This is a genomic window from Streptomyces sp. NPDC046866, from assembly GCF_040704625.1.
Classification (GTDB): Bacteria; Actinomycetota; Actinomycetes; order Streptomycetales; family Streptomycetaceae; genus Streptomyces.
Genome location: NZ_JBEYXN010000015.1, coordinates 1 through 57,252, shown reverse-complemented (window position 1 = coordinate 57,252; position 57,252 = coordinate 1). Strand labels below are relative to the sequence as shown.

The window sequence follows — 57,252 nt, the reverse complement described above, 5'->3', positions numbered from 1 at the left end:
AACTCTTTCACAAAGTCCGGACACCTCGTCAGGGCCCGCTTCGGCCCCCTTGGCCGGAACTCCTCAGCTCATGCGCAGTGCCAGGAAGAAGTCGAGCTTGTCCTCCAGGCGGGACAGGTCCCGCGCCGTCAACTGCTCGATTCGCCCGACCCGGTAACGCAGCGTGTTGACGTGCAGGTGGAGCCGGGTCGCGCACCGCGTCCAGGAGCCGTCGCAGTCGAGGAACGCCTCCAGCGTCGGGATCAGCTCGGCGCGGTGGCGCCGGTCGTAGTCCCGCAGCGGGTCCAGCAGCCGGGCCGTGAAGGCCCGGCGGACGTCGTCCGGCACGAACGGCAGGAGCAGCACGTGCGAGGCCAGCTCGTGGTGGCCGGCCGCGCACACCCGGCCCGGGCGGGCCGCGGCGACCCGGCGGGCGTGCCGGGCCTCCTCCAGCGCACCGCGCAGCCCCTCGGCGGAGGACACGGCGGCGCTCACGCCCAGGGTGAGCCGGCCGTCGTCGGCCAGGCCCGCCTGCAGCGGCTCGCGCACGGAGGAGAGCAGCACGTCGGCGTGCAGGGCGGCCTCCGGGCCCCGGTCCTCGCCGGCCTCGCCGGGCGCCGCCGGCAGCGGGACGAGCGCGATGGCCTCGTCCCCGGCGTGGGCGACCGCGATCCGGTCCGAGGGCTCCGGCCCCGAGACGGACGGGTCGACCAGGATCTCCTCCAGCAGCGACTGGGCCACCGGGCCGCCGGGAATGTCCCCGCCCTCCCAGTCCACCCGGGCCACGACGACCTGCCAGTGCGGGGCGGTGCCCAGCCCGGGCAGCAGCACCGGCGCCGCGACCCGCAGGCGGGCGGCGATCTCGGCGGGCGGGGCACCCGTCTGGACCAGCTCCAGCACCTCCTGCGCCAGACGGCGGCGCACCGTGCGGGCGGCGTCGCGCCGGTCCCGCTCGACGGCGATCAGCTGGGTCACGCCCTGCAGCAGGTCCAGGCGCTCCGCGGGCCAGTCGCCCGCGTCGGCCTCGACGGCCAGCAGCCAGTCCGACAGGACGCTTTCGCGCACGTCACGGCCGCCCGGACCGCCCGGGCCGCGCCCCGCTCCCCTGATCGGGAAGAGGGAGTAGGTAATACCCTGGATGGAGATCCGGTGCGGGCCCCTGCGCCCGGTGCGGACCGCTGCGAGGTGCTCGCCGGCCAGTGCCGCACAGATGCCCGGCGCCAGGGGTTCGCCCGCTCCGGCGATCTGCCGGCCTGTGGGGGACAGCACCCAGGCACGCAGATCGAGGTCGGTGGTGAGCAGATCGAGCACCACGTCCGGCCCGCCGCCGGCGGGGCCCGAGGTCATCAGGCGGCGGTGGCGGTCGACCACGGCCGCGAGATCGCCCGCGCGCTCTCCGGAGACCTGCCTCACCACGTACTCGGTGATCGTGGCGAATGCAACGTCTTCGTTCACGGCGAACAGCGGGAGCCGGTTGCGCCGGCAGGCCGAAACGAGATCGTCCGGGATGTCTCCCAGCTCCGCCTCGCCCGCCGCGAGGCCGGCCACACCCGCGCTCGCAAGGATTCGTACGAACGGCTCGGAGTCGGCTGAATTTCTTCGCCACGCCAGGCCAGTGAGGACGAGTTCGCCCCCGGTGAGGTATCGGCTGGGATCCCTCAGGTCGGTCGTCATGACGCCGCGGACCGTCCGGTCGAGTTCTTCCTCGCCGCCCAGCAGCCGCAGCCCCAGCGCCTCGGTTTCCAGCAGTGCGCGAAGCCGCATGGTGTCGCCGCCGATCTGTCTCGAATGTTGCCGTTGGAAATCGGGCAGGTCGTTGCATCCTGCCTTTCATACGAATCTACAAGACGAGGGAGGCAGCCAGCCAACTCCTTCATGGTTTCGGTGACTGCACCCGAGGGAGGCGGGGCTTGTGTACTGGCTCCACACCGCGTTAACAGCACGTGAACGTCCAGTCGAGGGCCCTTCGGCCTCCTGGCTTGAAGTGAACGACCCGATTACAAGAAGAGAGCCGCACATGGACTTCCTTCGCCCCGCCAGCTGGGAGGAGGCACTCGCCGCCAAGGCCGAGTACCCCACAGCTGTGCCGATTGCGGGTGGCACCGACATCATGGTCGAGATCAATTTCGACCACCGCCGTCCGGAGTACCTCCTCGACCTCAACCGCATCGAACTGCTGCGGGAGTGGGAGGTAGGCGAGGAGGTCACCAAGCTCGGCGCCTCCGTCCCGTACACCCAGATCATGGAGAACCTGCGCGGCACGCTGCCGGGTCTCGCGCTCGCCTCGCACACGGTCGCGTCCCCGCAGATCCGCAACCGCGGCGGCGTCGGCGGCAACCTCGGTTGCGCCTCGCCCGCCGGTGACTCCCACCCCGCCCTCCTCGCCGCCGGCGCCGAGGTCGAGGTCGAGTCCGTCCGCGGCTCGCGCCTGATCCCGATCGACGAGTTCTACACCGGCGTCAAGCGCAACGCGCTCGCCGCCGACGAGCTCATCAAGACGGTGCACATCAAGAACGCGACGGGCCCCCAGCAGTACTCGAAGGTCGGCACCCGCAACGCGATGGTCATCGCGGTGTGCGGTTTCGGCCTCGCCCTGCACCCCGACACCCGCACCGTGCGCACGGGCATCGGTTCCGCCGCCCCGACCCCGGTCCGGGCGAAGGCCGCCGAGGAGTTCCTGAACGCCGCCCTCGAAGAGGGCGGCTTCTGGGACAGCGGCAAGGTCATCACCCCGTCGATCGCCAAGCAGTTCGGTGAGCTCGCCTCCGGCGCGTGCAACCCGATCGACGACGTCCGTGGCACGGCGAAGTACCGCCGTCACGCGGTCGGCATCCTGGCTCGCCGCCAGCTCGTCTGGACGTGGGAGCAGTACCGCGGCACGAACGGCCGCTCGCTTGAAGGGGCTGCGTAACCATGCGCGTCAATTTCACTGTCAACGGCCGCCCGCAGGAAGCCGACGACGTCTGGGAGGGCGAGTCCCTCCTCTACGTCCTGCGCGAGCGCCTGGGCCTGCCCGGCTCGAAGAACGCCTGCGAGCAGGGCGAGTGCGGTTCCTGCACCGTACGCCTCGACGGCGTGCCGGTCTGCTCCTGTCTGGTCGCCGCCGGCCAGGTCGAGGGCCGCGACGTCGTGACCGTCGAGGGTCTGGCCGACTTCGCCAGGCAGCGCGAGGAGCACGGCCACTCCTGCGGCACCGGGGCGTGCGGCGGCGCCAAGGGCGTCTCCACCGACGAGGCCAAGCAGTGGTCCGCCAAGGGCACCGACTCCCAGACCGGTGAGGGCGTGGAGCTCTCCAACATCCAGCAGGCGTTCATCGACGCCGGCGCGGTCCAGTGCGGTTTCTGCACCCCGGGTCTGCTGGTCCAGGCCGACGCGCTGCTCGAGAGCAACCCGTCCCCGTCCGACCAGGACATCCGTGAGGCCCTGTCCGGCAACCTCTGCCGCTGCACGGGCTACGAGAAGATCCTCGACGCGGTCCGCCTGGCGGCCGCCCGCCAGGGAGAGGCGGTCTGACCATGGCCAACACCCGCACCGCGCCCTCCGGTACGCCGACCAACGTCACCCAGAAGCACGCCAAGGGCGGCATCGGCGAGTCCACGCTCCGCCCGGACGGCACCCTGAAGGTCACCGGCGAGTTCGCGTACTCCTCGGACATGTGGCACGAGGACATGCTGTGGGGCCAGACCCTGCGCAGCCCGATCGCCCACGCCGAGATCGAGAGCATCGACATCTCCGAGGCGCTCGCCATGCCCGGCGTGTACTCCGTGCTCACGTACGCGGACCTGCCGGCGGAGATGAAGAACTACGGCCTCGAGATCCAGGACACCCCCGTCCTGGCCAACGGCCGGGTACGCCACCACGGCGAGCCGATCGCCCTCGTGGCGGCCGACCACCCGGAGACCGCCCGGCGCGCCGCCGCCAAGATCAAGATCGACTTCAAGGAGCTCCCGCTCGTCACGGACGAGGCCTCCGCCCTCGCCGAGGACGCGATCCTGATCCACCCCGGCCGCGACGACCACCACTCCGGCCACGTTCCGCACCAGAACATCGTGCACCGCCAGCCGATCATCCGCGGCGACGCGGACGCGGCGGCCAAGAAGGCCGACGTCATCGTCACCGGCGAGTACACCTTCGGCATGCAGGACCAGGCCTTCCTCGGCCCCGAGTCCGGCCTGGCCGTGCCCGGCGAGGACGGCGGCGTCGACCTCTACGTCGCCACCCAGTGGCTGCACTCGGACCTCAAGCAGATCGCCCCGGTCCTCGGCCTGCCCGAGGAGAAGGTCCGCATGACGCTGTCCGGCGTCGGCGGCGCCTTCGGCGGCCGCGAGGACATCTCGATGCAGATCCACGCCTGCCTGCTGGCCCTCGCGACCAACAAGCCGGTCAAGATGGTCTACAACCGCTTCGAGTCCTTCTTCGGCCACGTGCACCGCCACCCGGCGAAGCTCTGGTACGAGCACGGCGCCACCAAGGACGGCAAGATCACGCACATGAAGTGCCGGATCGTGCTCGACGGCGGTGCCTACGCCTCCGCCTCCCCGGCCGTCGTCGGCAACGCGTCCTCCCTCTCGGTGGGCCCGTACGTCATCGACAACGTGGACATCGAGGCCATCGCCCTCTACACGAACAACCCGCCGTGCGGCGCCATGCGCGGCTTCGGCGCCGTCCAGGCCTGCTTCGCGTACGAGGCCCAGATGGACAAGCTCGCGGCGAAGCTGGGCATGGACCCGGTCGAGTTCCGCCAGCTCAACGCCATGGAGCAGGGCACGATCATGCCCACCGGCCAGGTCGTGGACTCCCCGGCGCCCGTCGCCGAGCTGCTGCGCCGCGTCAAGGAGCGCCCGCTCCCGCCGGAGCGCCAGTGGGAGACCGCCGGCGAGGCCGCGGACCTGCGCGCCCTGCCGGGCGGCCTGTCCAACACCACGCACGGCGAGGGCGTCGTCCGCGGCGTCGGCTACGCGGTCGGCATCAAGAACGTCGGCTTCTCCGAGGGCTTCGACGACTACTCCACCGCCCGCGTGCGCCTGGAGGTCATCAACGGCGAGCCCGTCGCGATGGTCCACACCGCCATGGCGGAGGTCGGCCAGGGCGGTGTCACCGTGCACGCCCAGATCGCCCGTACGGAGCTCGGCGTCACCCAGGTCACCATCCACCCGGCCGACACCCAGGTCGGCTCCGCCGGCTCCACGTCCGCCTCGCGGCAGACGTACATGACCGGCGGCGCGGTGAAGAACACCTGTGAGGCCGTGCGCGAGGCGCTGCTGGAGATGGGCCGCCGCAAGAACGGCTCCTACCACCCGGCGTGGGCCCACGCGGAGCTCCTCCTGGAGGGCGGCAAGGTTGTCACCGACGCCGGCGAGGTCCTCGCGGACATCGCCGACATCCTCGAGGACGAGGCGATCGACCTCGAACTCGAGTTCCGCCACCGCCCGACCGTCGCGTTCGACCTGGTCACCGGCCAGGGCGACGGCCACGTCCAGTACACCTTCGCCGCGCACCGCGCGGTCGTGGAGGTGGACACCGAGCTCGGCCTCGTCAAGGTCGTCGAGCTGGCGACCGCCCAGGACGTGGGCAAGGCGCTCAACATGCTCTCCGTGGTCGGCCAGATCCAGGGTGGTACCACCCAGGGCCTCGGCGTGGCCGTCATGGAGGAGATCATCGTGGACCCGAAGACCGCGAAGGTGCGCAACCCCTCCTTCACGGACTACCTGATCCCGACCATCCTCGACACCCCGACCATCCCGGTCGACGTCCTGGAGCTCGCCGACCCGAACGCGCCCTACGGCCTGCGCGGTCTCGGCGAGGCCCCGACCCTGTCGTCCACCCCGGCCGTCCTCGCGGCGATCCGGCAGGCGACCGGCCTGGAGCTCAACAAGACGCCGATCCGTCCGGAAGCCCTCACCGGCACCCTCTAGGACGGCGTCCTCCGGGGGCCGCACGGCGGCCCCCGGACACCGGACTCTCCGGGCGGTGTGACACCGGAACGTCACACTTTCAGCCACACCGCCCGGAGCTCGAAGTCCGGGGCGCGACCACCGCCCCGCTCGCGGTTCCCGCCCCCGGCAGTACCCCCACCAGCAGCACCGGCAGTACCGGTACCCCGGCGCCGTCACCAGTACCGCAGTACCCCCGCAGTACCCGCAGTACACGCAGTAAGCAATTCGCGTCGCCTCGGGCCGTCACCCCGGGTCGTGCAGCCGAACGGCATTTCCCAAATCCCGCGATCCCCAATCTCCATGCGGGTGCCCCTTTGAACCTTGGGAGTTAGGCACCATGACCCAGTCGTCTGTGGAGCCCAAGACCACCGCGGAAGAAGCCGGCGACGGCTCTCTCAACCCCGCCGGGCGTTCTTGGCTCGACCGGTACTTTCACATCACCCATAGAGGGTCGAACATCGGCAATGAGATTCGTGGCGGCGTCACGACCTTCATGGCGATGGCGTACATCCTCCTGCTCAACCCGCTGATCCTCTCCGGCAAGGACGTCGCCGGAGACACCATGAGCCAGAAGGCTCTGATCACGGCCACCGCCTTCGCCGCCGCCCTGACCACGCTGCTCATGGGCTTCATCGGCAAGGTCCCGCTCGTGCTCGCCGCCGGACTCTCCGTCTCCGGCGTGATCTCCTCGCAGGTCGCCCCGCAGATGACCTGGCCGCAGGCCATGGGCATGTGCGTCATGTACGGCGTCGTGATCTGTCTCCTGGTCGTCACCGGTCTCCGCGAGATGATCATGAACGCGATCCCGCTCGCGCTCAAGCACGCGATCACCATGGGCATCGGCATGTTCGTCGCCCTGATCGGTCTCGTGAAGGCCGGCTTCGTCGGCAAGGGCTCCGAGTTCGGTCCCCCGGTCCAGCTCGGCTCCATCGGCGAGCTCGCCGGCTGGCCCGTCCTGATCTTCTGCGTCACCCTGCTGACCATCTTCATGCTGCAGGCCCGCAAGATCCCCGGCGCCATCCTGATCGGCATCGTCGGCGGCACCGTCCTCGCCGCCGTCCTGAACGCCGTCGCGGACATCGACCCCAAGGCCTGGCGCAACGGCGCCCCGGTCCTGGAGGGCTCGGCCGTCTCGATGCCCGACTTCTCGCTCTTCGGCAAGGTCGAGTTCGGCGGCTGGGGCGACGTCGGCGTCATGACCGTCGGCATGATCGTCTTCACCCTGGTGCTGGCCGGCTTCTTCGACGCGATGGCCACCATCATCGGCGTCGGCACCGAGGCCAAGCTCGCCGACGACAAGGGCCGCATGCCGGGCCTGTCCAAGGCCCTGTTCATCGACGGTGCCGGCGGTGCCATCGGCGGTCTGACCGGCGGCTCCGGCCAGACGGTCTTCGTCGAGTCCGCCACCGGCGTCGGCGAGGGCGCCCGCACGGGCCTCGCCTCCGTCGTCAGCGGCCTGCTCTTCGCCGCCTGCCTCTTCTTCACCCCGATCACGCAGATCGTCCCGGGTGAGGTCGCCTCCGCGGCGCTGGTGGTCATCGGCGCGATGATGATGCAGAACGCCCGCCACGTGGACTGGGCCGACAGCGCCACCGCCATCCCGGTCTTCCTGACCGTGGTGATCATGCCCTTCACGTACTCGATCACGCCGGGCGTCGCCGCCGGTGTCCTCTCGTACGTGGCCATCAAGGTCGCCCAGGGCAAGGCCCGCGAGATCGGCGCCTTCATGTGGGTGCTGACCGTCGTCTTCCTGATCTTCTTCGCCCTCCACCCGATCGAGGCGTGGCTCGGGGTGAAGTAAGCCGGTCAGGCGTGATCGATACCTGACCCTCCACGCATCCGATACTGGAATCCGAACCTCTCCGAGGAGGCCGCAATGCTGGACATCGCCGAAGAACTGAACCGGTGGGTCGAGCAGGGACGTGATTTCGCAGTCGCCACCGTCGTGGCGGTCGGCGGGAGCGCGCCCCGGCAGCCCGGAGCCGCGCTCGCCGTCGACAGCGAGGGCACGGCCATCGGCTCGGTTTCCGGCGGATGCGTGGAGGGCGCGGTGTACGAGCTGTGCCGGCAGGCGCTGGAGGACGGCGAGACCGTCCAGGAGCGCTTCGGCTACAGCGACGACGACGCCTTCGCCGTGGGTCTGACCTGCGGCGGCATCATCGACATCCTGGTCACCCCGGTCCACGCCGCCTCGCCGGCCCGGGAGGTGTTCGAGGCCGCGCTGGCCGCGGCGGCCCGCGGCGAGGCGGCCGCGGTGGCTCGGATCGCGCAGGGCCCGGCCGAGCTCAAGGGCCGCGTCGTGCTCGTCCGCGGCGAAGGCGGCTTCGAGGGCGGCTTCGGCGGCCACCCCGAGCTCGACCGGGCCATCGCCGAGGAGGCCCGCGCCATGCTCGACGCCGGGAAGACCGGCGTCCTGGAGATCGGCGCGGACGGCCGGCTCTGCGGAGAGCCGCTGAAGGTGCTGGTCGAGTCCAGCGTTCCGCCGCCCCGGATGATCGTCTTCGGGGCGATCGACTTCGCCTCCGCCCTGGTGCGGATCGGCAAGTTCCTCGGCTACCACGTGACGCTGTGCGACGCACGGCCCGTGTTCGCCACGAAGAACCGTTTCCCCGAGGCGGACGAGATCGTCGTCGATTGGCCGCACCGCTACCTGGAGGCGCAGGCGTCCCAGGGATCGGTGGACGGCCGGACCGTCCTGTGCGTGCTCACCCACGACGCCAAGTTCGACGTCCCGCTCCTCGAGCTCGCCCTGAAGCTCCCCGTCGCGTACGTCGGCGCCATGGGATCGCGCCGCACCCACGAGGACCGCAACCGGCGGCTGCGCGAGGTCGGCGTGAGCGAGCTCGAAATCGCCCGCCTGCGCTCCCCGATCGGCCTGGACCTCGGCGCCCGCTCCCCGGAGGAGACCGCGCTGTCCATCGCCGCCGAGATCGTCGCCAACCGCCGCGGCGGCTCGGGCGCCGCCCTGACCGGCGCGCACATCCCGATCCACCCCGACACCTCGAACACCGTGATCGACAGGATCGGCTCGGTCGCTTGAAGGGGGCCGGCGGGGCCGGGGCGGGAGCACCTCAGGACTGACCGGGGCGCACCGCAGCAGCCGGGACCGTGAAAGAGGGCGCAGCCGTGAGGCTTGCGCCCTCTTGGCATTGGCCCTATTTTACCGGCCGGTAACAGCGCCTTCCCGTAACGGAGTTGAGCGGATGTCCCGGACCGCGACCGCACGCACCCCCGTCCGTACGCTGCTCGCCGTGTGCGCGCTGGCCGCGGCCACGCTGGCGGCCGGCCCGGCGCCGGGACCGGCGGCCGGCCCGGCGGCTGGGTCCGGGGGCTCGCCCTTGCGGGAGGTGCTGCTCGTCGGGAACAACTGGGAGGGCACCGCCGACGTGCTGGCCTCCACGGGGAACATGGAGCGGCTCGGCCGGATGAACATGATCCCCGACAAGGAGGAGCGGCTGAGGGAGATCTACCTCAACCCCGTCAGGCTCGGCTACTTCCTGGGCATCCGGGCCGCCGCCGGCGAGGGCCACGACCAGTTCGTCGACGACATGTACACCACCCCGGACGGATCCGCCGTCGTCGCCTCCCGGCCCAGCTTCGCGGACGTCGTCTCCATCGACGTGACGACCGGGCGGATCAACTGGCGCTTCCCGGTGGCCGGCTACCGCTCCGACCACATGGCGGTCTCGCCGGACGGCACCCGCGTCGCCGTCTCGGCGTCCACCGCCAACACCGTGCACGTCCTGGACATCGCCACCGGCCGCCAGGTCGGCTCCTTCCCCACCGGGGACAAGCCGCACGAGAACACCTTCAGCCGGGACGGGCGCTACCTGTGGAACAGCTCCATCGGGGACGTCACCTCGGCTCTGGACGCGCCCTGGCTGGACTGGACGAAGGGCGACCGCAAGATCACGGTCGTGGACGCGCAGACCTTCCGGCCGGTCCGGGTGATCGACATGCGGGAGCGGCTCGACGCGGCCGGGCGCTCGGACCTGTCCGATGCGGTGCGGCCGATGGCATTCGGCCCGGACGAGGCGAAGCTGTACTTCCAGGTGTCGTTCTTCAACGGCTTCGTGGAGTACGACGTGGCTGCGGACCGGGTCACCCGGATCAAGACGCTGCCGCAGAACCCGGCCACCAGCACGGACCGCACGACCTGGGTCAACGATTCCCGCCACCACGGGATGTCCATGAGCCCGGACGGCTCGCGGCTGTGCGTGGCCGGCACGATGGACGGCTATGCGACGGTCGTGGACCGCTCGACCCTCACCGAGGGTCCCCTGGTCCCGGCGGACAAGCCGTACTGGGCCACGGTCAACGGTGACGGCACGGCGTGCGTGATCTCCGAGAGCGGGGCCGACCGGGTCACGGCGATCGACTTCGCCACGGGCGCGAAGCGGGTGTCCGTCCCGGTGGGCGACCACCCCCAGCGCGTCCGCCTGGCCCACGTCCCCCGGAACTGGACGCCCCCGACCCGGTGACCGGCGGGGCCGGGTCTCTTGGGGCTCCGCCCCAGACCCCGCGCCTCGAACGCCGGCGGGGCTGTACTGCCCACCCCCGCTTCGGGCGGCGAGGGCCGGGGCCCGGTGTCCGGTGGGGCGGGGGTGGTCAGGGCGGTGGGGAGCCCAGGGTGGTCAGGATGTCGTCGAGGCACTGCTCGAAGAGGGGTTCGGGGTCGGTGAGGGCGAAGTCGAGGTGGCCGAAGACCTCGACGGCCACCGTCCCGTACAGGCGGGCCCAGCAGGCGACGAAGACGTAGATGGCCTCCAGCGGCACCGGCTCGCCGGACAGGTGCTCGCGCACCTCCTCCAGCTGGGCCGCCCAGACGGGGTCGAGCCCGGCGGCCGGCCGGACGCCGCCGTCCTGCCACAGCCGGACCATGAGGTCGAGGACGACACCGCCGAAGCGCCAGCCGGAGTCGTGCGCGGCGGTCCCCGGAGCGGTGTCGGCGTCGCTGACCGGTTTGGCGAACAGCAGCCCGAACTCCTTGGGATGGGCGAGCGCCCACCGCCGCAGCTCCCGGCACACCGCGCGCAGCTGCGGCCCTGGCCCGGCGCCCCGGTGGCGATCCCGCGCGGCGGCCAGCGCCGCGGCCAGCTCCTCGTAGAGCGAGGCGGCCAGCGCCTGGACCAGCTCGCGGTGGCCCGCGTGGTAGCGGTACAGGCCGGGCGCGGTCATGCCCATCTCGCGGGCGATGGCCCGCAGCGTCACGGCGCCGGGCCCCTCCTCGACCAGGAGCCGCCGACCGGTGCGCAGGATCTCCGCCAGCGCCTCCTCGCGCACCCGGTGCCGGCGGCCGGAACGGGGTCCCGTCCCGGGCGTCGCCGTCCCCGCCGTGTTGGACGTGCCGGACGTGTCGGACGGGCTGGGCATGGGCCGACTCGCCTGCCTTCCTCGGGCCTTGACAAAGTTAACACCTATCACTTTACCCTGGCGGTGAAAGTTAACGGTGTTAGCAAACCGGCAGGCGCTCCCACTCCACCCCGGGGGATTCCCATGAAGTACGGCATCGTCCTCACCTACACGGCCACCCCGCGCTGGCTCGCCCTCACCCGCGAGCAGCGCAACGCGATGCGCGAGACCCATCTGGAGCCGCTCTTCGCGGCCTACGCCGAGCGCGGCGTGACGGCGCGCTTCTTCGACGCGGAGGCGTTCAACGGCCGCTTCTCGGACTTCGTCGTGCTGGAGACCGAAGACCTGGGCGCCTACTACTTCCTCGTCGAGGCCCTGCGCGACACCCCCGTCTTCAGCGAGGGCCACCTCGTCCTCGGGGAGGTCTTCCTCGGGGTCGAGGACGGGTTCCACCGGTACGAGCAGGCCCTGGCCGCAGGGGCGGGCCGCTGACCGGGACGACCGGCCGCGCCCCGCGGGGGTCCTGATCAGGTGGGCAGGCAGAGGCGGGCCGGGGACATGCCGGGGGTCAGGGACGTCGGCCTCGGGTGGAGGTCCTCGTCGCGGTAGCGGCGGGTGTTGCGGTGCCAGTGCAGGAGGCCCGCCATCCAGTCCTCCAGTTCGCGTACGTACGCGGCCACGCCGGCCCGCGCCCGGGAGTCCAGCCCCCGGTCCTCGTACAGCAGCGGCAGCTGGTGGTCCCTGATGTGCTCGAACTCCCGCGTGCGCCGCTCCAGGAGGTCCGAGACGATCCCGAACGACTGCGCGTAGCCGATGTCGAAGAAGTTCCGGGTCACCAGCAGGTAGTTGTGCACCTCGCCCTCGACCTCGATCTCCTTCTGGTACGAGAAGAGGTCGTTGATGAGGGCCCCGACGTCGGCGGCCGAGCTCTCCAGCGAGCGCATCACCCCGTCCCGGTGGATCTCCGGCGGGACGCCGTCGTCCCCGTGGCCGAGCCGGGCCAGGTACATCGTCATCCGGCTGCCGAAGGTGTGCCGCCGCATGTCGGCGTAGTCCACCGGGTCGGGGATCCGGTTCAGCGCCGTGTTGTCGATCTCCCAGACCCAGCTCTCCAGCATGTGGGCGAGGTGGGTGCGGAACTCCTCCCGGGAAGGCACCGGCATGTCGGCCACCGTCCTGGCCCACAGGTCCTTCAGGGTGCGCTCCATGACGGTGGCCGGCTCGCCCGCCTCCTCCGGGCGGACCGGGACCATGGCGAGCAGCCGGTCCGTCGCGGCACGGGCGGCGGCCGGGGACCTCGTGGCGCCGAACACCCCGGGGTAGTAGTCGTCGGCGTACGTCCCCCACGCGAGCCACTGTGCGCTGAGGGCCAGTTGCTCCGGCGTGGCGTCGGGGTCGATGCCCGCCGAGCACAGCGCGAAGTCGTACCCGATCAGCTCGGCCTCGGTCCAGAGGGCCGAACCGGGGTCGCCGGGCTGCGGCCGGAGCAGCCCCGAGTCCCGGCACCAGCGCAGCAGTTCCCGGCGCACCCGGTCCAGGTGCGGGCTGAGCGCGAGCGGGAACGGCATGTGGAAGTCGGGCAGCAGCGAGGGGCCCACCTTCTCGAACGGCACGTGCGTGAAGGAGCGCCGGCGCAGCTCCACGGAGCGCGGGGTGAACGCCGAGCGCCAGTGGACGGCTGCGGTGCCGAGCCCGCTCGGCAGGAACGGCAGCGTGAGCGGTGCGGCCGCCGCCGCACCGCCCCGCGCGCCCTGGTTCATGTAGCGGCTGGAGACCAGGTGCCACTCGTGGCCGCCGGACTGCCAGTCCTGCAGGCCCTTGGCGTACGCCAGCACCGCGGCCGTCTCCTCGGGGCGCAGGCCCTGCTGCGCGGCCATCGCCGGGACCTCGGCGAGGGCCGTGTGCTCGAACTGCTGGAGCCGCGAGGTCAGCAGGTCGTTCGACAGGTCGGCGGCCTCCTGGGTGGTGCAGCCGAGGAAGGTCTCCAGCACCAGCACGGCGTTGGACAGTTCGCCCTCCTGCTCCACCTCTCGCTGGTACGAGAAGAGGTCGTTGCGGATGTGCACCGCGTCGGAGAAGGAGTCGCGCAGCACCTGCAGCGGGCGGGCGCCGGCCACCCGGGCCGGCACCTCGGCGGCGGCGTACTCCACGAGCCCGGCGGACCAGGGGGCGCCGCCGACCTTGCGGCGCATCTCGATGTACTCCAGCGGGTTGGCCACCCGGCCGATGTTGATGTTGTGCAGTTCCCACATGGACTCGTTGAGGAGGTTCCGGGTCGACTCGGAGAATCGTTCCCGCCAGTCCATCGACATCGCCGGCACGGTCCGCGACCACAGGTCCTTCAGCCCGGCCTCGACCGGGTTGGCCGGCTCGGGAAAGCCGTCGGCCAGGTCCATCGGCATGAACGCGGCCAGTCCGTCGAGGTAGCGGCGCGCGCCCTCGCGGTCCTGGGTGCGCTTGTAGACCTCCAGGAAGTGGTCGTCGAAGAAGAACACCCACACGTACCAGTCGGTGATCAGGTCCAGGGTGGCGCCGTCGCAGTCGGGATGGGTGTAGGAGCACAGCAGCGCGTAGTCGTGGGCGTCCAGGTCCTCCTGCTCCCAGACGCCGGAACCCTCCAGCATCCCGAAGGAGCGGGCCCACCGCCGGGTGTGCGTTCTGGCGGCCTCCAGGTGCGGGTTCAGTCGCGCAGGGTGGGGCACGTAGAAGTCCGGCAGGTGAAACGGCTGGGTCACGGCGGGTGGGGCCTTTCCGTCCGAAGGTGCGGGAGGCTCGTTTCTGCACGCCTCCCGCACGAGATCAGCACTGCCCCGTCCCCGACCGCCCCCGTACGGGCAAGAGTTCACCGCATCAGGTGACGGAACCGCGGTGGCGACGACGCCGACGGCGCCCCGCCCGTCGCGCAGGACGGGCGGGGCGCCGTGCGGGTGGGCGCTGCGGGCGGACGCCGTGCGGGGACGCCGCGCGAGGGGCGGGGTCAGTCCCCGTCGGCCTCCAGGTTGCCCTCGGTGTCCAGGTAGACCTGGCGCAGGGCCTCCAGGACCTGCGGGTCCGGCTTCTCCCACATGCCGCGGGACTCCGCCTCCAGCAGCCGCTCGGCGATGCCGTGCAGGGCCCACGGGTTGGCCTCCTCCAGGAAGGCGCGGTTCTCCGGGTCCAGGACGTAGGCTTCCGTCAGCTTGTCGTACATCCAGTCGGCCACCACGCCCGTCGTGGCGTCGTAGCCGAAGAGGTAGTCCACGGTCGCCGCCAGTTCGAAGGCGCCCTTGTAGCCGTGGCGGCGCATCGCCTCGATCCACTTCGGGTTCACCACGCGGGCGCGGAAGACGCGGCTGGTCTCCTCGACGAGGGTGCGGGTCCTGACCGTCTCCGGGCGGGTGGAGTCGCCGATGTACGCCTCCGGGGCCGTGCCCCGCAGCGCGCGCACCGTCGCCACCATGCCGCCGTGGTACTGGAAGTAGTCGTCCGAGTCGGCGATGTCGTGCTCACGGGTGTCGGTGTTCTTCGCCGCGACCGTGATGCGCTTGTACGCCGACTCCATCTCGGCCCGCGCCGGGCGGCCCTCCAGGCCGCGGCCGTACGCGTACCCGCCCCACACCGTGTAGACCTCCGCGAGGTCGGCGTCGGTGCGCCAGTCGCGCGAGTCGATCAGCTGCAGGATGCCCGCGCCGTAGGTGCCCGGGCGCGAGCCGAAGATGCGGGTCGTCGCGCGCCGCTCGTCGCCGTGCTCGGCCAGGTCCGCCTGGGCGTGGGCCCGGACGAAGTTCTGCTCCGCCGGCTCCTCCAGCCCGGCCACCAGCCGCACCGCGTCGTCCAGCAGGCCGATCACGTGCGGGAAGGCGTCCCGGAAGAAGCCGGAGATGCGCAGGGTGACGTCGATGCGGGGACGGCCCAGCTCGTCCAGCGGGATCGGCTCCAGGCCCGTGACCCGGCGCGAGGCCTCGTCCCACACCGGGCGCACGCCCAGCAGGGCCAGGGCCTCGGCGACGTCGTCGCCCGCCGTGCGCATCGCGCTCGTGCCCCACAGCGACAGGCCCACCGAGGCCGGCCACTCGCCGTTGTCGGTGCGGTAGCGGGTCAGCAGCGAGTCGGCCAGGGCCTGGCCGGTCTCCCACGCCAGGCGCGAGGGAACCGCCTTGGGGTCCACCGAGTAGAAGTTGCGGCCCGTCGGCAGCACGTTGACCAGGCCGCGCAGCGGGGAGCCGGAGGGGCCCGCCGGGACGAACTTCCCGTCCAGCGCGTCCACCACGTGCGCGATCTCGTCGGTCGTGCCCGCCAGGCGGGGCACGACCTCGCGGGCCGCGAAGTCCAGGACGGCCGCCACGTCCGCCGGGTGCCCGGAGGCGACGGACGCCGCCGCGGCCGGCTCCCAGCCGGCGTCCTCCATCGCCTGCACCAGCGCCCGCGCCGTGGCCTCCGCCTCGTCGGCCGAGGTACGGGTGGCCGCGGACTCGTCCAGTCCGAGCGCCTCGCGCAGGCCGGGCAGGGCCGTCGTACCGCCCCAGATCTGGCGGGCGCGCAGGATCGCCAGGACCAGGTTGACGCGGGCCTCGCCGGTCGGGGCGCCGCCCAGCACGTGCAGGCCGTCGCGGATCTGGGCGTCCTTGACCTCGCACAGCCAGCCGTCGACGTGCAGCAGGAAGTCGTCGAAGCCGTCGTCGTCCGGGCGCTCCTCCAGGCCCAGGTCGTGGTCGAGCTTCGCGGCCTGGATCAGGGTCCAGATCTGCGCGCGGATCGCCGGCAGCTTCGCCGGGTCCATCGAGGAGATCTGCGCGTACTCGTCGAGGTGCTGTTCCAGGCGCGCAATGTCCCCGTACGACTCGGCGCGCGCCATCGGGGGCACCAGGTGGTCCACCAGCGTGGCGTGGACGCGCCGCTTGGCCTGGGTGCCCTCGCCCGGGTCGTTCACCAGGAACGGGTAGATCAGGGGCAGGTCGCCGAGCGCGGCGTCGGGCGCGCAGGCCGCGGACAGGCCCGCGTTCTTGCCGGGCAGCCACTCCAGGTTGCCGTGCTTGCCCAGGTGGATCATCGCGTCGGCGCCGAAGCCGCCGTCCTCGGCCGCCGCCTGGATCCACCGGTACGCGGCCAGGTAGTGGTGCGACGGCGGCAGGTCCGGGTCGTGGTAGATCGCGATCGGGTTCTCGCCGAAGCCGCGCGGCGGCTGGATGAGGATGAGCAGGTTCCCGCGGCGCAGGGCCGCCAGCACGATGTCGCCCTCGGGGTTGGCCGAGCGGTCCACGAACATGCTGCCGGGGGCCTCGCCCCAGTGCTCCTCGACCTGCTCGCGCAGCTCCGCCGGGAGTTGGGCGTACCAGCGCTTGTAGTCGGCGGCGGGGATGCGGACCGGATTGCGGGCGAGCTGCTCCTCGGTCAGCCAGTCCTGGTCGTGGCCGCCGGCCTCGATCAGGGCGCGGATCAGCTCGTCGCCGTCGCCCGATACCAGGCCCGGGATCTCCTCGGCGGGCCCGAAGTCGTAGCCGGCGTCGATGAGGGTGCGCAGCAGCTCCACGGCGCTGGCGGGGGTGTCCAGGCCCACCGCGTTGCCGATGCGGGAGTGCTTGGTCGGGTACGCGGAGAGCACCAGGGCGAGCTTCTTGTCGCCGCGGGCGATGTGCCGAAGCCGGGCGTGGCGTACGGCGATCCCGGCGACCCGGGCGGCGCGCTCGGGGTCGGCCACGTACGCGGGCAGGCCGTCCTCGTCGAACTCCTTGAAGGAGAACGGGACGGTGATCAGGCGGCCGTCGAACTCGGGCACGGCGACCTGGGTCGCCGCGTCCAGCGGGGACAGGCCCTCGTCGTTCTCCTCCCAGGCGGTGCGGGAGCCGGTCAGGCACAGGGCCTGCAGCACCGGAACGCCGAGCGCGGCGAGCGCGCCCGCGTCCCAGGACTCGTCGTCGCCGCCGGCGGAGGCGGTCGCGGGGCGGGTGCCGCCGGCCGCGAGGACGGTGGTCACCACCGCGTCCGCCGCCTCCAGTTCGCGCAGCAGCTCCGGCTCCGGGGTGCGCAGCGAGGACACGTACAGCGGCATGGGCACGGCGCCGGCCGCCTCGATCGCGTCGCACAGGGCGTGCACGAAGGCGGTGTTGCCGCTCATCTGGTGGGCCCGGTAGTAGAGCACGGCGATGCGCGGGGCGCCGGCCGCGGCGGCCGCGGGCTCCGGGCGCTCCAGCGCGCCCCAGGTCGGGGCGGCGGCGGGCGGCTCGAAGCCGTGGCCGGTCAGCAGCACCGTGTCGGACAGGAACCGGGCCAGCTGGTCCAGGTTGGCCGGGCCGCCGTGCGCGAGGTAGGCGTGCGCCTCGGCCGCGATGCCGATGGGGACCGTGGAGGCCTCCATCAGCTGGGCGTCGGGGGCCTGTTCGCCGGTGAGCACGACGACCGGGCGGGTCTGATCGGGCGCCAGCAGCAGGTCCAGGCCGTCCTGCCAGGCGCGCAGGCCGCCGAGGAGGCGGACGACGACGAGGTCGACGCCCTCGAGGAGGCCCGGGAGGTCGTCGAGGGGAAGGCGGGAGGGGTTCGCGAACCGGTACGGCACGGGGCCGTTCGCGGCGGCGCGGGCGCTGAGCAGATCGGTGTCGGACGTCGACAGCAGCAGGATCATGCGGCGGCAGGCCTTCCTCGGGGTTTCCGCGCCCCGGGCAGTGAGGACGGCGGGAGTTCCTGGCTCACCCGGCGGATGGCGCTGCCGGGCTCACAGTGGCGGGACCGCGCCGGATTCGCACCGGGCTTCCTCCCATGTCGCCGTCCTCGGCGATGAGCGGGCCGAGTGGCACGCCGGGGGTCATCTTAGGTGGCCTTTGCCCTGGCCGGGAGGCGGGGTGGGCGGCGGCCGCCCATGCGCCGGAGCCGCCGCCCCCCCCACTCCGCCCCCCGCCCGGCTTGCGAAGCCGAGGTCCGGCAAAACCGGCCTCGTCGGCGTTTGGGGCGCGGGGTCTGGGGCGGAGCCCCAGAAGGCCGACCGGCTCTGCCGATGCCTGGGACGGGGGTCCGGCGAATTCAGCCTCGCCGGCGACTGAGGCGCAGGTCCGGGCGGAGCCCGGTGCCCGGCGAGCCGGATCCCCCGAACCCCGCGGGGACCGACCCGGGGTGGCGACGGACACAGGTCGGGGGCGGTCAATCGTGGGTATGCTCGCGGCCATGCCGCCCCAGCCACCTACCGCCGCATCGCGGGACGAACCCGTCATACGCGACCGCGGCGACGCCTGCCCCGGCGCCCTGCGGCTGCACGCCGCCGACGACGGGCACCTGGCGCGCGTCCGGATCCCCGGCGGGCTGCTGACCGCCCGCCAGGCCTCCGTCCTGGCCCTGGCCGCCGACCGGTTCGGCGACGGGCACCTGGAACTCACCTCGCGCGGCAACGTCCAGCTGCGCGGCCTCGCCGACGGCTGCGGGGCCGGCCTCGCGAGCCTCCTCGACGGCGCGGGCCTCCTGCCCGCGCCGAGCCACGAGCGGGTGCGCAACATCGTGGCCAGCCCGATGGCCGCGGACCGCGTCGTGCGCTGGGTCCGGGAGCTGGACCGGCTGCTCTGCGCCAGCACCCGCGCGACGGCCCTGTCGGGGCGGTTCCTGTTCGCCCTCGACGAGGGCCGCGGCGACGTGGCCGCGCTCGAACCCGACGTGACCGTCCTCGCCGGCACGGACGGCCGCGCGCTGCTCCGCCTCGGCGCGGCCGGCGACGCCGTCGAACTCGCCGACGCCGATGCCGACGCGCCGCACGCCGCGCTGCTGGCCGCCGAGTACTTCCTCGACACCGCCGACGCCGCCGGCACCCGGGCCTGGCGGGTCGCCGAGCTGCCGGACGAACACGCCCCGCAGGCGGCCGAGTTGGTCCGCCGCCTGGCCGCCGCCGGGATCGCGGCGGCCCACCGGCCCGAGGTGGCCTGGCCGTACGCGGCGCCGCCCGCGCCCCGGGGGCCCGGCGGCGCCGGAGAGCGGACCGCCCTGTGCGTCCTGCCCCCGCTCGGTCGGCTGAGCAGCGACCAGTGGCGGGTCCTGGTCCAGGTCGCCGACGCCGGCGACGGCGAGCTGCGCGTCACCCCGTGGCGCAGCATCGTCCTGCCGGGCGCGAGCACCCGCGGGCCCGTCGACGGCTACGCCCGCATCGAGGCCGCCGGCCTGGTCGTCGCCCCCGACAGCCCCTGGCAGTCCGTCACGGCCTGTACGGGCCGACCCGGTTGCGCCAAGGCGCTGGCCGACGTACGCGCCGACGCACGGGCCGTCGTGGAGGCGGCGGGGCCCACCGCCGGCGGCCTGCCCGTGCACTGGTCCGGGTGCGCCCGCCGCTGCGGGCATCCGCGCGGCACCGCCTGGGTCGACCTGGTCGCCACCCCGGACGGGTACGAGCTCTGCGCCCCCGGGCTGCCGGCGCCCGCGCCGGTCCCGCACGCCGGCCTGGCGGCCGCCCTCACGGCCGCACGACGTCCACGCACCACCACACCACCCCCGACGCAGTGAAGAAATGAGCGAGTACACCGTGTTCGAGTACGAGAAGGACGGCGCCGCGATCTACCGCCAGTCCTTTGCCACGATCCGCGCCGAGGCGGACCTCTCCGGGCTGCCCGCCTCCGTCGCACAGGTCGCGGTGCGCATGATTCACGCCTGCGGAATGACCGACCTGCCCCAGGACCTCGGCTACACCCCGGACGTCGTCCTGAACGCCCGCGCCGCCCTCCACGCCGGCGCGCCCATCCTCTGCGACGTGCAGATGGTCGCCAGCGGCGTCACCCGCAAGCGGCTGCCCGCCGACAACGAGGTGGTCTGCACCCTCTCCGACCCGGCCGTCCCCGCGCTCGCCGCGAAGCTGGGCACCACCCGCAGCGCCGCCGCCCTGGAGGTCTGGCGCGACCGCGGTCTGCTGGAGGGCTCCGTCATCGCCGTCGGCAATGCGCCGACCGCCCTGTTCCGGCTGCTGGAGATGATCGAGGAGGGCGCTCCGCGCCCGGCAGCCGTCATCGGCGTCCCCGTCGGCTTCATCGGCGCCGCCGAGTCCAAGGACGCGCTCGCCGCCCACCCCTCGGGCCTCGACCACCTGATCGTGCGCGGCCGCCGCGGCGGCAGCGCCATCGCGGCCGCCGCCCTCAACGCGATCGCGAGCGAGGAAGAATGAGCACCAGCAGCACCAGCAGCAGCACCAGCAGCAGCACCAGCAGCAGCACCGGCACCGGCAGCGCCGCCGCACCGGCCAAGGGCCGCCTCTACGGGGTCGGACTCGGCCCGGGCGACCCGTCACTGATGACCCTGCGGGCCGTCGAGGTGATCGCCGAGGCCGAGGTCGTCGCCTACCACAGCGCCCGCCACGGCCGTTCCATCGCCCGCTCGATCGCCGCCAAGCACCTGCGCGCCGACCACATCGAGGAGCCGCTGGTCTACCCGGTCACCACCGAGACCACCGACCACCCGGGCGGCTACCAGGGCGCGATGGAGGAGTTCTACGAAGCCTCGGCCGCCCGCCTGGCCGCCCACCTGGACGCCGGCCGCACCGTCGCCGTGCTCGCGGAGGGCGACCCGCTCTTCTACGGCTCGTACATGCACATGCACAAGCGGCTGGCCGACCGCTACGAGGCCGAAGTGGTCCCCGGCGTCACCTCCGTCAGCGCGGCCGCGGCCCGCCTCGGCACTCCGCTGGTGGAGGGCGAAGAGGTGCTGACCATCCTGCCCGGCACCCTGCCCGAGGAGGAGCTCACCGCCCGCCTGGCCGCCACCGACTCGGCGGTCGTGATGAAGCTCGGCCGCACCTTCCCGGCCGTACGGCGGGCGATGGAGTCCTCCGGGCGGCTGGCGGAGGCCCGTTACGTCGAACGCGCGACCATGGCCGGCGAGCGGACCGGCCGCCTGGCGGACATCGACCCGGAGTCGGTGCCGTACTTCTCGGTGGCGGTCGTCCCGAGCCGGATCGGCAACCCGGGCGCCAAGCCGGCCGGGCCCGGCGAGGTGGCGGTCGTCGGCACCGGCCCGGCCGGCCCGCTGTGGCTGACCCCGGAGACGAAGCGGGCGCTGGCCGACGCGGAGGTCCTCGTCGGCTACACCACCTACCTGGACCGGGTCCCGGTCCGGCCGGGCCAGGTCCGGCACGGCTCGGACAACAAGGTCGAGTCGGAGCGCGCCGAGTTCGCCCTCGACCTCGCCCGGCGCGGCAAGCGCGTCGCGGTCGTCTCCGGCGGGGACCCGGGCGTCTTCGCCATGGCGACGGCCGTACTGGAGGTCGCCGGGCAGGACGCGTACAAGGACGTTCCGGTACGGGTCCTGCCGGGCGTGACGGCGGCGAACGCGGCGGCCGCCGCGGCCGGCGCCCCGCTGGGCCACGACTACGCGACGATCTCGCTGTCGGACCGCCTCAAGCCGTGGGAGGTCATAGCGGAGCGCCTGCGCGCGGCCTCGGCCGCGGACCTGGTCCTCGCCCTGTACAACCCCGGCTCGCGCAGCCGGACCTGGCAGGTGGGGCAGGCCCGCGACCTGCTGCTGGAACTGCGCGGCGCGGACACGCCGGTGGTGGTCGCCCGCGACGTCGGCGGCCCCGAGCAGTCGGTGCGCGTGCTGACGCTGGCCGCGCTGGAGCCGTCCGAGGTCGACATGCGCACGATCCTGCTGGTCGGCTCCTCGCAGACGCAGATCACCGAACGCGGTGACGGCACCCGCATCACCTGGACGCCGCGGCGTTACGGATAGGGGCGGGAAGCGGCGCCGAGGGGGGCGGCAGGCCCGCCCCCCTCGGCGCCGGCGGCCACGGCCTAAGGGGCCAGCCAGTCCAGTGCGGCCGGGACGGACTCCGCCAGCGGGATCCCGGGCGGGACCGGCGGCCGGTTCACCACGAGGACCGGGACGCCGGCCTCGCGGGCCGCGGTCAGCTTCGGGGCGGTGGCCGAGCCGCCGCTGTCCTTGGTGACCAGGAGGTCGATCCGGTGCCGGGCCAGCAGCTCCCGCTCGTCGTCGAGGCCGAACGGGCCGCGGGCGAGCAGGACTTCCAGGCGCGGCGGCACGGGCGCGGCCGGCGGGTCCACGGAGCGGACCAGGAACCACGGCTCGGCCAGGTGCGCGAAGGCGTGCAGCCCCGTGCGCCCGGTGGTCAGGAAGACCCGGCGGCCGAGCCCGGGCAGCAGCGCCGCCGCCGCGTCCAGGTCGGCCGCGAAGGTCCAGTCGTCCCCGGGACCGGGGGTCCAGCCGGGCCGGCGCAGCGCCAGCAGCGGCACCCGCGACAGGGCGGCCGCCCGGGCGGCGTTGAAGCTCATCCGCTCCGCGAAGGGGTGCGTGGCGTCCACCAGGTGGGTGACCGCGTGGGCGGAGATCCAGGCCGCGAGCCCCTCCGGCCCGCCGAAGCCGCCGATCCGGGTCTCGCCCGGGGGCAGCACGGGGGAGGCCACGCGCCCGGCGAGGGAGGTGGTCACCCTGTACGGGGCGCAGCCGGGGCGGGGTTCGCCGCCGTCGGGCCCCGCCGCCAGGGCCTCCGCGAGGCGGCGGGCCTCCGTGGTGCCGCCCAGGATCAGGACGTGCGCCGGCCCCGCTGCGGGGGCCGGCCGCCCGGCGGCAGCCGGTTCAGCAGACATGCCGGTCGCGCTCCGGCGAGTACAGGTGGCTGTCGCGGAACTGCTCCGCGCCGAGCGTGCGGCCCACCACGATGACCGCCGTACGGACGAGCCCCGCCTCCTTCACCTGGCCCGCGATGTCGGCCAGCGTGCCGCGCAGGATCAGCTCGTCGGGGCGGCTGGCCATCGCCACCACCGCCACCGGGCAGTCGGCCCCGTAGTGCGGCAGCAGTTCGTCCACGACCCGGTCCACGTAGCGCGTGGCCAGGTGCAGCACCAGCAGCGCGCCGCTGCGGCCGAGCGTGGCCAGGTCCTCGCCGGGCGGCATCGGCGTGGCCTGCTGGGCGATCCGGGTCAGGATGACGGTCTGGCCGACGGTGGGGACGGTCAGCTCCCGCTTCAGCGAGGCCGCCGCCGCGGCGAACGCCGGAACGCCCGGGACCACCTCGTACGGGATGCCGGCCGCATCCAGGCGCCGCATCTGCTCCGCGACCGCGCTGAAGATCGACGGGTCGCCCGAGTGCAGCCGCGCCACGTCCCGGCCCGCCTCGTGGGCCCGTACGCACTCGGCGATGATCTGGTCGAGGTTCAGCTGCGAGGTGTCGACCAGGCGGGCGTCCGGCGGGCACTCGGCCAGCAGCTCCCGCGGGACGAGGCTGCCCGCGTACAGGCAGACGGGGGCGGCGGCCAGCGTCCGCGCCCCGCGCACCGTGATCAGGTCGGCGGCGCCGGGGCCCGCGCCGATGAAGTACACGGTCATCTCTACAGATCCCTCTCGTTGGCGGTGTTGCCGGTGTTGCCGGTGTCGGCGGTGACGGCTGCGGTAGCGGTAGCGGTAGCGGCTGCGGCGCGGTGGTGGGGGGCCGCGGTGTCCGGCCGCTCCGGCCGGGGCTTGGTGACGGACCACTGGGTCACCGGCATCGCCTGCCGCCAGCCCGTGAAGCCGCCCACCGGCACGGCGTGCGCGACGGCGAGCTTGACCAGTTCGCCGCCGTGGCGCCGGTAGTGCTCGGTGACGACCGCCTCCGACTCCAGCGTCACCGCGTTGACGACGAGCCGGCCGCCGGGGGCCAGGGCCTCCCAGGCCGCGTCCAGGACGCCCGGCACGGTCAGCCCGCCGCCGATGAACACCGCGTCGGGGACCGGGAGTCCGGCCAGCGCCGCGGGGGCCGCGCCGGTCACCACGCGCAGGCCGGGCACGCCGAGCGCAGCCGCGTTGCGGGTGATGCGCTCCGCCCGGTCCGGTACGCGCTCGACGGAGACGGCCCTGCAGGACGGGTGGGTCCGCATCCACTCGATGCCGATGGAGCCTGAGCCGCCGCCGATGTCCCACAGCAGCTCACCGGGGGCCGGGGCGAGGGCGCACAGGGTCGCGGCGCGCACGTGGCGCTTGGTCAGCTGGCCGTTGTGCTCGTACGCGGCGTCCGGCAGCCCGGGGGTGGCGCCCAGGCGCGGCACACCGGCGGCAGGGTCGCGGCGGCAGTCGACGGCCACCACGTTCAGCGGGTCGCCGGGCGGGTGCTCCCAGGTGTCGGCGGTGCCCTCGAAGGCGTCCTCGCGCTCGGAGCCGAGCTGCTCCAGCACCCGCATCCGGCTCGGGCCGAACCCGCGCTCGCGCAGCAGGGCGGCGATCTCGCCGGGGGAGGCCGCGCCGGCACTGAGCACCAGCACCCGGCGCCCGTCGTGCAGGGCCGCGGCGAGCCGGGCCACCGGCCGGCCGACCACCGTGACCACCTCGGTGTCCTCCACCGGCCAGCCCAGCCGGGCGCAGGCGTACGAGACCGACGAGGGGTGCGGGTGCACCAGCAGGGCCTGCGGGCCGAGTTCCTCGGACAGGGCGCGGCCGATCCCGTAGAACATGGGGTCCCCGCTGGCGAGCACGGCGATCCGGCGGCCTGCGTGCTCGGCCGTCAGCCGCGGCACCGCCGGGCGCAGCGGGCTCGGCCAGGGCACGCGCTCGCCGCCGCACTCCGCGGAGGGCAGCAGGTCCAACTGCCGGGGCCCGCCGATCAGGACCTCGGCCGAGGCCAGGGCGGCGCGCGCGGCGCCGGTGAGCCCGGCCCAGCCGTCGGCGCCGAGGCCGACGACCGTCACGGGGAAGGGGGGCGGTGCGGAGCTCACGGCGCGGATACCTCGGTGCTTCGGGGCGGGGGAGGGGCGGACCCGCAGCCTACTGGTCGGCCGGAAGACCCACGGTTCCGCCCCCGCCCACCAGGGGGCTACCCTCGGTAACCCACCGTTGTGAGCTTGCGAGGGAGCTGACATGCCCGGCTGGAGTGCCCAGGACGTCCCCGATCAGAGCGGCCGCACCGCCGTCGTGACCGGCGCCAACAGCGGGATCGGCTACGCGACCGCGCGGGAACTCGCCCGCCGCGGCGCGGAGGTGGTCCTGGCCTGCCGCAGCGCCGCGCGCGGCCACGCCGCCGCGATCCGGCTGCGCGCGGAGGTCCCCGGCGCCGAGGTGGAGTTCGCCCCCCTGGACCTGGCCGACCTGGGCTCGGTAAGGGAGTTCGCGCAGGCCTTCGCCCGCCGCCGCCCCGCGCTGGACCTGCTGGTGAACAACGCGGGCGTGATGGCCCTGCCGTACGGGCGCACCGCGGACGGGTTCGAGACCCAGTTCGGCGTCAACCACCTCGGCCACTTCGCGCTGACGGGCCTGCTCCTGCCGCAGCTGGCGGCCGCCGCGCCCGGGGCCCGGGTGGTGACCGTATCCAGCACCTTCCACGCCCTCGGCGACGTCGACCACGACGACCTCGGCAGCGAGCGGGAGTACCGCCGGTGGACCGCGTACGGGCGCTCCAAGACCGCCAACCTGCTGTTCACCCACGAGCTGGCCCGGCGGCTCGCCGCCGCCGGCTCCCCCGTGGTCGCGGCGAGCGCGCACCCCGGCTACGCCGCCACCAACCTGCACGCCGGGGCCGCACGGCAGGAGGGCCGACGCCGCCCGGCGGCCCGGCTGCTGGAGCTCGGCAACGCGGTCGTCGCCCAGTCCGCGTCCGCGGGCGCGCTGCCGGTGCTGTACGCGGCGACCGCGCCCGGGGTCCGGCCCGACGCGTTCTTCGGGCCGCGGCTGGGGTGGCGCGGGGCGCCCGTGCGGTCCTGGCGGGCGAGGTGGACCCGGGACGACGCCTCGGCCCGGCGCCTGTGGGCCGCCTCCGAAGAACTGACCGGCATCACCTATCCACCTCTGACCCCCTGACCCCTGCCCCCCGACCGAAGCGCCCCCGCCTTCGACGCCGGGGGTGGGCACATCCGGCCTCGTCGGCGTGTGAGGCGCGGGGGCCGGCACCCGCCGGCGGAGCCGCGGGCGCCCTGGTGTGAGCCCGTCCGCCCCCGGGGTGCGCCGGGGCGCCCCGGGTGGGACCTGAACCGGGGCCCGCCGGCACGGGAGACTCGCTGCCATGGACGACGATACGGACAACCACCCAGACGCCGACGACCACGCCGTGGTACTCGGTGCGGGCCTCGCCGGGCTGCTCGCCGCGCGGGTCCTCGCCCAGCGCTTCGCCCGGGTGACCGTGGTGGAGCGGGACGAACTGCCCGACGGCGGACCGGCCTTCCGGCGCGGCGTCCTGCAGTCCCGGCACGTGCACGTGCTGTGGTCGCGGGGCCTGGAGGTGATGGAGTCGCTGCTGCCCGGCATCACCCGCGAACTGCTCGCGGCCGGGGCGGCCCTGATGGAGTCCCCGCGGGACTTCCTGTGGCTCAGCTCCGCCGACTGGTTCGACCAGGTCCCCGGGGCCCGCATCCTGGTGGCGCACCGGGAGCTCATCGACTGGACGCTGCGCAGGGAGGTGCTGCGCGACGACCGGATCCGGATCCGCTCGGGGTCCCCGGCGACCGGGCTCGTCGCCACCGGGGACGGCCGCACCGTGACCGGCGTCGCCCTGCGCGAGGGCGGCCCGCTGCCCGCCCGGTTCGTGGTCGACGCGACCGGCCGCGGCTCCCGGGCGCCGGCCTGGCTGACCGCGCTCGGCCTCCCGGCCCCGGCGAGCACCCGGTACGACTCCCACCTCGGCTACTCCAGCCGCTACTACGACCTCCCGCCGGACCCCGGTCGCCGCTGGTACGGCATGTACGTCCAGGGCCGCCCCGACAGCCCGCGCGGAGGGGTGCTGGTGCCGCTGGGCGACGGCCGCTGGCTGGCGACCCTGATCGGCAACGGCGAGCACGCGCCGCCGACCGGGGAGGAGGAGTTCCTCGACTTCGCGCGCAGCCTGCGCAGCCCGGCGCTGTACGACTCCCTGCGCGACGCCAAGCCGCTGTCCTCGCCGACCGGCTTCCGCGCCACCTCGAACGAGCGGCGCCACTACGAGCGGCTCGACCGCTGGCCGGCCGGGTTCGTGGTCCTGGGCGATGCCGCGTGCCGCTTCAACCCCGTGTACGGGCACGGCATGAGCGTGGCGGCCCTGGCCGCCGAGGCCCTGGCCGAGGCGATCCGCGGGCTCGCCCCGCGGGAGATCGCGGGCGCCGCACGGCGGATCCAGCGCCGTACCGCGGCCGCGGCCGACACGGCCTGGCAGATCGCCACCAGCGAGGACATGCGGTACCCGCAGACCGAGGGGCCGCCGCCGGACCGGGCGACGAAGGCGCTCCAGCGGTACATGGAACGGGTGATCGTGGGGGCCAACACCGACCCGGCGATCTCCCGCCCGTTCTTCGGCGTGTTGTCGCTCTCGGCCTCGCCGAACATCCTGCTGAGCCCGGGCACGGTGATCCGCGTGCTGTCCAAGTGGCGGCTGCCCTCGCACCCGTCGGCCGCCGCCTACCCGCCCCACCACGGCCCGCCCGGGGGCTGACCGCCGCTACGGGGACGACGTCCGGCCGGCGACGGACCGCTGGTACAGCTTCCGGATGTCGTCGTCGAACCAGCTGCTGAACGAGGTGGTCTCGTCGCCGCCCCCGTCCCGGCCGCCGACCACGCCGATCAGGGTGTGGGCGTCGGTCAGCACCGGACCGCCGCTCGTGCCGTCGGGCACGTCCGCGCAATCCAGCCGCAGTTGCGTGGGCCCGTCGGCGCGGGCGGTGTTGAAGCAGTCCACGGGCGACTCCGCCCCGCCCGGATAGCCCACCACCCGCGCGGGGGCCGGCAGCTGCGGCCGGAACCGGATCGTCTCGGCGCCCGTGGTGTCCTCCAGCCGCTCGCCGGGCCGGCCGGGGCGGCGCAGTCGCAGGAACGCCACGTCGTGGTCGGGGTCCTGGTCCTCGCTCCAGCTGGGGTCCACGTCGATCCGGGTGGGCACCCAGACTCCGTACGGGGCCTCGCCGTCGCGGTAGCCGGGGACGAAGGCCAGGTTGGTGCGGAAGCCCAGGGCGCCCCGGTAGACGCAGTGCGCGGCGGTGGCGACGAGGTCGCCGCCGGGGGAGTGCACGACCACGCCCGAGCAGTGGTGGTCGCCGTCCCCGTCCTCACCGGGGGAGAACAGCGCCCCGACGGCGGGCTCCGCGGGGACGGTCCGCGCCGCCAGCGGCTCGGAGGGCCGCCACCCGCCCTTCCTCCAGTCGGCGGCGACCTGGCCGCCCTGCGCATGCTGCACCGGCGGGGCCGGGACCTCGCGGACCACCCCGTCGAGCAGGGCCGCGGCGGCGCGGTCGGCGGCCTGCGGGTCCTGGACGTAGCTGCCGGCCCCGGGGTCCCCGTCGGCGTGGTTCTCCAGGATGCCGCCGAACTCCCAGAGGAGGGCGGCGCCGCCGGCGAGCGCTGCGCAGCACAGGCCGAGGGCCACCCGGACACCGATGGATCGCCCGTGGCCCCTGGGGCCCTTGCTGGACATGTGGCATTCCCGCTTCCGCTGACTTGGTGGACGCCCTGTTCTACGGGGTCCGCCGGCCGGGAGTTCCGCAACGGAACGTGGCCGTCCTCACAGCCTACGGACCGTCATCCGCAGTCCTTCCCCCCGCCACCCAACTGCCCTAGTCTCCAGCCGGTTTGGCACGTGACCGACCAGTAGGCGCAGCGGGACGAAGGAGTCGAAGGCATGGCAGCAGGGATGTGGATGGCGAGGGGCATGCGGGCGCGGGCGCAGGCCCGCGCGGGGGCGGGGATCGGCGTGCGCACACGGCTCCGGACGGCGAGCGCCGCGGCGGCCGGGTTCTCCGCCCTGGCGCTCCTGCTGGGCGCGGCCGCCCCGGCGGGCGCTGCGGCCGCGGCGGCGACGGCGGGGCAGGGGGACATCCCGTACGCGGGATCGACCGGCGTCGGCGTGCACAACGCGTACGACAAGGCCAAGTACACCTACTTCGCGGACGCCCTCGACTCGGGCGCCGCCATGCTGGAACTCGACGTCTGGACCAACTTCTTCGGCAGCTCCTGGCGGGTCTCCCACGACAACCCCTTCGGCAACGACAGCAACTGCGAGAACGCCACCAGCCCCGCCCAGCTGCGCACCAAGTCCCGCAACCAGAACCTCGCCGGCTGCCTCTCCGACATCCGCAGCTGGCACGACGCCCACCCGGGCCACCGCCCGGTCGTCCTGAAGCTCGAACTCAAGGACGGCTTCGCCGCCAACCTCGGGCGCGGTCCCGCCGAACTCGACTCCCTCCTGGCCGCCAAGCTCGGCGACGCCCTCTACCGCCCCGGCCAGCTCGCCTCGGGCCACCCCGACCTGGACGCCGCCGCCCGCGCCGGCGCCTGGCCGAGCCGGGCCGCCATGGCGGGGAAGTTCCTCGTCGAACTGATCCCCGGCACGCTGGAGGAGGGCAACAGCAACGACACCCTGTGGACCGACCGGGAGTACGCCACCCACCTGCGCTCCCTCGCGGCCGCGGGCCGGCTCTCCCAGGCCGCCGCCTTCCCCGCCGTGCACCGCGCGGAGGCCGGCGACCCGCGCGCCCGCTACGCCGACGCGTCGCTGCGCCCCTGGTTCGTGGTCTTCGACGGCGACGCGAGCGCGTACGCCTCCGGCACCATCGACACCTCCTGGTACGACCGCAACCACTACCTGCTGATCGCCACCGACGCCCACAACGTGGCGCCGGCCATCGACGGCGTCCACCCGACCGAGGCCCAGGCCCTGGACCGGGTCCGGCTGATGGCCCGCAACCACGCCTCCATCGCCTCCGCGGACTGGTACCCGCTGCCCTCGGTGCTGGCGACGGTGGTGCCCCGCGGTCAGTAGGGCTCGAGGTCAGGGGCAACCGAGACGCCGGTACCCTTCTTGCGAACAGTTCGCAATAAGGGTTGGGTGTGATGCGGTGTGACGCGGCGTCGGCTTCCGGTGGTCCTCGGAATCGAGTCCTCCTGTGACGAGACCGGAGCCGGCATCGTGCAGGGCGGCCGCCTGCTCGCGCACGTCGTCGCGTCCAGCATGGACGAGCACGCCCGCTTCGGCGGCGTCGTCCCCGAGATCGCGGCCCGCGCCCACCTGCACGCCTTCGACCCCGTCGTCCGCCGGGCCCTGGACCGGGCCGGCCTGCGGCCCGGCGACCTCGACGCGGTCGCCGTCACCACCGGCCCCGGCCTCTCCGGCGCACTCCAGGTCGGACTGGCCGGGGCCAAGGCCCTCGCGTACGCGCTGGGCGTGCCGCTGTACGGGGTGCACCACCTCGCCGGCCACGTCGCGGCCGACACCCTGGAGCACGGGCCGCTGCCCGACCCGTGCGTGGTGCTGATCGTCTCCGGCGGCCACACCTCGCTGCTGCTCGTCCGGGACCTCGTACGCGAGCCGATCCTGCACCTCGGGGACACCCTGGACGACGCGGCGGGGGAGTGCTTCGACAAGGTGGCCCGGGTCTTCGGCCTGCCCTACCCGGGCGGCCCGGCCATCGACCGTGCCGCCCGCGGGGGCGACCCGGCGGCGGTGGCCTTCCCGCGCCCGCTGCGGGCGGCGGGCGGCCGGGACGCGCACGCCTTCTCCTTCTCGGGTCTGAAGACGGCGGCCGCCCGCTGGGCGGAGGAGCACCGGCGGCGCGGCGGGGCGCTCCCGGTCGCAGACGGCGCCGCCTCCCTCCAGGAGGCCGTCGCCGACGTGCTGACCCGCAAGGCGGTCGCCGCCTGCCGGGAGTACGGGGTGCGCACGCTCGTGGTGGTCGGCGGCGTCGCCGCCAACTCCCGGGTGCGCGAGCTCGCGCAGCGGCGCTGCGCCTCGGCGGGGATCGAGCTGCGGGTGCCGCCGCTGACGCTGTGCACCGACAACGGGGCGATGATCGCCGCCGTCGGCGACCTCCTGGTCCGCTCGGGCGCCGAGCCCGCCCCGTTCGACGTGACGGTCGACCCGTCGGCGCCGCTCGCGTACGCCGCCCTGCACCCCGTGGCGGCCTGACGCCGGTCCCGCCGGGACGGACCGGACGGGACCTGACCGCGGGCCTGACCGCACGAGCAGGGCCGCTTCCTCACCCTGCTCGCCAGGATCGCCGGCGCCCGCCGGATCGACCGACCCCCGGGTCGAGTCGGTGCTGCTCCCGTTCGCGGACGGCCTGACGCTCGCCAGAAAACTCTGACCACCCGGCGGGACGACAACGGGCATCCTGGGGCCTCAAGATCCCGCAAAGGAGCCCCCGTTGTCCCCAGAGCGCCACATCCCCTTCCAACGCCTGCACAACTTCCGTGACCTGGGCGGCTACCGCACCGCCGACGGGCGCACCGTCGCCTGGGGCCGGCTCTACCGGGCCGACTCCCTGGGCAAGCTTCGGACCGAGGGCGGGGACGGGGACTGGGAGCGCTTCCTCCGCCTCGGCATACGCACCGTCATCGACCTGCGCTACCCGTGGGAGATCGAGGCGAAGGGCCGGGTCCCGGAGCCCGGCCGGTTCACGTACGCCAACCTGAGCATCGAGCACCGCCCGTACGACCAGGCCGCCATCGACCCCGACATCGACCCGTGGCGCTACCTCGCCGACCGCTTCGCGGAGGTGGCCGAGGACGGGGTCGAGGAGATCCGGCAGGTCATCGAGCTCATCGCCGCCGGTCCCGGGCCCGCGGTCTTCCACTGCACCTCGGGCAAGGACCGCACCGGCCTCATCGCCGCCCTGGTCCTGTCCCTCCTGGAGGTGTCGGAGGAGCAGATCCTGGCCGACTTCGCGCTCACCGAGCTGGCCACGCAGCGCCTGCTGGCCGACTGGCACGCCGCCAACCCGGGACGCACCATGCGCTGGCCCTCGTACGGCCGCGCCCCGGCCACGGTCCTGGCCCTGACCCTCGCCGACCTGGCCGCACGCCACGGCTCGGTGGCCGCGTACCTCACCGACGACGTGGGCATCACGGAGCAGACCACGACCCGTCTTCGACAGCGCCTTCTCGACTGACCTCGCATATCAAATCGGGTATCCCCCTTGCTAGTTGGCGAGACGACTCCCAACAATGCACATGACAATCGGAGGATCTTCGGTTGTTTCGTCGTCTCGTCATCAGAGGGGAACCCCCACAATGAACAAGCCTCTCGTCGGCGCGATGCTCTCGCTGCTCCTCTTAGGAGCAGCGGCAGCCCCGGCCGCGGCCTCGACCACCCAGGACCGCGCAGCCGCGCCCGTCGCCGTGAACTTCGCGGGGACCGTCGCGCTCAGCAACTGCTCCGGCTCCGTCGTGCGCACGCCGAACTCCCAGCCCGGCGACCCCGCCCTCGTCCTGTCCAACGGGCACTGCCTGGAGACGGGCTTCCCGGCCCCGGGCGAGGTCATCAAGGACCAGCCGTCCAGCCGCTCCTTCACGCTGCTCACCGCCTCGGGCGCGCGGGCGGGCACGCTGCGGGCGAGCAAGGTGGCGTACGCGACGATGACCGACACGGACATCTCGATCTACCAGCTCACCAAGACGTACGCCCAGATCCAGAGCCAGTACGGCATCAGCGCCCTCACCCTGAACGACGCCCACCCGGTGCAGGGCACCGCGATCAAGGTGGTCTCCGGGTACTGGAAGCGGACCTACAGCTGCAACATCGACGGGTTCGCGTACCGCCTCAAGGAGGGCTCCTGGACCTGGAAGGACTCGGTCCGCTACACCTCGTCGTGCAACACCATCGGCGGAACCTCCGGCTCCCCGGTGATCGACACGACGACCGGCAAGGTCGTCGCGGTCAACAACACGGGCAACGAGGACGGCGGCCGCTGCACGGACAACAACCCGTGCGAGGTCGACGAGAACGGCACGGTGACGGTCCGCCAGGGCATCAACTACGCCCAGGAGACCTACCAGATCGTCCCCTGCATCACCACGGGCAACAAAATCGACCTCACCCTGCCCACCTGCACCCTCCCCAAGCCGTAACCCGCCCCGCCCGCCCCGCCCGCCCGGCCCGCCCTTCCCGGCGGGCGGGGCGGGCGGGTCCGGACAAGGGCGTCGACGTTGCACACCGCGTCCGGGTCCTCGTCCGGACTGGGTAGGAACGATGCCTCGAAAGCGTCTGTGTGAACGCAGTACCACGGCCCGTCCCACCTTCGTTCGGCCGATCCGGGCACGCTCGGCTCGTCGGTCGTTGCGGCGGAGCGCGAAGGCCCCGGGCACCGATTGCGGACAGTCGCTGTCCGAGGTCGGGGTTACGTTGGGTTCATGGCTTCCAGGGCGACGCATTCCGTGCTTGATACCCGTTCGCTGAACCGTGCCACGCTTGCGCGGCAGTTGTTGTTGGGGCGGGGCGGGATGTCCGCGGTGGATGCCGTTGAGCATCTGATCGGGTTGCAGGCGCAGAACGTGAAGCCGCCGTACTTCCAGCTGCACGCGCGGCTCGCCGGGTTTCGGACCGACGAGCTCGCCGGGCTGATGGAGGAGCGCCGGGTGGTGCGGATGGTCACCATGCGGTCCACGTTGCACACCCACACCGCCCGCGACGCCGTCGCGCTGACGCCGCTCGTCCAGGGGGCCCGGGACCGGGAGCTCGGCCATTTTCGCAAGGGGCTGGCCGGGGTGGATCTCGAGCGGCTCGCCGCGCGGGCCCGCGCCTTCGTTGAGGAGGAGCCGCGCACCATGGCCGAGATCCGGGAGGAGACGGGCCGGGAGTGGCCCGATGCCGACCCGCAGGCCCTGTCCGTCGCCGCGCGCTGCCTGCTGCCGCTCGTGCAGGTGACGCCGCGCGGGGTGTGGGGGCGCAGCGGGCAGGTGCGGCTGACCACCCTGGACGCATGGGTCCCGGATGTCGTGGAGGGGCATGCCGCGGCCGGGTCGGCCGGTGCGGGGGTCGAGGGGCTCGTGTTGCGGTATCTCGGGGCGTTCGGGCCGGCCTCGGTGAAGGACATGCAGGTGTGGGCCGGGGTGACCCGGCTGCGGGAGGCCTTCGAGCGGCTGCGGCCGCAGTTGGTCGTCTTCCGGGACGGTCATGGCGTCGAGTTGTTCGATCTGCCCGACGCGCCCCGGCCCGACGCGGACACGCCGGCACCGCCCCGCTTCCTGCCCGAGTTCGACAACCTCCTGCTGTCCCATGCCGACCGGACCCGTGTCGTCCCCGCCGCGCTCAAGGGGCGGGCCTGGTCCGGGAACCAGGCGTACTGCACCCTCCTCGTGGACGGGTTCCTCGGTGGGCTGTGGCGGTTGGGGGAGGACGGTGTGCTCACCGTGGAGCTCTTCGGGCACGTTGCGGACGCCGTGAAGGAGCTCGTCGTCGACGAGGGGGAGCGGTTGATCGCCGGGATGGCAGCCGACGGCAGGGGCTGCGTGCGCTTCGGGTCAATCCGCGGCTGACGCGGCTCTGGTGGGGCGTGCGGGGCGCACGGCACCATGCCTCCCATGACGGAGAACAGCGCCACCGACAGCTTCCTGGCCGCCCGGGACTTCCTGCTCGCCCACGGCCGGGATGACGACGCCGCCCGAGCCGGCTTCACCTGGCCCCGCCCCGAGCGCTTCAACTGGGCACTCGACTGGTTCGACCGCCTCGCCGAGCGCTCCGACCCCACCGCCGAGGCGCTGCGCATCGTCGAGGAGGACGGCAGCAGCGAGGGGGTCTCCTTCGCCGACCTCGCCGCCCGGTCGGGGTCGGCCGCCACCTGGCTGCGGGCCCAGGGCGTCGCGGCCGGCGACCGGATCCTGGTGATGCTCGGCAACCAGCGCGAGCTGTGGGAGGTGATGCTCGCCGCGATCAAGCTGCGTGCCGTGGTCATCCCCGCCACCCCGCTGCTCGGCCCCGCCGACCTGCGCGACCGCGTCGAACGGGGCCGGGTGCGGCACGTCATCGCGCGCACCGAGGACACCGCCAAGTTCGCCGAGGTGCCGGGCACCTACACGCGGATCGCCGCGGGAGCCGACGTACCCACCGGCTGGCGGCGGCTCGCCGACCTGTACGAGGCCGACCCGGCCTTCGCCCCGGACGGCGAGACCCTCGCCACCGACCCGCTGATGCTGTACTTCACCTCCGGCACCACCGCCCGCCCCAAGCTCGTCGAGCACACGCACGCCTCGTACCCCATCGGGCACCTCTCCACCATGTACTGGCTCGGGCTGCGCCCCGGCGACGTCCACCTCAACATCGCCTCGCCCGGCTGGGCCAAGCACGCCTGGTCCAACCTCTTCGCGCCGTGGAACGCCGGCGCCACCGTCTTCGTGTACAACTACACCCGCTTCGACGCCGAGCGGCTGATGGCCGAAATGGACCGGCACGGCGTGACCACCTTCTGCGCCCCCCCGACCGTCTGGCGGATGCTGATCCAGTCCGATCTGGGCAAGCTCCAGGCCCCGCCGCGCGAGTGCGTCGCCGCCGGCGAGCCGCTCAATCCGGAGGTCATCGAGAAGGTGCGCGAGGCCTGGGGCGTCACCATCCGCGACGGCTTCGGCCAGACCGAGACCACCCTCCAGGTCGGGAACTTCCCCGGAGCCGCGGTGAAGCCGGGCTCCATGGGGCGGCCCGCGCCCGGGTACGAGATCGTGCTGCTCGACCCGGTCACGGGCAAGGTCTCCCCGGACGAGGGCGAGCTGTGCGTGGACCTCGGTCCGCGGCCCGCCGGGGTGATGACCGGCTACCGCGACGACGAGGAGCGCACCGCCGAGGCGATGGCGGACGGGCTGTACCGGACGGGGGACATCGCCTCGCGCGATGCCGACGGCTACCTCACGTACGTGGGGCGGGCGGACGACGTGTTCAAGGCCTCGGACTACAAGATCAGCCCGTTCGAGCTGGAGAGCGCGCTGCTGGAGCACGAGGCCGTCGCCGAGGCGGCGGTCGTGCCGGCGCCGGATCCGCTGCGGCTGGCGGTGCCGAAGGCGTACGTATCGCTCGCGGCGGGCTGGGAGCCGGGGCCGGAGACGGCCCGGGCGCTGTTCGCGCACTCCAGGGCGGTGCTGTCGCCGTACAAGCGGATCCGGCGGATCGAGTTCGCCGAGCTGCCGAAGACGGTGTCCGGGAAGATCCGCCGGGTGGAGCTGCGGGAGCTGACCGCGGCGGGCTCGGGGACGGAGTACGACGAGGCCGAGCTGGGCTGAACCGCCGGCCCCGGCCGCCGGGGCGGGCTGACCACGCGGTCGGCCGGCCCCGGCGTACGCGTGTGCATCAGGCGGGCAGCAGCGCCTCGATCGCGGCGATGACCTCAGGGGACTCGGGCTCGGTCCGCGGCCGGAAGCGGGCGACGACCTCGCCGGCGGGGGAGATCAGGAACTTCTCGAAGTTCCACTGGATGTCGCCGGCCTCGCCGTCCGCGTCCGGGGTCTTGACCAGCTCGCGGTAGAGCGGGTGCCGGTTCTCGCCGTTGACCTCGGACTTCTCCAGCATCGGGAAGGTCACGCCGAAGCCGGCCGCGCAGAACGTCTGGATGTCCTCGGCGGTGCCGGGCTCCTGCTCGCCGAACTGGTTGCAGGGTACGCCGATGACGGTGAAGCCCTTGGCCTCGTACGCGAACTGCAGCCGGGCCAGCCCGGAGTACTGCGGGGTGAGCCCGCACTGCGAGGCGGTGTTCACCAGCAGGATCACCTTGCCCTTGTGGGCCGCGAGGCTCGTGGGCTCGTCGGACAGGGTGGTCAGCGGGATGTCGTACAGGCTCATCGGGCTCTCCTCGGCGGAAAAGGGCAGGCCGCGCAGACTGCAACCAGCGGCTATCGCGCTCGAAAGCCTACGTCCTGCCCGAACGGAGCCGAACAGCCGGCCGCGCGTACCGGGTGTCTCACCGTCCCGGACCGGCCTCCTGGTACGTCACCCCCTGCGGCGGGTGAGGCACGTGGAGCCGACGCGAGCCGACCGGTGCTGATGTCCGGGCGGGGACTCACGGGACATGCCCCGGCGCCCCGGCTCAGGTTCCGGGGAGGATACGGCGCGTTTCGTAGGCCCACATCGCGATCTCGACCCGGTTGCGGGCGCCGAGTTTGGCCATCAGGCTGGCCAGATGCGTCTTCACCGTGCTGAGGCTGATGTGCAGTGCATCGGCGACCTCGGTGTTGGTCAGCCCGCGAGCGACGGCGAGGAGCACCTGCTCCTCGCGGGCGGTGACGGGGGAGACCGGCTGGGCCACGGGCCGCCCGGCGGGCAGGTCCGCGAATGCCTGGAGCAGACGGACGGTGACGCTGGGCGCGATGAGCGCCTCACCGTCGGACGCCGACCGTACGGCCTGTGCCAGAAGGTCCGGTCCCGTGTCCTTGAGGAGGAAACCGCGGGCTCCGGCACGCAGCGCGCCGTAGACGTACTCGTCGAGGTCGAACGTGGTGATGACGACCACGGCCAGCGGGTCGGCGACGCCCGGGCCGGCGACCAGCCGGGTGGCCTGGAGCCCGTCGAGTACGGGCATGCGGATGTCGAACAGACAGACGTCGGGGCGCAGTTCGCGGGCCAGACGTACCGCCTCGCGCCCGTCGGCGGCCTCGCCGACCACCTCGATGCCGGGCTGGGCGTTCAGCATGATCCGCAACCCGGTGCGGATGATCGTCTGGTCGTCAGCGACGAGCACCCGAATGGACACCGCTCTCGCTCCTCGCTCTCGGCAGTTCGGCTTCGACATGCCAGCCCCGGTCGGTACCCGGGCCGGCTCGTAGTGTGCCGCCGAGCAGGGTCGCGCGCTCGCGCAGTCCGGTAAGTCCGTATCCGTCGCGACCCCGGCCGGTGCGCCGGCCGTTGTCGCGCACGCTCACCCGTACCGTGTCCCGTTCCGCGGCGACCCGAACGACGAGCTCGGTCGCGTCGACCGCATGGCGCAGCGCGTTGGTCACCGACTCCTGCACGATCCGGTAGACGGCCGCGTCCACGGCCGGGGGCAGCGCGTCCAGTTCGCCGTCGAGCCCCAGGTCGACCCTGAGGCGACCACCCGGGGTGCGCACCAGGCGCTCCAGATCCGCGACTCCGGCAGGGGGCGCCAGCTCGGCGCCGACCCCGCGGTCGCGCAGCGCGGCGACCATGGCGCGCATTTCCTCCAGCGTGCGCGCCCCTTCCTCCTCGACCCCCTCCAGCGCCTCGACGGCGGCCGCCGGGTCGGTGCCCGCGAGCACCCGGCCCGCCTGGGCGAGGATCACCATGGCCGACACGTGGTGGGCCACCGTGTCGTGCAGTTCCCGGGCGAGCTGCTCGCGCTCCCGGGAGCGCACCTGCTCCAACTGCCGCTCGCGAGCGGTCACCCGGAACCGCACGGCAGCCCCGACCACGCCGGGCAGCAGCAGGAAGACGAGGCCCACGACCTTCTCGACGACCGGGGTCTCGTCCATGGCGACACACAGCGCGCCGACCGCGAGGATCACCGCGCCGCCCAGCACGATCTCGCGTCCCGATCCCCACCGGGGCAGCGCGTACACGAGCACGAGCACGACCGCGCCGGTGTACAGGCCGACGGGCTCGCGCGGTGCGGCGACGAGCGAGGCCACCGGAAGCAGGAGCACCGAGCCGAACGCCAGCGTCACCATCGCCAGCGGGCGGGTCCGGCGCCACAGGGGCAGCAGGCACAGCCATACGGCGAACACCACCGCCACCGGCCGCCACACGACGTTCTCGCGCAGGGTGGCCTCCAGCGCCACACCGGCAAGGCCCGCGGCGAGCAGCGCCCAGTCCCGCCGCACCCGGGCGGGCGCGTCGGGCGGCCGGGGTTCGGTCCACAGGGTTCGCAGGTCGTCTCGGAGCACGGTTCCCAGCCTAGGGACCGCGGCGTGCCGCGCATCGGCCGAAAGGACGGGGCCTGACTCCGACCTGGGACCGACGGATCCGCGGCCCGCGGGCCGATGCCGCGGAGCGCCGTGGCGACGAGCCTCGGCAGCGGCGGCCGTACAAGGACGGCCGACGAGGTGGTTGGAGGACCTGATGCTCTCGAAAGCCCTGTTGCGCCTGGGCGGGGGCGCCGCCCGCCATCCCTGGCGGGTGATCGCGGCATGGCTGATCGCCGCCACGCTCGCCGTCCTCGCCGCCGTCGCCTTCGGCGGGCGGACCGCGGACTCGATGACCGCTCCGGGCCTGGACTCCCGACGGGCCGCGGAACTGATCGAGCGGGCAGGCACCGGCCAGGAGGGGATGACCGCCCAAGTGGTCGTCACCCCCCTCGACGGCGATGCGACGTTCTTCGACGACGACGGCGCGCGCACCGCTCTCGCGCGGCTGCGGGGCGAGGTGATGCGGCTGCCGCACGTGCTCGGCACGAGCGACCCGGCGGGGGCGCTCGAAGCGGGCGGGGACACCGCCGTGCGCGGCGGCCTCGTCTCGGCCGACGGGCGGATCGCGGTCGTCCGGGTGCAGTACCCCGACCAGAGCCGGCTGTCGGCCGCAGACCTCGACGCCCTCGTCGACCTCGGCGACCGGCTGCGCGCCGAGCTGCCGCTGCGCATCGAGATGGGCGGGAACCTCTTCTACGCCTTCTCCGACCCCGACGGCGGCGCGAGCGAGCTGATCGGCCTCCTCGCCGCGGCCGCGATCCTGTTCCTGGCGTTCGGTTCGCTCCTCGCCGCCGCGCTGCCGATCGGCATGGCGGTCTTCGGGCTGACCGTCGGGGTCGCCACGATGACGGTACTGGCGGGGGTGACAGAGGTTCCCACCTTCGCCCCTGTCCTGGGCAGCATGGTCGGGCTCGGAGTGGGCATCGACTACGCGCTGTTCGTGCTCGCCAGGCACCGGGAGTACCTCGCGTGCGGGCTCGAGCCGCAGGCGGCGGCCGGACGAGCGGTGGCAACGGCGGGGAGGCCCGTGGTCTTCGCCGGAGGCACCGTCGTCGTGTCGATCCTCGGCCTGGCGGTCGCGAACGTGCCGTTCATGACGGTGGGCGGGGTTGCCGTCTCGATCGTCGTCCTGACGATGGTGCTCGCGTCGGTGACGCTGCTGCCGGCCTTCCTCGGCGCGGCGGGCCCGCGCCTGGCCCGGGCCGGCCGGATCGGCCGGGCTCTGCAGACCGGGAAGCCGGGCCGACGCGCACGGCGGCGGGACGCGGCGGCGAGCGCCGCCCGCGCCGCCGGGTGGCGTCGCTGGATTGGGCACGTCGGCCGCCACCCGGTGCCGTACGCGGTCGGCGCGGCGGGGCTGCTGCTGACCGCGACGCTGCCCGTGCTCGGCCTGCGCGTCGGCCTGCCCGACGACGGCTCCCTGCCCCACAGCCGTACCGAACGCCGGGCCTACGACCTCGTCGCCGAGGGGTTCGGCCCGGGCACCAACGGTCCCCTCGTCATCGCCGCGGACCCCACCGGTGATCCGGGAGTGCTGGACCGACTCGTCGGGGCGGTCGCGGCCGATCCGGGCATCGCAACCGTCGCGCCGACGCACATCGATCGCGCCACCGGCATCGCGACCCTCGTGGTGTTCCCGACCACCAGCCCTCAGGACAAGGCCACGGCCGACACCATCGCCCGGCTGCGCACCGACGTGCTGCCCACGGCGATCGGGCACGGCCCGGCCAGGGTCCACGTCGGCGGCGTCGCCGCGAGCCTGTCCGATGTGGGCCGACGCACCAGCCAACGCCTGCCGGTGTTCGTCGCCGCCGTGCTGGCGATGTCGTTCCTGCTGCTGATGCTGGTCTTCCGCTCGGTACTCGTACCGCTCAAGGCGGTGCTGCTGAATCTGCTGAGCATCGGCGCGGCCTACGGCATCATGGTCGCGGTCTTCCAGTGGGGCTGGGGAGGCTCACTCATCGGGCTGGAAGCGACGGTTCCGATCGTGTCGTTCATCCCGATGTTCCTCTTCGCCATCCTGTTCGGCCTGTCCATGGACTACGAGGTGTTCCTCCTCTCCCGCGTACGCGAGGAGTACCTGCGCACCGGCGACAACGGAACGGCGATCGTCGAGGGCGTCTCGGGCACCGCCCGGATCATCACCTCGGCCGCCCTCATCATGGTGGCGGTCTTCCTGTCCTTCGCCGCCGCCGAGGACCCCTCCGCCAAGATGTTCGGGCTCGGCCTGGCCGCCGCGATCTTCATCGACGCCACGGCCGTACGCATGGTGCTGGTACCGGCGACCATGACACTCCTCGGCCGGGCCAACTGGTGGCTGCCGAAGTGGCTGGACCGGATGCTTCCCCGCGGCCCGGTCGGCGCCGACGACACCGACGCGGAATCCACGGGTGAGGCCCCGCGTCCACGGCTGGTGGACCGTGTCACCGACGTCCCCGGACAACACCCCTAGGCGCCCGTGTCGAGGAGGGCGTCTGCCGGGTCGTTCAGGGGCTGGGGCATGCCCGTGAGGTCCATGACGAACAGCGGTATGCCGAGGTCGTCCGCGCGGGCACGGGCCTCCTGGGTGTAGCCCGCGAGGGCGAAGTAGACGCTCGTCGCCGAGGCCGTGAGGCCGTTCAGCCACACGCACTCCACCGCGCGGAGCCCGGCCGGGGCCGTGGTCGGGTCCACCTGGGCGACGAGGCCGGGCGCGCGCAGGTCCACCGCCGCGGAGGGGATCGGGCGGCCGTCGGGCTGGCGGACGTCCTGGAAGCCGAGCCACCGCAGGTACAGCGCGGCCGTGGCCACGGCGTCGCGGGCCGTGCGGATGGTGACCGGGCGGAAGGCCGGCCGGAGGGAGGGGGAGGGGGAGGGCGAGGGGGTGGCGGGGGGTACGGACGGTACGGCGGATACCGGGGCGCTGCCCGGGTTGCCGGCGCCGGCCGGGCCGGTCGGGGCCGCGGGGGCCGGGCCCGGCGCGGCGGCTTCCGCGGGCGGCCCCGCGGGCTGCGGGGCCTGCGGCGGCGGGGGCGTGCCCGCGTGCGGGTCCGCCGGGGCCACCGGGTGGACCGGGATGCGTACGACCGTCCCGCACGAGCCGCAGCCCAGCTCCGGGTGCGGCCACTCGCTCACCTCTCCGCAGGCCCCGCACCGCACCGCCACCCACGCGTCCGACCAGGTGCGGTGCGTCAGCGGCACGGCCGGCGCCGCCAGGTCCAGCGGCAGCGCGGCCGGGCTGCCGCAGGAACAGGGGAAGACCGGGGCGGTGTAACCGTTCTCCCGCAGGCACGCCGGGCAGCGCACCGGTACCGCGTCCGCCATCAGAGCTCGACCCCCTCCGTCGCTGTGCGTGCCTCCATGCTCCACCACGTGCGACCGCCGCGGCGACCGAGCCCGCGATTTTCGGCCTCCTCCCGGTCTTTCGTACAAGTCGCTTGAGCAACACGCGGCTTTTGGTGTGTTCCGGGGTGTCCCACCGCCTTGACGTGCGAGGGCTCGGCCCTTAGCTTGTTCCGTATAGCAGAACAAAACTTCCGGATTACGGAAACAGTCTGACGCCAGACCTGCAGGAGACCTCGATGCCTCGTATGACAGCCGCAGCCGCCGCCGTTGAGATCCTCAAGCGCGAGGGTGTTTCGCAAGCGTTCGGCGTGCCCGGCGCTGCGATCAACCCGTTCTACCGAGAGCTCAAGAACGTGGGCGGCATCAACCACACCCTCGCCCGTCACGTCGAGGGCGCCTCGCACATGGCGGAGGGCTACACCCGCGCCCAGGCGGGCAACATCGGCGTCTGCATCGGCACGTCCGGCCCCGCCGGCACCGACATGATCACCGGCCTGTACTCCGCGATCGCCGACTCGATCCCGATCCTGTGCATCACCGGCCAGGCCCCGGTCTCGAAGCTCCACAAGGAGGACTTCCAGGCCGTCGACATCGCCACGATCGCCAAGCCGGTCACCAAGGCCGCCACGACCGTCCTGGAGGCCGCGCAGGTCCCCGGCGTCTTCCAGCAGGCCTTCCACCTCATGCGCTCCGGCCGTCCGGGCCCGGTCCTCATCGACCTGCCGATCGACGTCCAGCTGACCGAGATCGAGTTCGACCCCGAGACGTACGAGCCGCTGCCGGTCTACAAGCCGTCCGCGACCCGCGCCCAGGCCGAGAAGGCCCTGAGCTTCCTGCTGGAGTCGGAGCGCCCGCTGATCGTCGCCGGCGGCGGCATCATCAACGCCGACGCCTCCGACCTGCTGGTCGAGTTCGCCGAGCTCACCCACATCCCGGTCATCTCCACCCTCATGGGCTGGGGCACCATCCCGGACGACCACGAGCTGGCCGCCGGCATGGTCGGCGTCCAGACCGCGCACCGCTACGGCAACGCGACCTTCCTGGAGTCGGACTTCGTCCTCGGCATCGGCAACCGCTGGGCCAACCGCCACACGGGCTACAACCTGGACGCGTACACCAAGGGCCGGAAGTTCGTCCACGTCGACATCGAGCCCACCCAGCTCGGCAAGATCTTCGCCCCCGACTACGGCATCGCCTCCGACGCCAAGGTCGCCCTGGAGCTCTTCATCGAGATCGCCAAGGAGCTCAAGGCCGCGGGCAAGCTGCCGGACTTCTCCGCCTGGGCCGCCTCCGCGCAGGAGCGCAAGGCCACCCTGCAGCGCCGCACGCACTTCGAGAACATCCCGATGAAGCCGCAGCGCGTCTACGAGGAGATGAACAAGGCCTTCGGCCCGGAGACCCGCTACGTCACCACCATCGGCCTCTCCCAGATCGCCGCCGCGCAGTTCCTGCACGTCTACAAGCCGCGCCACTGGGTCAACTGCGGCCAGGCCGGCCCGCTCGGCTGGACCATCCCGGCCGCCATCGGTGCCGCCACCGCGCAGCCGGACGTCCCGGTCGTCGCCCTGTCCGGCGACTACGACTTCCAGTTCATGATCGAGGAGCTGGCGGTCGCCGCCCAGCACAAGGTCCCCTACGTCCACGTCCTCGTGAACAACGCCTACCTCGGCCTGATCCGCCAGGCGCAGGGCGGCCTCGGCATCAACTTCGAGGTCAACCTCGAGTTCGAGAACATCAACACCCCGGAGATCGGCGTCTACGGCGTCGACCACGTCAAGGTCGCCGAGGGCCTGGGCGTCAAGGCCATCCGCGTCACCGACCCGGAGAAGCTGGGCGAGGCCTTCGAAGAGGCCAAGAAGCTGGCCCAGGAGTTCCAGGTCCCGGTCGTCGTCGAGGCCATCCTGGAGCGCGTCACCAACATCGCGATGAGCAAGACGGTCGACATGAGCGACGTCACCGAGTTCGAGGAGCTCGCCACCGAGCCGGGCCACGCCCCGACCGCGATCAAGGCCCTGAAGGTCTGATCCGCGCACCCGAGACCCGGGCCGGCCCGGCAGCCCTGACACCACCGGACCGGCCCGTACGACGGCCCCCGTCCCTCCGCACGAACGGAGGGGCGGGGGCCGTCCGCGTCAGGGTCTCCCCAAGGGCGAGGTGACCGGCCCCTCCGGGTGGAGGCGCATGCCGTACTTCCACAGGCTGCAGTTCGGTGCCTGCTGGCCCCCGACCACGCCGTCCTTCGCGTCGTCCTGCGCCGTCAGCACCGCCCCGGTGGCCTCGTCGGTGTACTTCTGCGTGACCACGTGCCCGAGAACCCTGTCGAGATCCTGCGCCTTCAGCTCGGCGGGCCAGCACGTGCGTGCGTTCACCTTCGCCCCGGAAAAGTTCGCGAACGCCAGATCCGCGTGGTTGAGGTTCGCGGTGTGCAGCTGCGCATCGTCCAGTACGGCGTATCTCAGGCTCGCGGTCGACAGGTTCGCCCCGATGAGGTTCGCGCCCCGCAGATCGGCGTGCTCGAAGGTGGCCCCGGTCAGGTCGGCGTCGCGGAACCGGGCCCCGCGCAGGTCGGCATGGTCGAAGTCCGCGTCGTGCAGCGTCTTTCCGCTGAAATTGATGGTCTTGACGTCGTCATGGCCGGCGGCGGTGAAGCCCGGGACGGACGCTGCGCTTTCGATGTCCGCCCGCCATGACGCGTGTTCCTGGGAGAGCCGGATCGACTCGCTCATGAACAGTGCGGACAGCCCCACCGCGATCCCGCACACCAGACCGCCGCCGATGCCGGCGAGCACCTCGATCCGCGGCTCGGTCTCCGGTTCCCTGCGGGCCATGCGCCAGGCACGAAGGGCGAGGAACCCCCCGAGGAGCAGGAGGACGAAGGTCAAGGCCCATTGCAGCAGGCCTACGTGGGGCATGGGGGCCTCCTCGGCGTCTGCGGAGAAGCGGTTGCCGGACCGGCACCCACACTTCCTGCCTACGCCCGCCCCGCGTTGATCGCAAACGCCCTCGGATGCAGTCCGGGCGATACGGCTAAAGGCAGTCCGCCGCCAGGCCGCTGATCAGGACCTCGATGCCGAGCGCGAGGCGGCTCGCGGCCGGGCCCGAGGCCAGTTCCGCCGTGCCGGAGGCGAGGTGCGGATGGCGCGCCGGGTCGAGTCCGGCGAGCCGCTCCTCGATGGAGGCCCGGGCATGGCGGTGCTCCAGGGCGCCCTCCAGGGCGCCGGCGCCGTCCCCGGCCGCCGGGGCCGCGACGGACACCTCGTAGGTCACCGCGCCGATGTGAAGGGCGATCAGGTCGCAGCCCCATGCGGCCCGCTGCCGGTCGATCCCGCCCGCCAGCAGCAGCCCGAGGACCCGGTCGAAGAGGTCGAGCCAGGCCGGGCCGGCCGGGATGGAGCCGAGCGAGACCCGGCCGATGCCCGGGTGGGCGTTGAGGGCGTGGATCACATCGGTGATCAGGCCGGCCAGGCGCTCGCGCCAGTCCCCGGGCGGATCGGCGGGCAGCTCCGGCAGCGGTACGGTCGCCACCACTGCGTCGAGCATCAGCCGCAGCAGCTCCTCGCGCTGGGCGACGTAGACGTACAAGGACGCGGGGCCGGTGTCGAGTTCGGCAGCCACCTTGCGCATGGTGACCGCGTCCAGGCCCTCGCGGCGCAGGACCCGCAGGCCCGCGTCCACCACGGCCCGTTCGCTGAGGGGGGGCTTCGCGGGGCGGGTGCGGGTGCTGGGGCGGCGGGCGGGCGGCGTCGGCATGGCCACAGGCTAGCACTTGACAGCGAACGGTGTTCGTGGCGAACGTTGTTCGTGACGAACGGCGTTCGTTCCCCCTCTGCCGCACGCGGTCGTTCATCGCCCTGTCCAGCCCCCCCAGGAGTGTCTCCGTGTCCCGTCTCGCCTTGCGTCCCGAACCGGCGATCCCGAAAGCAGGCCCGTACCGCCGGCGTTGGGCCGTCCTCGCCGTCGTGCTCCTCGCCGAGGTGATGGACCTCCTGGACGCCACCGTCACCGGTGTCGCCGCCCCCGCCATCGCCGCCGACCTCGGCGGTGGCCGCGAGGTCGCCCAGTGGCTCCAGGCCGGCTACACCCTGCCCTTCGCCGTCCTGCTGATCACCGCCGGGCGGCTCGGGGACCGGTACGGGCGGCGCCGGCTCTTCCTCCTCGGCGCCTGCGGATTCACCCTCGCCTCCCTCTTGTGCGCGCTGGCGCCCGGGCCGGGCGCCCGACCCCGGGCTGCGGCTCGACGTGCCGAGCATGCTGCTGGCCGGGGCGGCTTCCGCTGCGCTGGTCTACCCGCTCGTCCAGGGCCGGGAGCTGGGCCGGCCCCTCTGGGCGCTCGCCCTGCTCGCCGCCGGTCCCGCCGGCTTCCTGCTCTTCGCCCGGCTCCAGAAGCGGCGGCCGTCCCCGCTGGTGGCGCCGGGCCCGCTGGCCAACCGCGCCTACACCGGAGGGATCCTGGTCGCCGTGGTCTTCTTCGCCGCGTTCACCGGCCTGACGCTCGTGTTGTCCCTGTTCCTCCAAGGCCCGCTGGGCCTCTCCCCGCAGGGCGCCGGCTACGCCATCGCCCCGGTCGCCCTGGGCATCGCCGTGACCGCGGGCCCGGCCGGGTCCCTCGCCCGCCGCCACGGCCGGACGGTGATCCAGGCGGGCATCGCCCTGACCGCGGCAGGGCTGGTGGCGCTGGCCGTCGCGGCGGGCGCGGCCGGCGGGGTCCACGACGGCTGGCCGCTGGTACCCGGGACCCTGGTCACCGGACTCGGCATGGGGCTGGTGGTCCCCCCGCTGTTCGACGTCATCCTGGCGGGGGTGGACGATGCGCAGGCGGGCTCGGCGTCCGGCGTGCTCAACGCCGTGCAGCAGCTGGCCCATGCCGTGGGTGCGGCCCTGCTGGTGACGGTGTGGTCGACCTTCACCGACCACGGCCGCACCGCCTCCGCCGCGCTCGCGGGCACCGCCCTGGTCACGGCCGGCCTGCTGGCCGCTGCGCTGCTGCTCACCGTACGGCTGCCCCGCCGGGCGCGGCCCTGACGGAACGCCGGCCGTGGCCCGTACGGACGTACGGACACGGAGACGGACACGGAGACGGACACGGGCACGACAAAGCGCCGAGTCACGGGACCGTCCGTGACTCGGCGCTTTGGGTGTGACCGCCCGACGGAGCGAGGCTGGCGCGACAGGACGTTCGCACCGCCGGGCGGAGTGTGTGGGAGATCCGAGGTCCTTCCCCGGCTCCACAGGGGACCCTGTGCGTGGCCCCTCTGGAGCAGGGAAGGCTTTGGCCGGGACCGTGGCGGACGGCGACGGGAACTTCGGCGTCGTCTCCCTCAGGTCAAGAGACGGGCCTCGGAACCCCTTACCACCGCACTGGCTCGCACGCCCGCCACGGTCCTCACGCGGCGCCAGCCGCATGGACTGGCGCAGTCTGCCCCCACTGCGCACCACCCCTCATCCGGGTACACAGTGCGGGCCGGCACCCGGAGCCCGACCTCCCGCCAGGCTCCCGGTGCAGCTTTTGGGCTCAGCCCTCGCGCAGTGCGCGCACGGCCTCCTCGACGCGCTTGCCGTAGTCGGCGTCCGCGGCGTGGAAGTGAGCCAGGTTCTTCTCGATGACGTCCTCGCGGGAGACCTGCGACAGACCGCCGGCGATGTTCGCCACCAGGCGCTCCTTCTCGGCCTCCGACATCAGGCGGTAGAGCTCGCCGGCCTGGAAGAAGTCGTCGTCCTTGGTGTGGGCCGGGGCGGCGTGGGTGCCGGTGTAGCCGGAGACGGCCTTCGGGGCACCGAGCGCCAGGCCGGTCTCGGCCGGGCCCTGGTACGAGTTGGGCTCGTAGTTCTTGTCGGTCCGCGAGCCGTTGCGGGTGGCCATGAGGCCGTCGCGGCCGTAGTTGTCCGCCACGGTCGCCTTCGGCGCGTTGACCGGCAGCTGGGTGTGGTTCACACCGAGGCGGTAGCGCTGGGCGTCGGCGTACGCGAACAGGCGGCCCTGGAGCATCTTGTCCGGCGAGGCGGTGATGCCCGGGACGAAGTTGTTCGGGGAGAAGGCGGACTGCTCCACCTCGGCGAAGACGTTGTCCGGGTTGCGGTCGAGGACCAGGCGGCCCACGCGCTGCAGCGGGTAGTCGGCGTGCGGCCACACCTTGGTGAGGTCGAACGGGTTGAACCGGTAGTCCGCGGCCTCGGCGGCCGGCATGATCTGGACGTAGAGGGTCCAGGAGGGGTTCACACCGCGCTCGATGGCCTGGAGCAGGTCCGTCTGGTGCGAGTTGGGGTCCTTGCCCGCGAGCTCGGCGGCCTGCTCGGAGGACAGGCAGCGGATGCCCTGGTTCGTCTTGAAGTGGTACTTGACGAAGAAGGCCTCGCCCTTGTCGTTCGTCCACTGGTAGGTGTGCGAACCGTAGCCGTTCATGTGGCGGTAGGACGCCGGTATGCCGCGGTCGCCCATCAGCCAGGTGATCTGGTGCGTCGCCTCGGGGGCGTGCGCCCAGAAGTCCCAGACGTTGTCCGGCTCCTGCTTGCCCGTGAAGGGGTCGCGCTTCTGGGAGTGGATGAAGTCGGGGAACTTGATCGGGTCCTTGATGAAGAACACCGGGGTGTTGTTGCCGACGAGGTCGTAGTTGCCCTCTTCGGTGTAGAACTTCAGCGCGAAGCCGCGCGGGTCGCGGACCGCGTCCGCGCCGCCGAGGGAGTCCGCGACGGTGGAGAACCGCAGGAAGGTCTCGGTCTTCTTGCCGACCGTGTTCAGGAACGCGGCGCTGGTGTAGGCGGTGACGTCGTCGGTCACCTCGAAGTAGCCGTACGCAGCCGAGCCGCGCGCGTGCACCACACGCTCCGGGATGCGCTCACGGTTGAAGCGGGCGAGCTTCTCGAGGAGCTGCTGGTCCTGGATCAGGAGCGGGCCACCGACGCCGGCGGTGGCGGAGTTCTGGTTGTCGGCGACCGGGGCGCCGGACTCGGTCGTCAGCGTGCGCTTCGACATGGTGACCTTCCGTACGGGTAACTGCTGACGGAAAGCGTCTTCCGTCATGCGGAACACAGCCTAGATTTCGGCTGAAGGCAGCGTCAACAGTTTGTTGAACAAAGATGGAGGTGATCCGGACGGTGCCGGCGCTTGGGCGCGACAGGACAGGTGTCAGCACCGGCACCATCCGGAAACTCAGGTCCCCCGCGGGGGATCCAGGTCTCAGACCTGGGCGCCCGAGAGGCGCTCGACGGCGCGCAGCAGGGCCGAGTGGTCCAGGCCGCCGTCACCCTGGGCGCGCAGCGAGGCGACCAGCTGGGCGACGACCGCGCCGACCGGAAGGGCGGCACCGACGTTGCGGGCGGCGTCGGTGACGATGCCCATGTCCTTGTGGTGCAGGTCGATGCGGAAGCCGGGCTTGAAGTCGCGGTTCAGGAAGTTGTCCTTCTTGCGGGTCAGGACCGTGGAGCCGGCCAGACCGCCGTTGAGGACGTCGAGGGCGGCCTCGAGGTTCACGCCGGACTTCTCGAGGAAGACCACGGCCTCGGCGCACGCCTGGATGTTCACCGCGACGATGAGCTGGTTGGCGGCCTTCACCGTCTGGCCGGAGCCGTGCGGGCCGCACAGGACGATGACCTTGCCGAGGGCCTCGAGGATCGGCAGGGCCGCGTCGAAGTCGGCCTGCTCGCCACCCACCATGATCGACAGGACGGCCTCGATGGCGCCGGCCTCGCCGCCGGACACCGGGGCGTCGAGGACGCGGATGCCCTTCTCGGCGGCGTTCTTCGCCAGGTCGATGGAGGTCTGCGGGGTGATCGACGACATGTCGATGATCAGCGCGCCGGACCTGGCGTTCTCCAGGATGCCCTCGGGGCCGTAGGAGATGGCCTCGACCTGCGGGGAGGCGGGCACCATCGTGATGATCACGTCGGCGTCCTTGACGGCCTCGGCGATCGAGCCGGCCGCGGTGCCGCCGGCGGCGGCCAGGCGGTCCAGCTTGTCCTGCTCCAGGGTGAAGCCGGTGACGGAGTAGCCGGCCTTCAGGAGGTTCTCGGACATGGGGGAGCCCATGATGCCGAGACCGATCCAGGCGATCGACGGGAGCGCAGTGGGGTTGCTCATGATGAGGTCCTTCTCTTGAAGCTGTGTACGAAAAGCGACGGGGGTGCCTGGCGGAAAGCCCTGACTTCGGCCCCTACTTCGCGGCGCGGGCCTCGGCCGGCAGCCAGTCGAAGGACGCGGCGGCGTCGGCGGCCTTGTACTCCAGGCCGACGAAGCCCTGGTAGCCGGCCTTCTTGAGCTGGTCGAGGAGGTCCTCGAGGGGCAGCTCACCCGTGCCCGGGGCACCCCGGCCCGGCTTGTCCGCGATCTGGACGTGGCCGGTCTTGGCGGCGTACTTTTCGATGACCTCGCAGAGGTCCTCATCGTTCATCGCCAGGTGGTACAGGTCGAGCAGGAACTTGGCGTTCCCCAGACCGGTCGCCTCGTTCACCTTGTCCACGACCTCGATCGCGGACGGGGCGCTCACCAGCGGGTAGAGCGGCGACTCGGGCTTGTTCAGGGTCTCGATCAGCAGGATCGCACCGACCCGGTCCGCGGCGCGGGCCGCGATGACCAGGTTCTCCAGGGCCAGTTCGTCCTGGACGGCCGGGTCCACGCCCTCGACGCGGTTGCCGTAGAGGGCGTTCAGCGCCTTGCAGCCGACCGACGCGGCGAAGTCCGCCGCGATGTCGATGTTGGCACGGAAGCGGTCCGACTCCTCACCGGGTACGGAGACCGCGCCGCGGTCCGGACCGGGGAGCCGGCCGGCGTAGAAGTTCAGGCCCACCAGCTGGGTGCCCGCGTCCTCGAGGGCCTTCTTGAGGGCGTCGAGCTCCTCCTGAGCCGGGGTGGGGGTCTCGATCCAGGGCCACCACAGCTCGACCGCGGTGAAGCCCGCCGCGGCAGCGGCCGCGGGGCGCTCCAGGAGCGGGAGTTCCGTGAAGAGGATCGAAAGGTTCACATCGAAGCGCTGGTCCGTGTATCCCATGAGGGGCGGCGCTCCTTCCGTATTGCGGAAGTTTGTTTCTGCTTGATGGAAGACTGCATGGGGCTGCGGGCGGATGTCAAGTGGGGGCTGCCGGTTTTTCCGTACCTCGGGGTAGCTTGACCGGGTGCGATTGAGAGTGGAGTTCACGACCGAGCCCTTCGACCTCGAAGAGGCACCCGCCCACGCCGTGGCCGCCCGCGAGGTCATCCAGAAGGCGGAACTGGACGCGGTCGACGTCGGCCCGTTCGGCAACACCGCCGAGGGCGAGGCCGGCGCCGTGATCGAGGCGGTGTCCGCGCTGCTGCGCGACTCGCTGCAGGCGGGGGCCACCCGCGTCTCCCTGCAGGTGAACGTGATCAGGGAGGGCGTCGAATGACCGAGCCTCGCGACCACCCGTTCGTCGCGGCGGTCAAGCCGCTGGTCGACGCGATGGGCGGGGTGCTGATGGACCCCGCCCAGGCCCAGCCCGACGACGTGGTGCTCGCCTGGGAGGGGCAGGACGTGCTCGCGGTGCGCCTGCCGCAGCTGGGCGAGTCGCTGGACCACATCCTGGCGGCGCTGGAGCGCCGGCACGGCGTACCGCTGTCCCAACTGGACCGCAAGGCCAAGCAGGACGTCGTGCGGATACTGGAGGCGCGGGGCGCCTTCTCGGTGCGCCACGGCGTCGAGACCGTCGCAGGCGCCCTCGGCGTGAGCCGCTTCACCGTCTACAACTACCTGAACAGGGAAAACCCCAACAAAAACCACCAAGGGTGACGGGTATTTCACCCACCGTCACGAGCCGCCGCGCCGAATCATCCGGACGGCGGCTTTTGTGTACGGGAAGTTTCAACAAACTGTTGACGCCGTGTTGTCGAGGGCGTTAGCTATGCGCAGCCCGTCAAAGCAATCAGGCCACGGAGGCTTCCCGTGACGTCGAGTCCGACCCCGGGGCTTACCCGGTTCAACACCTTGGACGATGCAGCGGCCACGGCCGAGCTGCACGAGGTGTGCGCCAGCTCGGCATGGGGCAGCAAACTGCTCGCCCAGCGCCCGTACGCCAGCGTCGACGCCCTGTTCGCCGCGAGCGACGCCGCCATGGCGGAGCTCACCACGGCGGACCTGGAGGAGGCGATGGCGGGGCACCCGCCGATCGGCCGGCCGAAGCCGGGAGACCCGACCTCCGCCCGCGAGCAGCGCGGCATGGCCGGGGCCTCCGAGGAGCTCAAGGCCGAGCTGCTGGAACTGAACCTGGCCTACCAGGAGAAGTTCGGCCACGTCTTCCTGATCTGCGCCACCGGTGCGACCGGCGAGCAGATGCGGGACGCGGTCAAGGTCCGGATCCAGAACACCGCCGAGGTCGAGCGGGAGATCGCCCGCGGAGAGCTCGTCAAGATCAACCGGATCCGTCTGACCCGACTCGCCGAAGGAGAGTGACAAGGCCCATGAGCACGCAGACCACGGCCTCGGTGTCCACGCACATCCTGGACACCAGCATCGGCCGCCCCGCCGAGGGCGTCGCCATCTCGCTCGCAGCCCGCAGCGGCTTCGACGCCGAGTGGACGGCCCTGGGCGGCTCGGCCACCGACGCCGACGGGCGTTGCAAGGACCTGCCGGCACTGCCGGAGGGCACCACCCACGTACGCCTCGACTTCGAGACCGAGGCGTACTTCGCCAAGAAGCAAGCCGCCGAGGCGCAGCAGGACGCCCCCCGCGTAAGGGACAGCGGTGCGTTTTTCCCCGAGGTGACCATCACGTTCGCGGTCAACCCGGGCGAGCACTACCACGTACCGCTGCTGCTCAACCCGTTCGGCTACTCCGTTTACCGAGGGAGCTAGCAGACCATGCCCACGATTCTCGGCCAGAACCAGTACGGCAAAGCAGAGAACCGCGTCGTCAAGATCACGCGGGACGGCGACACCCACCACATCAAGGACCTGAACGTCTCGGTCGCCCTCTCCGGCGACATGGACGACGTCCACTACTCCGGCTCGAACGCGAACGTCCTGCCGACGGACACCACCAAGAACACGGTGTACGCCTTCGCCAAGGAGTACGGGATCGAGTCCGCCGAGCAGTTCGGCATCCACCTGGCCCGCTGGTTCGTCGGCAGCCAGGAGCCGATCCAGCGCGCGCGCATCCGGATCGAGGAGTACGCCTGGGAGCGGATCCAGACCTCCGACGCGAACTCCAAGTTCATCGGCGCCGACGAGGTCAAGCACTCCTTCGTCCGCAAGGGCCAGGAGACCCGCGTCACCCAGATCACGTACGACGGCCGGAACTGGGAGGTCATCTCCGGCCTCAAGGACCTGATCGTCATGAACTCCACCAACTCGGAGTTCTGGGGCTACGTGAAGGACAAGTACACGACCCTGCAGGAGGCGTACGACCGCATCCTGGCCACCCAGGTGTCGGGCCGCTGGCGGTTCAACTGGACCGACGACGAGCAGCGGATGCCCAACTGGGAGAAGTCCTACGAGCAGACCAAGAAGCACATGCTCGAGGCCTTCGCGGAGACCTACTCCCTGTCGCTGCAGCAGACCCTGTACCAGATGGGCTCGCGCATCATCAACCACCGTTCGGAGATCGACGAGGTCCGCTTCTCGCTCCCGAACAAGCACCACTTCCTCGTCGACCTCGAGCCCTTCGGCCTGAAGAACGACAACGAGGTGTACTTCGCCGCCGACCGTCCCTACGGTCTGATCGAGGCCACGATCCTGCGGGACGGCGCCGACGCGCGCATCCCGGTGGACCTGACCAACCTCTAGCCGGCACCCGGGTCCCGGGGCTCCGCAGTGGCCCCGGGCCCGGCCCCCGCAACACGCTCACTTCCTGAATCTCGGCACCCGGAGCATCACACGGGGCGGCAGTACTGTCAGCTGTCAGACCCCCGGTTTCGGCACTCAAATCCCCTGGGTCCTGCCGTGCCCGCACCGCCACTGAAAGCACGAGGAAGCCCCATGGCAGCCACTGACAGCGCGGTCGAGCGCATCGTCATCGAGAACTGTGCGATCGCGACCGTCGACGCGAACGACACCGAGTACGCCTCGGGTCACATCGTCATCGCCGGCAACAGGATCGAGGCCATCGGCGCGGGCAGCGCCCCCGAGAACCTCGAGAACGTGGTACGCCGCATCGACGGCACCGGCCACCTCGTGACCCCCGGTCTGGTCAACACCCACCACCACTTCTACCAGTGGATCACGCGTGGCCTGGCGACCGACCACAACCTCTTCAACTGGCTCGTCGCGCTGTACCCGACCTGGGCGCGCATCGACGAGCAGATGGCCTACTCCGCCGCCCAGGGCTCGCTGGCCGCGATGGCCCGCGGCGGTGTCACCACCGCCATGGACCACCACTACGTGTACCCCAAGGGTGCCGGCGACCTCTCCGGCTCGATCATCCGCGCCGCCTCCGAGATGGGCGTCCGCTTCACCCTGGCCCGCGGCTCCATGGACCGCAGCGTGAAGGACGGCGGCCTGCCGCCGGACCACGCCGTCGAGACCCTCGAGGGCGCCCTCGCCGACACCGAGGCGACGATCAAGAAGTTCCACGACGCCTCCTTCGACGCGATGACCCAGGTCGCCGTCGCCCCGTGCTCGCCCTTCTCGGTCTCCACCGAGCTGCTCAAGCAGGGCGCGGAGCTGGCCCGCCGCCTCGGCGTGCGCATGCACACGCACGGCAGCGAGACGGTCGAGGAGGAGAAGTTCTGCCACGAGCTCTTCGGCATGGGCCCGACCGACTACTTCGAGTCGACCGGCTGGCTCGGCGAGGACGTGTGGATGGCGCACAGCGTCCACATGAACGACTCCGACATCGCCGCGTTCGCCCGCACCAAGACCGGTGTGGCGCACTGCCCGTCCTCCAACGCCCGTCTGGCCGCCGGCATCGCCCGCGTCCCGGACATGCTCGCCGCCGGCGTGCCGGTCGGCCTCGGCGTGGACGGCACCGCCTCCAACGAGTCCGGCGAGCTGCACACCGAGCTGCGCAACGCCCTGCTGATCAACCGCCTGAACCCGGTGCACCGCGAGGCCGCCCTCAACGCCCGCCAGTCGCTGCGCCTCGGTACGTACGGCGGCGCGCAGGTCCTCGGCCGCGCCGACAGCATCGGCTCGCTGGAGGTCGGCAAGCTCGCCGACCTGGTGCTGTGGAACCTCAGCACGTTCCTGCACTCCTCCATCGCCGACCCGGTCACGGCCCTCGTCTTCGGTGCGGCCGCCCCGGTGACCGCCTCCTTCGTCAACGGCAAGCAGATCGTCGAGAACAACCGACTGCTCACCGCCGACGAGGACGCCATCGCCCGCTCCACGCGGGAAGAGGCCCAGCGCCTCGCGCGGATCTCCGCGCAGGGCTGATCCCACCCGGGGGGAGCACCCCCAGGAATCCGGCCGGGGGGGACGGCCCCCGGCCGGTGGCCGCGGACCCGAGCGGGGTCCGCGGCAGCCGTTCCCGGGAAGCGCCCGAGGTATCCGACGGCGCCCCCGGGGGCGGTGACTCGTGTCATCACGCGCAGCTCACCGCTCGCCCCGCACCCCCCGCCTCCCCACTGCCGTCAGCGCACCACACCGCCCCACCGCAACCCCACTGCGCCGCACCGCACCTGTTCTTCGCACCACCTCCCTGACACCCACGTCCCTGCCGACGTGTTACCCGACCGGAGGAAGCCGTGGCCCAGGCGCCCAGGTTTCGCAAAGAATCAGCAGCACCCACCGGGGAGGCCCATCCCGTCGACGGGACCCTGCCCCCGCTGAAGATGTTCACGAGCGGCCTCCAGCACGTGGCCGCCATGTACGCGGGCGTCGTCGCCCCGCCCATGATCGTCGGCCCCGCCGTCGGCCTCTCCGCCACCGAGACCGCGTTCCTGATGGGCGCGTCCCTCTTCACGGCCGGCCTCGCGACCCTCCTGCAGACCCTCGGCTTCTGGCGGATCGGCGCCAGACTCCCCTTCGTCAACGGCGTCTCCTTCGCCGGGGTGACCCCGATGATCGCCATCGGGAAGGGCCAGGGACAGGACGCGATCCCCGTCATCTTCGGTGCGATCATCGTCGCCGGCGCGCTCGGCTTCGTCGCCGCGCCCTACTTCGGCAAGCTCGTCCGCTTCTTCCCGCCCGTCGTCACCGGTACGGTCATCACCCTCATCGGCGTCTCCCTGCTTCCCGTGGCCTTCAACTGGTCCCAGGGCGGCAACCGGACCGCCGCCGACTACGGCTCGATGAAGAACATCGGCCTGGCCGCCGCCACCCTGGTGATCGTCCTGCTGCTGCGCAAGTTCCTGCGCGGCTTCCTCCAGCAGATCGCCATCCTCCTCGGCCTGGCCGCGGGCACGCTGCTCGCGATCCCGCTCGGCATGGCGAGCTTCGACACCGTCAGGCACGCCTCCCTCGTGGGCTTCCCGACCCCCTTCCACTTCGGCGCGCCCCAGTTCCAGGTCGCCGCGATCGTCTCGATGTGCATCGTCATGCTGGTCTGCATGACCGAGTCCACCGCCGACATCCTCGCCCTCGGCCGGATCGTCGACCGGCCGGCCGACGCCCGCACGATCGAGGGCGGCCTGCGGGCCGACGCCCTCGGCAGCGCGCTCAGCCCGGTGTTCAACGGGTTCATGTGCAGCGCCTTCGCCCAGAACATCGGCCTGGTGGCCATGACCAAGGTGCGCAGCCGGTTCGTCGTCGCCACGGGCGGCGGCATCCTGATCCTGCTCGGCCTGTGCCCGATGGCCGCCTCCGTCATCGGCGTGGTCCCGCTCCCGGTCCTCGGCGGCGCGGGCATCGTCCTCTTCGGCTCGGTCGCCGCCAGCGGCATCCAGACCCTGGCCGGCGCGGCCATGGAGCGCGGCGAGAACGCCCTGATCGTCGCCGCCTCGGTCGGCATCGGCCTGATCCCGATCGCCGCGCCGGACTTCTACCACGCCTTCCCCAAGGACCTCCTCGTCGTCCTGGACTCCGGCATCAGCACCGGCTGCGTCACCGCCATCGTGCTCAACCTGGCCTTCAACCACCTCGGCGTCCGGCGCGGCGCCGCCGCCGACGGGCTCGCGGAACCGGTGCCCGCGCACTGATCCCCGTACCCCCGCCGGCCGGTGCGGCGGTGCTGTACGCCACCCACTGCGGGCGTGGCGTACAGCACCCGCGCTCGCCGACACCAAGGGGCTCACCGTCATCGGCATGAGCCACGAGTCCTTCGAGGCCAGCCGCAAGTCCACCCGCGGCGACCGC

45 protein-coding genes, 1 pseudogene and 1 riboswitch are annotated in these 57,252 nt (G+C 72.6%); of the genes and pseudogenes, 29 read left to right on the top strand and 17 right to left on the bottom strand.

Annotation, left to right across the window (positions count from 1 at the left end; genetic code table 11):
* Positions 1–63: 63 nt before the first annotated feature.
* Entirely contained in the window at positions 64–1,743 is a 1,680-nt protein-coding gene (locus tag AB0953_RS21775) for a PucR family transcriptional regulator ligand-binding domain-containing protein (RefSeq protein WP_366861169.1), read from the bottom strand.
* 253 nt (positions 1,744–1,996) lie between these two features.
* On the opposite strand from AB0953_RS21775, the gene AB0953_RS21770 reads away from it, so the two are divergent.
* From AB0953_RS21770 to AB0953_RS21745, 6 genes are all read left to right on the top strand, one after another.
* Entirely contained in the window at positions 1,997–2,890 is an 894-nt protein-coding gene (locus AB0953_RS21770; RefSeq protein ID WP_366861168.1) for a xanthine dehydrogenase family protein subunit M, read from the top strand.
* Positions 2,891–2,892: 2 nt separating this feature from the next.
* Positions 2,893–3,492 carry a (2Fe-2S)-binding protein gene (locus AB0953_RS21765; RefSeq protein ID WP_366861167.1) on the top strand — a complete coding sequence of 200 codons (600 nt, stop codon included), beginning with the start codon at positions 2,893–2,895 and terminating at the stop codon, positions 3,490–3,492.
* Positions 3,493–3,494: 2 nt separating this feature from the next.
* Complete coding sequence (pucD, locus tag AB0953_RS21760) at positions 3,495–5,894, top strand: xanthine dehydrogenase subunit D (RefSeq protein ID WP_366861166.1); 2,400 nt, start codon at positions 3,495–3,497, stop codon at positions 5,892–5,894.
* A 358-nt stretch (positions 5,895–6,252) separates the two neighbouring features.
* Positions 6,253–7,716 carry an NCS2 family permease gene (locus AB0953_RS21755; protein ID WP_366861165.1) on the top strand — a complete coding sequence of 488 codons (1,464 nt, stop codon included), beginning with the start codon at positions 6,253–6,255 and terminating at the stop codon, positions 7,714–7,716.
* 75 nt (positions 7,717–7,791) lie between these two features.
* Positions 7,792–8,955 carry an XdhC/CoxI family protein gene (locus AB0953_RS21750; RefSeq protein ID WP_366861164.1) on the top strand — a complete coding sequence of 388 codons (1,164 nt, stop codon included), beginning with the start codon at positions 7,792–7,794 and terminating at the stop codon, positions 8,953–8,955.
* Between the two features lie 163 nt (positions 8,956–9,118).
* Positions 9,119–10,396 (top strand): YncE family protein, encoded by a 1,278-nt coding sequence (locus AB0953_RS21745; protein ID WP_366861163.1) that lies wholly within the window; start codon positions 9,119–9,121, stop codon positions 10,394–10,396.
* Between the two features lie 127 nt (positions 10,397–10,523).
* Here AB0953_RS21745 and AB0953_RS21740 read toward each other — a convergent pair whose 3' ends face one another.
* Positions 10,524–11,288, bottom strand: coding sequence for a TetR/AcrR family transcriptional regulator (locus AB0953_RS21740; RefSeq protein ID WP_366861162.1), 765 nt, complete (start codon positions 11,286–11,288; stop codon positions 10,524–10,526).
* Positions 11,289–11,411: 123 nt separating this feature from the next.
* On the opposite strand from AB0953_RS21740, the gene AB0953_RS21735 reads away from it, so the two are divergent.
* Positions 11,412–11,759, top strand: coding sequence for a darcynin family protein (locus AB0953_RS21735; RefSeq protein ID WP_366861161.1), 348 nt, complete (start codon positions 11,412–11,414; stop codon positions 11,757–11,759).
* A 35-nt stretch (positions 11,760–11,794) separates the two neighbouring features.
* Here AB0953_RS21735 and AB0953_RS21730 read toward each other — a convergent pair whose 3' ends face one another.
* Positions 11,795–14,002, bottom strand: coding sequence for a germacradienol/geosmin synthase (locus AB0953_RS21730; protein WP_366861160.1), 2,208 nt, complete (start codon positions 14,000–14,002; stop codon positions 11,795–11,797).
* Positions 14,003–14,244: 242 nt separating this feature from the next.
* On the bottom strand, positions 14,245–17,865 hold the full coding sequence (gene cobN, locus AB0953_RS21725) for a cobaltochelatase subunit CobN (protein WP_366861159.1): 3,621 nt from the start codon (positions 17,863–17,865) through the stop codon (positions 14,245–14,247).
* Between the two features lie 53 nt (positions 17,866–17,918).
* Positions 17,919–17,997, bottom strand: a riboswitch (cobalamin riboswitch).
* A 404-nt stretch (positions 17,998–18,401) separates the two neighbouring features.
* Here cobN and cobG point away from each other — a divergent pair.
* Genes cobG through AB0953_RS21710 form a run of 3 tightly spaced genes read left to right on the top strand, consistent with a single transcriptional unit; the run spans position 18,402 to position 21,929 of the window.
* On the top strand, positions 18,402–19,718 hold the full coding sequence (gene cobG / locus AB0953_RS21720) for a precorrin-3B synthase (RefSeq protein ID WP_366861158.1): 1,317 nt from the start codon (positions 18,402–18,404) through the stop codon (positions 19,716–19,718).
* Between the two features lie 19 nt (positions 19,719–19,737).
* On the top strand, positions 19,738–20,370 hold the full coding sequence (locus tag AB0953_RS21715) for a precorrin-8X methylmutase (protein WP_366861278.1): 633 nt from the start codon (positions 19,738–19,740) through the stop codon (positions 20,368–20,370).
* Positions 20,367–21,929, top strand: a complete 1,563-nt coding sequence (locus AB0953_RS21710) for a precorrin-2 C(20)-methyltransferase (protein ID WP_366861157.1) — start codon at positions 20,367–20,369, stop codon at positions 21,927–21,929. The genes AB0953_RS21715 and AB0953_RS21710 overlap by 4 nt, the downstream gene beginning before the upstream one ends.
* A gap of 62 nt (positions 21,930–21,991) precedes the next feature.
* Here AB0953_RS21710 and AB0953_RS21705 read toward each other — a convergent pair whose 3' ends face one another.
* From AB0953_RS21705 to cbiE, 3 genes are read right to left on the bottom strand one after another with little or no spacing between them, the layout of a single operon-like run.
* A complete protein-coding gene (locus AB0953_RS21705) occupies positions 21,992–22,804 on the bottom strand; it encodes a cobalt-precorrin-6A reductase (RefSeq protein ID WP_366861156.1) in 813 nt (270 codons plus the stop codon).
* On the bottom strand, positions 22,794–23,543 hold the full coding sequence (gene cobM, locus AB0953_RS21700) for a precorrin-4 C(11)-methyltransferase (protein ID WP_366861155.1): 750 nt from the start codon (positions 23,541–23,543) through the stop codon (positions 22,794–22,796). The genes AB0953_RS21705 and cobM overlap by 11 nt, the downstream gene beginning before the upstream one ends.
* A 2-nt stretch (positions 23,544–23,545) precedes the next feature.
* Positions 23,546–24,904, bottom strand: a complete 1,359-nt coding sequence (gene cbiE, locus AB0953_RS21695; RefSeq protein ID WP_366861154.1) for a precorrin-6y C5,15-methyltransferase (decarboxylating) subunit CbiE — start codon at positions 24,902–24,904, stop codon at positions 23,546–23,548.
* Positions 24,905–25,046: 142 nt separating this feature from the next.
* Between cbiE and AB0953_RS21690 the strand changes: the two genes are divergently transcribed.
* Both AB0953_RS21690 and AB0953_RS21685 read left to right on the top strand, forming a co-directional pair.
* On the top strand, positions 25,047–25,982 hold the full coding sequence (locus tag AB0953_RS21690) for an oxidoreductase (protein WP_366861153.1): 936 nt from the start codon (positions 25,047–25,049) through the stop codon (positions 25,980–25,982).
* A 202-nt stretch (positions 25,983–26,184) separates the two neighbouring features.
* Positions 26,185–27,582, top strand: coding sequence for an FAD-dependent monooxygenase (locus AB0953_RS21685; RefSeq protein WP_366861152.1), 1,398 nt, complete (start codon positions 26,185–26,187; stop codon positions 27,580–27,582).
* A gap of 6 nt (positions 27,583–27,588) precedes the next feature.
* On the opposite strand, the gene AB0953_RS21680 is transcribed toward AB0953_RS21685, so the two are convergent.
* Positions 27,589–28,557, bottom strand: a complete 969-nt coding sequence (locus AB0953_RS21680) for a serine protease (protein ID WP_366861151.1) — start codon at positions 28,555–28,557, stop codon at positions 27,589–27,591.
* A gap of 204 nt (positions 28,558–28,761) precedes the next feature.
* Here AB0953_RS21680 and AB0953_RS21675 point away from each other — a divergent pair, with 204 nt between their 5' ends.
* From AB0953_RS21675 to AB0953_RS21650, 6 genes are all read left to right on the top strand, one after another.
* Positions 28,762–29,901, top strand: coding sequence for a phosphatidylinositol-specific phospholipase C domain-containing protein (locus AB0953_RS21675; RefSeq protein WP_366861150.1), 1,140 nt, complete (start codon positions 28,762–28,764; stop codon positions 29,899–29,901).
* Positions 29,902–30,000: 99 nt separating this feature from the next.
* Positions 30,001–31,044, top strand: coding sequence for a tRNA (adenosine(37)-N6)-threonylcarbamoyltransferase complex transferase subunit TsaD (gene tsaD, locus AB0953_RS21670; RefSeq protein WP_366861149.1), 1,044 nt, complete (start codon positions 30,001–30,003; stop codon positions 31,042–31,044).
* A 238-nt stretch (positions 31,045–31,282) separates the two neighbouring features.
* Positions 31,283–32,026 (top strand): tyrosine-protein phosphatase, encoded by a 744-nt coding sequence (locus AB0953_RS21665; RefSeq protein WP_366861148.1) that lies wholly within the window; start codon positions 31,283–31,285, stop codon positions 32,024–32,026.
* A 121-nt stretch (positions 32,027–32,147) separates the two neighbouring features.
* Positions 32,148–32,984 carry a serine protease gene (locus AB0953_RS21660; RefSeq protein ID WP_366861147.1) on the top strand — a complete coding sequence of 279 codons (837 nt, stop codon included), beginning with the start codon at positions 32,148–32,150 and terminating at the stop codon, positions 32,982–32,984.
* A gap of 282 nt (positions 32,985–33,266) precedes the next feature.
* Positions 33,267–34,391, top strand: coding sequence for a winged helix DNA-binding domain-containing protein (locus AB0953_RS21655; RefSeq protein ID WP_366861146.1), 1,125 nt, complete (start codon positions 33,267–33,269; stop codon positions 34,389–34,391).
* Positions 34,392–34,436: 45 nt separating this feature from the next.
* Positions 34,437–36,122: an AMP-binding protein gene (locus AB0953_RS21650; RefSeq protein WP_366861145.1), complete on the top strand. Its 1,686-nt coding sequence runs from the start codon at positions 34,437–34,439 to the stop codon at positions 36,120–36,122.
* Between the two features lie 67 nt (positions 36,123–36,189).
* Here AB0953_RS21650 and AB0953_RS21645 read toward each other — a convergent pair whose 3' ends face one another.
* The 3 genes from AB0953_RS21645 to AB0953_RS21635 all read right to left on the bottom strand — a co-directional run bounded on the left by AB0953_RS21645 (position 36,190) and on the right by AB0953_RS21635 (position 38,732).
* Entirely contained in the window at positions 36,190–36,678 is a 489-nt protein-coding gene (locus AB0953_RS21645; RefSeq protein ID WP_366861144.1) for a glutathione peroxidase, read from the bottom strand.
* Positions 36,679–36,922: 244 nt separating this feature from the next.
* The gene (locus AB0953_RS21640; RefSeq protein WP_366861143.1) at positions 36,923–37,585 is read right to left on the bottom strand and encodes a response regulator transcription factor; all 663 of its coding nucleotides are present in this window, start codon (positions 37,583–37,585) and stop codon (positions 36,923–36,925) included.
* Positions 37,560–38,732 carry a histidine kinase gene (locus tag AB0953_RS21635; protein ID WP_366861142.1) on the bottom strand — a complete coding sequence of 391 codons (1,173 nt, stop codon included), beginning with the start codon at positions 38,730–38,732 and terminating at the stop codon, positions 37,560–37,562. The genes AB0953_RS21640 and AB0953_RS21635 overlap by 26 nt, the downstream gene beginning before the upstream one ends.
* A gap of 175 nt (positions 38,733–38,907) precedes the next feature.
* Between AB0953_RS21635 and AB0953_RS21630 the strand changes: the two genes are divergently transcribed.
* Positions 38,908–41,205, top strand: a complete 2,298-nt coding sequence (locus AB0953_RS21630; protein ID WP_366861141.1) for an MMPL family transporter — start codon at positions 38,908–38,910, stop codon at positions 41,203–41,205.
* Here AB0953_RS21630 and AB0953_RS21625 read toward each other — a convergent pair.
* Positions 41,202–42,056 carry a hypothetical protein gene (locus AB0953_RS21625; RefSeq protein ID WP_366861140.1) on the bottom strand — a complete coding sequence of 285 codons (855 nt, stop codon included), beginning with the start codon at positions 42,054–42,056 and terminating at the stop codon, positions 41,202–41,204. The two genes, AB0953_RS21630 and AB0953_RS21625, sit on opposite strands and share 4 nt — an antisense overlap.
* Positions 42,057–42,313: 257 nt before the next feature.
* On the opposite strand from AB0953_RS21625, the gene gcl reads away from it, so the two are divergent.
* Positions 42,314–44,101, top strand: coding sequence for a glyoxylate carboligase (gene gcl, locus AB0953_RS21620; RefSeq protein WP_366861139.1), 1,788 nt, complete (start codon positions 42,314–42,316; stop codon positions 44,099–44,101).
* Positions 44,102–44,209: 108 nt separating this feature from the next.
* Here gcl and AB0953_RS21615 read toward each other — a convergent pair whose 3' ends face one another.
* Complete coding sequence (locus tag AB0953_RS21615; RefSeq protein WP_366861138.1) at positions 44,210–44,989, bottom strand: pentapeptide repeat-containing protein; 780 nt, start codon at positions 44,987–44,989, stop codon at positions 44,210–44,212.
* Between the two features lie 115 nt (positions 44,990–45,104).
* A complete protein-coding gene (locus AB0953_RS21610; protein WP_366861137.1) occupies positions 45,105–45,827 on the bottom strand; it encodes a TetR/AcrR family transcriptional regulator in 723 nt (240 codons plus the stop codon).
* A gap of 29 nt (positions 45,828–45,856) precedes the next feature.
* On the opposite strand from AB0953_RS21610, the pseudogene AB0953_RS21605 reads away from it, so the two are divergent.
* Positions 45,857–46,267: pseudogene (locus tag AB0953_RS21605) on the top strand (MFS transporter); the annotation flags it as partial.
* Positions 46,268–46,325: 58 nt separating this feature from the next.
* Positions 46,326–47,099: an MFS transporter gene (locus tag AB0953_RS21600; protein ID WP_366861277.1), complete on the top strand. Its 774-nt coding sequence runs from the start codon at positions 46,326–46,328 to the stop codon at positions 47,097–47,099.
* 490 nt (positions 47,100–47,589) lie between these two features.
* On the opposite strand, the gene AB0953_RS21595 is transcribed toward AB0953_RS21600, so the two are convergent.
* From AB0953_RS21595 to AB0953_RS21585, 3 genes are all read right to left on the bottom strand, one after another.
* Complete coding sequence (locus tag AB0953_RS21595) at positions 47,590–49,047, bottom strand: catalase (protein ID WP_366861136.1); 1,458 nt, start codon at positions 49,045–49,047, stop codon at positions 47,590–47,592.
* Between the two features lie 204 nt (positions 49,048–49,251).
* The gene (locus AB0953_RS21590; RefSeq protein WP_366861135.1) at positions 49,252–50,151 is read right to left on the bottom strand and encodes a 2-hydroxy-3-oxopropionate reductase; all 900 of its coding nucleotides are present in this window, start codon (positions 50,149–50,151) and stop codon (positions 49,252–49,254) included.
* 73 nt (positions 50,152–50,224) lie between these two features.
* Positions 50,225–51,058, bottom strand: coding sequence for a TIM barrel protein (locus AB0953_RS21585; protein WP_366861134.1), 834 nt, complete (start codon positions 51,056–51,058; stop codon positions 50,225–50,227).
* 124 nt (positions 51,059–51,182) lie between these two features.
* On the opposite strand from AB0953_RS21585, the gene AB0953_RS21580 reads away from it, so the two are divergent.
* The 7 genes from AB0953_RS21580 to AB0953_RS21550 all read left to right on the top strand — a co-directional run bounded on the left by AB0953_RS21580 (position 51,183) and on the right by AB0953_RS21550 (position 57,095).
* Positions 51,183–51,434 carry a hypothetical protein gene (locus AB0953_RS21580; RefSeq protein ID WP_366861133.1) on the top strand — a complete coding sequence of 84 codons (252 nt, stop codon included), beginning with the start codon at positions 51,183–51,185 and terminating at the stop codon, positions 51,432–51,434.
* The gene (locus tag AB0953_RS21575) at positions 51,431–51,814 is read left to right on the top strand and encodes a helix-turn-helix domain-containing protein (RefSeq protein ID WP_366861132.1); all 384 of its coding nucleotides are present in this window, start codon (positions 51,431–51,433) and stop codon (positions 51,812–51,814) included. The genes AB0953_RS21580 and AB0953_RS21575 overlap by 4 nt, the downstream gene beginning before the upstream one ends.
* 153 nt (positions 51,815–51,967) lie before the next feature.
* On the top strand, positions 51,968–52,474 hold the full coding sequence (gene uraD, locus AB0953_RS21570; protein ID WP_366861131.1) for a 2-oxo-4-hydroxy-4-carboxy-5-ureidoimidazoline decarboxylase: 507 nt from the start codon (positions 51,968–51,970) through the stop codon (positions 52,472–52,474).
* An 8-nt stretch (positions 52,475–52,482) separates the two neighbouring features.
* The gene (gene uraH, locus AB0953_RS21565) at positions 52,483–52,875 is read left to right on the top strand and encodes a hydroxyisourate hydrolase (protein WP_366861130.1); all 393 of its coding nucleotides are present in this window, start codon (positions 52,483–52,485) and stop codon (positions 52,873–52,875) included.
* A 6-nt stretch (positions 52,876–52,881) separates the two neighbouring features.
* On the top strand, positions 52,882–53,805 hold the full coding sequence (gene pucL / locus AB0953_RS21560; RefSeq protein ID WP_366861129.1) for a factor-independent urate hydroxylase: 924 nt from the start codon (positions 52,882–52,884) through the stop codon (positions 53,803–53,805).
* Between the two features lie 192 nt (positions 53,806–53,997).
* Positions 53,998–55,392, top strand: coding sequence for an 8-oxoguanine deaminase (locus tag AB0953_RS21555; protein WP_366861128.1), 1,395 nt, complete (start codon positions 53,998–54,000; stop codon positions 55,390–55,392).
* Positions 55,393–55,703: 311 nt separating this feature from the next.
* Entirely contained in the window at positions 55,704–57,095 is a 1,392-nt protein-coding gene (locus AB0953_RS21550) for a nucleobase:cation symporter-2 family protein (RefSeq protein ID WP_366861127.1), read from the top strand.
* The last annotated feature ends 157 nt before the right edge of the window (positions 57,096–57,252 follow it).

Coding starts and splice junctions, on each gene's coding strand:
- AB0953_RS21775 (WP_366861169.1), bottom strand. CDS start 1,743: ATGCGGCTTCGCGCACTGCTGGAAACCGAGGCGCTGGGGCTGCGGCTG.
- AB0953_RS21770 (WP_366861168.1), top strand. CDS start 1,997: ATGGACTTCCTTCGCCCCGCCAGCTGGGAGGAGGCACTCGCCGCCAAG.
- AB0953_RS21765 (WP_366861167.1), top strand. CDS start 2,893: ATGCGCGTCAATTTCACTGTCAACGGCCGCCCGCAGGAAGCCGACGAC.
- pucD (WP_366861166.1), top strand. CDS start 3,495: ATGGCCAACACCCGCACCGCGCCCTCCGGTACGCCGACCAACGTCACC.
- AB0953_RS21755 (WP_366861165.1), top strand. CDS start 6,253: ATGACCCAGTCGTCTGTGGAGCCCAAGACCACCGCGGAAGAAGCCGGC.
- AB0953_RS21750 (WP_366861164.1), top strand. CDS start 7,792: ATGCTGGACATCGCCGAAGAACTGAACCGGTGGGTCGAGCAGGGACGT.
- AB0953_RS21745 (WP_366861163.1), top strand. CDS start 9,119: ATGTCCCGGACCGCGACCGCACGCACCCCCGTCCGTACGCTGCTCGCC.
- AB0953_RS21740 (WP_366861162.1), bottom strand. CDS start 11,288: ATGCCCAGCCCGTCCGACACGTCCGGCACGTCCAACACGGCGGGGACG.
- AB0953_RS21735 (WP_366861161.1), top strand. CDS start 11,412: ATGAAGTACGGCATCGTCCTCACCTACACGGCCACCCCGCGCTGGCTC.
- cobN (WP_366861159.1), bottom strand. CDS start 17,865: ATGATCCTGCTGCTGTCGACGTCCGACACCGATCTGCTCAGCGCCCGC.
- cobG (WP_366861158.1), top strand. CDS start 18,402: ATGCCGCCCCAGCCACCTACCGCCGCATCGCGGGACGAACCCGTCATA.
- AB0953_RS21710 (WP_366861157.1), top strand. CDS start 20,367: ATGAGCACCAGCAGCACCAGCAGCAGCACCAGCAGCAGCACCAGCAGC.
- AB0953_RS21705 (WP_366861156.1), bottom strand. CDS start 22,804: ATGTCTGCTGAACCGGCTGCCGCCGGGCGGCCGGCCCCCGCAGCGGGG.
- cobM (WP_366861155.1), bottom strand. CDS start 23,543: ATGACCGTGTACTTCATCGGCGCGGGCCCCGGCGCCGCCGACCTGATC.
- AB0953_RS21690 (WP_366861153.1), top strand. CDS start 25,047: ATGCCCGGCTGGAGTGCCCAGGACGTCCCCGATCAGAGCGGCCGCACC.
- AB0953_RS21685 (WP_366861152.1), top strand. CDS start 26,185: ATGGACGACGATACGGACAACCACCCAGACGCCGACGACCACGCCGTG.
- AB0953_RS21680 (WP_366861151.1), bottom strand. CDS start 28,557: ATGTCCAGCAAGGGCCCCAGGGGCCACGGGCGATCCATCGGTGTCCGG.
- AB0953_RS21675 (WP_366861150.1), top strand. CDS start 28,762: ATGGCAGCAGGGATGTGGATGGCGAGGGGCATGCGGGCGCGGGCGCAG.
- AB0953_RS21660 (WP_366861147.1), top strand. CDS start 32,148: ATGAACAAGCCTCTCGTCGGCGCGATGCTCTCGCTGCTCCTCTTAGGA.
- AB0953_RS21655 (WP_366861146.1), top strand. CDS start 33,267: ATGGCTTCCAGGGCGACGCATTCCGTGCTTGATACCCGTTCGCTGAAC.
- AB0953_RS21650 (WP_366861145.1), top strand. CDS start 34,437: ATGACGGAGAACAGCGCCACCGACAGCTTCCTGGCCGCCCGGGACTTC.
- AB0953_RS21645 (WP_366861144.1), bottom strand. CDS start 36,678: ATGAGCCTGTACGACATCCCGCTGACCACCCTGTCCGACGAGCCCACG.
- AB0953_RS21630 (WP_366861141.1), top strand. CDS start 38,908: ATGCTCTCGAAAGCCCTGTTGCGCCTGGGCGGGGGCGCCGCCCGCCAT.
- AB0953_RS21625 (WP_366861140.1), bottom strand. CDS start 42,056: ATGGCGGACGCGGTACCGGTGCGCTGCCCGGCGTGCCTGCGGGAGAAC.
- gcl (WP_366861139.1), top strand. CDS start 42,314: ATGCCTCGTATGACAGCCGCAGCCGCCGCCGTTGAGATCCTCAAGCGC.
- AB0953_RS21615 (WP_366861138.1), bottom strand. CDS start 44,989: ATGCCCCACGTAGGCCTGCTGCAATGGGCCTTGACCTTCGTCCTCCTG.
- AB0953_RS21610 (WP_366861137.1), bottom strand. CDS start 45,827: ATGCCGACGCCGCCCGCCCGCCGCCCCAGCACCCGCACCCGCCCCGCG.
- AB0953_RS21600 (WP_366861277.1), top strand. CDS start 46,326: ATGCTGCTGGCCGGGGCGGCTTCCGCTGCGCTGGTCTACCCGCTCGTC.
- AB0953_RS21595 (WP_366861136.1), bottom strand. CDS start 49,047: ATGTCGAAGCGCACGCTGACGACCGAGTCCGGCGCCCCGGTCGCCGAC.
- AB0953_RS21590 (WP_366861135.1), bottom strand. CDS start 50,151: ATGAGCAACCCCACTGCGCTCCCGTCGATCGCCTGGATCGGTCTCGGC.
- AB0953_RS21585 (WP_366861134.1), bottom strand. CDS start 51,058: ATGGGATACACGGACCAGCGCTTCGATGTGAACCTTTCGATCCTCTTC.
- AB0953_RS21575 (WP_366861132.1), top strand. CDS start 51,431: ATGACCGAGCCTCGCGACCACCCGTTCGTCGCGGCGGTCAAGCCGCTG.
- uraH (WP_366861130.1), top strand. CDS start 52,483: ATGAGCACGCAGACCACGGCCTCGGTGTCCACGCACATCCTGGACACC.
- pucL (WP_366861129.1), top strand. CDS start 52,882: ATGCCCACGATTCTCGGCCAGAACCAGTACGGCAAAGCAGAGAACCGC.
- AB0953_RS21555 (WP_366861128.1), top strand. CDS start 53,998: ATGGCAGCCACTGACAGCGCGGTCGAGCGCATCGTCATCGAGAACTGT.